Origin of the sequence: Pleomorphomonas carboxyditropha, from assembly GCF_002770725.1 — a bacterium.
Classification (GTDB): Bacteria; Pseudomonadota; Alphaproteobacteria; order Rhizobiales; family Pleomorphomonadaceae; genus Pleomorphomonas; species Pleomorphomonas carboxyditropha.
Map to the genome: position 1 here is coordinate 113,820 of NZ_NQVN01000009.1, position 52,397 is coordinate 166,216.

The 52,397-nt window shown below is 66.2% G+C and carries 61 protein-coding genes and 2 tRNA genes (2 of these 63 cut by a window edge); 15 read left to right on the forward strand and 48 right to left on the reverse strand.

Going from position 1 to position 52,397, the window contains the following annotated elements:
• Together CJ014_RS14610 and CJ014_RS14615 are read right to left on the reverse strand one after the other, a co-directional pair.
• On the reverse strand, positions 1-1,117 hold the beginning of the coding sequence (locus tag CJ014_RS14610) for a DUF2339 domain-containing protein (protein WP_100081221.1). It extends 1,574 nt beyond the left edge of the window; the window shows 1,117 of its 2,691 coding nt (coding positions 1-1,117); its start codon is at positions 1,115-1,117; the stop codon falls past the left edge of the window.
• Positions 1,118-1,186: 69 nt separating this feature from the next.
• Positions 1,187-2,728 carry a sensor histidine kinase gene (locus CJ014_RS14615; protein ID WP_100081222.1) on the reverse strand — a complete coding sequence of 514 codons (1,542 nt, stop codon included), beginning with the start codon at positions 2,726-2,728 and terminating at the stop codon, positions 1,187-1,189.
• A gap of 220 nt (positions 2,729-2,948) precedes the next feature.
• Between CJ014_RS14615 and CJ014_RS14620 the strand changes: the two genes are divergently transcribed.
• Positions 2,949-3,431 (forward strand): Lrp/AsnC family transcriptional regulator, encoded by a 483-nt coding sequence (locus CJ014_RS14620; protein ID WP_207765760.1) that lies wholly within the window; start codon positions 2,949-2,951, stop codon positions 3,429-3,431.
• Positions 3,432-3,566: 135 nt separating this feature from the next.
• On the opposite strand, the gene CJ014_RS14625 is transcribed toward CJ014_RS14620, so the two are convergent.
• The gene (locus tag CJ014_RS14625) at positions 3,567-4,460 is read right to left on the reverse strand and encodes a 2-hydroxy-3-oxopropionate reductase (RefSeq protein ID WP_100081224.1); all 894 of its coding nucleotides are present in this window, start codon (positions 4,458-4,460) and stop codon (positions 3,567-3,569) included.
• A gap of 46 nt (positions 4,461-4,506) precedes the next feature.
• Positions 4,507-5,286 carry a 2-dehydro-3-deoxyglucarate aldolase gene (gene garL / locus CJ014_RS14630; protein ID WP_100081225.1) on the reverse strand — a complete coding sequence of 260 codons (780 nt, stop codon included), beginning with the start codon at positions 5,284-5,286 and terminating at the stop codon, positions 4,507-4,509.
• A 356-nt stretch (positions 5,287-5,642) separates the two neighbouring features.
• Here garL and CJ014_RS14635 point away from each other — a divergent pair, with 356 nt between their 5' ends.
• Positions 5,643-6,359: a FadR/GntR family transcriptional regulator gene (locus tag CJ014_RS14635; RefSeq protein WP_207765757.1), complete on the forward strand. Its 717-nt coding sequence runs from the start codon at positions 5,643-5,645 to the stop codon at positions 6,357-6,359.
• A gap of 27 nt (positions 6,360-6,386) precedes the next feature.
• Here CJ014_RS14635 and CJ014_RS14640 read toward each other — a convergent pair whose 3' ends face one another.
• Positions 6,387-7,382, reverse strand: a complete 996-nt coding sequence (locus CJ014_RS14640) for a mannonate dehydratase (RefSeq protein ID WP_100081227.1) — start codon at positions 7,380-7,382, stop codon at positions 6,387-6,389.
• A gap of 282 nt (positions 7,383-7,664) precedes the next feature.
• Between CJ014_RS14640 and CJ014_RS14645 the strand changes: the two genes are divergently transcribed.
• The 6 genes from CJ014_RS14645 (at position 7,665) to moaA (ending at position 14,217) form a co-directional block, all read left to right on the forward strand.
• Complete coding sequence (locus CJ014_RS14645; protein ID WP_165790845.1) at positions 7,665-9,266, forward strand: ABC transporter substrate-binding protein; 1,602 nt, start codon at positions 7,665-7,667, stop codon at positions 9,264-9,266.
• A 232-nt stretch (positions 9,267-9,498) separates the two neighbouring features.
• The gene (locus CJ014_RS14650) at positions 9,499-10,524 is read left to right on the forward strand and encodes an ABC transporter permease (RefSeq protein WP_100081229.1); all 1,026 of its coding nucleotides are present in this window, start codon (positions 9,499-9,501) and stop codon (positions 10,522-10,524) included.
• 14 nt (positions 10,525-10,538) lie between these two features.
• Positions 10,539-11,411: an ABC transporter permease gene (locus CJ014_RS14655; protein WP_245427360.1), complete on the forward strand. Its 873-nt coding sequence runs from the start codon at positions 10,539-10,541 to the stop codon at positions 11,409-11,411.
• A complete protein-coding gene (locus tag CJ014_RS14660) occupies positions 11,401-12,270 on the forward strand; it encodes an ABC transporter ATP-binding protein (protein WP_100081231.1) in 870 nt (289 codons plus the stop codon). Before CJ014_RS14655 ends, CJ014_RS14660 begins: the two co-directional genes overlap by 11 nt.
• On the forward strand, positions 12,270-13,007 hold the full coding sequence (locus CJ014_RS14665) for an ABC transporter ATP-binding protein (RefSeq protein WP_100081232.1): 738 nt from the start codon (positions 12,270-12,272) through the stop codon (positions 13,005-13,007). The genes CJ014_RS14660 and CJ014_RS14665 overlap by 1 nt, the downstream gene beginning before the upstream one ends.
• Positions 13,008-13,209: 202 nt before the next feature.
• On the forward strand, positions 13,210-14,217 hold the full coding sequence (gene moaA, locus CJ014_RS14670; RefSeq protein WP_245427362.1) for a GTP 3',8-cyclase MoaA: 1,008 nt from the start codon (positions 13,210-13,212) through the stop codon (positions 14,215-14,217).
• 30 nt (positions 14,218-14,247) lie between these two features.
• On the opposite strand, the gene CJ014_RS14675 is transcribed toward moaA, so the two are convergent.
• A complete protein-coding gene (locus CJ014_RS14675) occupies positions 14,248-15,852 on the reverse strand; it encodes an ABC transporter substrate-binding protein (RefSeq protein WP_100081234.1) in 1,605 nt (534 codons plus the stop codon).
• Positions 15,853-16,265: 413 nt separating this feature from the next.
• Here CJ014_RS14675 and CJ014_RS14680 point away from each other — a divergent pair, with 413 nt between their 5' ends.
• Positions 16,266-16,994 carry a phosphoribosyltransferase gene (locus CJ014_RS14680; RefSeq protein ID WP_100081235.1) on the forward strand — a complete coding sequence of 243 codons (729 nt, stop codon included), beginning with the start codon at positions 16,266-16,268 and terminating at the stop codon, positions 16,992-16,994.
• Positions 16,995-17,719: 725 nt separating this feature from the next.
• Here the strand turns inward: CJ014_RS14680 and CJ014_RS14685 are convergent.
• Positions 17,720-18,487: a TIM barrel protein gene (locus tag CJ014_RS14685; RefSeq protein ID WP_100081236.1), complete on the reverse strand. Its 768-nt coding sequence runs from the start codon at positions 18,485-18,487 to the stop codon at positions 17,720-17,722.
• Positions 18,488-18,702: 215 nt separating this feature from the next.
• Here CJ014_RS14685 and CJ014_RS14690 point away from each other — a divergent pair, with 215 nt between their 5' ends.
• Genes CJ014_RS14690 through CJ014_RS14700 form a run of 3 tightly spaced genes read left to right on the forward strand, consistent with a single transcriptional unit; the run spans position 18,703 to position 20,384 of the window.
• The gene (locus CJ014_RS14690; protein WP_100081237.1) at positions 18,703-19,092 is read left to right on the forward strand and encodes a COG4315 family predicted lipoprotein; all 390 of its coding nucleotides are present in this window, start codon (positions 18,703-18,705) and stop codon (positions 19,090-19,092) included.
• Between the two features lie 9 nt (positions 19,093-19,101).
• A complete protein-coding gene (locus tag CJ014_RS14695) occupies positions 19,102-19,608 on the forward strand; it encodes a sigma-70 family RNA polymerase sigma factor (protein WP_100081238.1) in 507 nt (168 codons plus the stop codon).
• The gene (locus CJ014_RS14700; protein ID WP_100081239.1) at positions 19,605-20,384 is read left to right on the forward strand and encodes an anti-sigma factor family protein; all 780 of its coding nucleotides are present in this window, start codon (positions 19,605-19,607) and stop codon (positions 20,382-20,384) included. Before CJ014_RS14695 ends, CJ014_RS14700 begins: the two co-directional genes overlap by 4 nt.
• A gap of 37 nt (positions 20,385-20,421) precedes the next feature.
• On the opposite strand, the gene CJ014_RS14705 is transcribed toward CJ014_RS14700, so the two are convergent.
• Both CJ014_RS14705 and CJ014_RS14710 read right to left on the reverse strand, forming a co-directional pair.
• Complete coding sequence (locus CJ014_RS14705; protein ID WP_100081240.1) at positions 20,422-20,661, reverse strand: hypothetical protein; 240 nt, start codon at positions 20,659-20,661, stop codon at positions 20,422-20,424.
• 160 nt (positions 20,662-20,821) lie between these two features.
• Positions 20,822-20,906: transfer RNA gene (locus CJ014_RS14710), tRNA-Tyr, on the reverse strand.
• A 211-nt stretch (positions 20,907-21,117) separates the two neighbouring features.
• On the opposite strand from CJ014_RS14710, the gene CJ014_RS14715 reads away from it, so the two are divergent.
• Complete coding sequence (locus tag CJ014_RS14715) at positions 21,118-21,954, forward strand: TrmH family RNA methyltransferase (RefSeq protein WP_100081321.1); 837 nt, start codon at positions 21,118-21,120, stop codon at positions 21,952-21,954.
• 79 nt (positions 21,955-22,033) lie between these two features.
• A tRNA-Thr gene (locus CJ014_RS14720) sits at positions 22,034-22,108 on the forward strand.
• A gap of 134 nt (positions 22,109-22,242) precedes the next feature.
• On the opposite strand, the gene CJ014_RS14725 is transcribed toward CJ014_RS14720, so the two are convergent.
• The 9 genes from CJ014_RS14725 to CJ014_RS14760 all read right to left on the reverse strand — a co-directional run bounded on the left by CJ014_RS14725 (position 22,243) and on the right by CJ014_RS14760 (position 29,476).
• A complete protein-coding gene (locus tag CJ014_RS14725) occupies positions 22,243-23,058 on the reverse strand; it encodes a DNA adenine methylase (protein WP_100081241.1) in 816 nt (271 codons plus the stop codon).
• A 331-nt stretch (positions 23,059-23,389) separates the two neighbouring features.
• A complete protein-coding gene (locus CJ014_RS14730) occupies positions 23,390-24,448 on the reverse strand; it encodes a phage late control D family protein (RefSeq protein WP_100081242.1) in 1,059 nt (352 codons plus the stop codon).
• The gene (locus tag CJ014_RS14735) at positions 24,445-24,657 is read right to left on the reverse strand and encodes a tail protein X (RefSeq protein WP_100081243.1); all 213 of its coding nucleotides are present in this window, start codon (positions 24,655-24,657) and stop codon (positions 24,445-24,447) included. Before CJ014_RS14735 ends, CJ014_RS14730 begins: the two co-directional genes overlap by 4 nt.
• Positions 24,657-25,076: a hypothetical protein gene (locus CJ014_RS14740; protein WP_100081244.1), complete on the reverse strand. Its 420-nt coding sequence runs from the start codon at positions 25,074-25,076 to the stop codon at positions 24,657-24,659. Before CJ014_RS14740 ends, CJ014_RS14735 begins: the two co-directional genes overlap by 1 nt.
• A gap of 9 nt (positions 25,077-25,085) precedes the next feature.
• Positions 25,086-27,095 carry a phage tail tape measure protein gene (locus CJ014_RS14745; RefSeq protein WP_100081245.1) on the reverse strand — a complete coding sequence of 670 codons (2,010 nt, stop codon included), beginning with the start codon at positions 27,093-27,095 and terminating at the stop codon, positions 25,086-25,088.
• Positions 27,092-27,220, reverse strand: coding sequence for a hypothetical protein (locus tag CJ014_RS28310; RefSeq protein ID WP_280952340.1), 129 nt, complete (start codon positions 27,218-27,220; stop codon positions 27,092-27,094). The genes CJ014_RS14745 and CJ014_RS28310 overlap by 4 nt, the downstream gene beginning before the upstream one ends.
• A gap of 38 nt (positions 27,221-27,258) precedes the next feature.
• Positions 27,259-27,684, reverse strand: coding sequence for a hypothetical protein (locus CJ014_RS14750; RefSeq protein WP_100081246.1), 426 nt, complete (start codon positions 27,682-27,684; stop codon positions 27,259-27,261).
• 4 nt (positions 27,685-27,688) lie between these two features.
• Positions 27,689-28,210, reverse strand: coding sequence for a phage major tail tube protein (locus CJ014_RS14755; RefSeq protein WP_100081247.1), 522 nt, complete (start codon positions 28,208-28,210; stop codon positions 27,689-27,691).
• Between the two features lie 9 nt (positions 28,211-28,219).
• Positions 28,220-29,476 carry a phage tail sheath subtilisin-like domain-containing protein gene (locus CJ014_RS14760; RefSeq protein ID WP_100081248.1) on the reverse strand — a complete coding sequence of 419 codons (1,257 nt, stop codon included), beginning with the start codon at positions 29,474-29,476 and terminating at the stop codon, positions 28,220-28,222.
• Positions 29,477-29,758: 282 nt separating this feature from the next.
• Here CJ014_RS14760 and CJ014_RS14765 point away from each other — a divergent pair, with 282 nt between their 5' ends.
• The gene (locus CJ014_RS14765; protein WP_165790846.1) at positions 29,759-31,750 is read left to right on the forward strand and encodes an acyltransferase family protein; all 1,992 of its coding nucleotides are present in this window, start codon (positions 29,759-29,761) and stop codon (positions 31,748-31,750) included.
• Here the strand turns inward: CJ014_RS14765 and CJ014_RS14770 are convergent.
• The 30 genes from CJ014_RS14770 to CJ014_RS14915 all read right to left on the reverse strand — a co-directional run.
• Positions 31,716-32,375, reverse strand: a complete 660-nt coding sequence (locus CJ014_RS14770) for a hypothetical protein (protein WP_133121860.1) — start codon at positions 32,373-32,375, stop codon at positions 31,716-31,718. The two genes, CJ014_RS14765 and CJ014_RS14770, sit on opposite strands and share 35 nt — an antisense overlap.
• Positions 32,376-32,383: 8 nt before the next feature.
• The gene (locus CJ014_RS14775; RefSeq protein ID WP_100081251.1) at positions 32,384-33,514 is read right to left on the reverse strand and encodes a hypothetical protein; all 1,131 of its coding nucleotides are present in this window, start codon (positions 33,512-33,514) and stop codon (positions 32,384-32,386) included.
• Entirely contained in the window at positions 33,483-33,680 is a 198-nt protein-coding gene (locus tag CJ014_RS14780; protein WP_100081252.1) for a hypothetical protein, read from the reverse strand. The genes CJ014_RS14775 and CJ014_RS14780 overlap by 32 nt, the downstream gene beginning before the upstream one ends.
• Before the next feature lie 7 nt (positions 33,681-33,687).
• A complete protein-coding gene (locus tag CJ014_RS14785; RefSeq protein WP_100081253.1) occupies positions 33,688-35,943 on the reverse strand; it encodes a hypothetical protein in 2,256 nt (751 codons plus the stop codon).
• A gap of 7 nt (positions 35,944-35,950) precedes the next feature.
• Positions 35,951-36,586 (reverse strand): phage tail protein I, encoded by a 636-nt coding sequence (locus CJ014_RS14790; RefSeq protein WP_100081254.1) that lies wholly within the window; start codon positions 36,584-36,586, stop codon positions 35,951-35,953.
• A complete protein-coding gene (locus CJ014_RS14795) occupies positions 36,583-37,491 on the reverse strand; it encodes a baseplate assembly protein (protein WP_100081255.1) in 909 nt (302 codons plus the stop codon). Before CJ014_RS14795 ends, CJ014_RS14790 begins: the two co-directional genes overlap by 4 nt.
• Entirely contained in the window at positions 37,488-37,898 is a 411-nt protein-coding gene (locus tag CJ014_RS14800) for a GPW/gp25 family protein (RefSeq protein ID WP_100081256.1), read from the reverse strand. The genes CJ014_RS14795 and CJ014_RS14800 overlap by 4 nt, the downstream gene beginning before the upstream one ends.
• Before the next feature lies 1 nt (position 37,899).
• Positions 37,900-38,088 carry a hypothetical protein gene (locus CJ014_RS14805; RefSeq protein ID WP_100081257.1) on the reverse strand — a complete coding sequence of 63 codons (189 nt, stop codon included), beginning with the start codon at positions 38,086-38,088 and terminating at the stop codon, positions 37,900-37,902.
• A gap of 18 nt (positions 38,089-38,106) precedes the next feature.
• Positions 38,107-38,661 (reverse strand): phage baseplate assembly protein V, encoded by a 555-nt coding sequence (locus CJ014_RS14810; protein ID WP_100081258.1) that lies wholly within the window; start codon positions 38,659-38,661, stop codon positions 38,107-38,109.
• Complete coding sequence (locus CJ014_RS14815) at positions 38,658-39,290, reverse strand: hypothetical protein (RefSeq protein ID WP_100081259.1); 633 nt, start codon at positions 39,288-39,290, stop codon at positions 38,658-38,660. Before CJ014_RS14815 ends, CJ014_RS14810 begins: the two co-directional genes overlap by 4 nt.
• Positions 39,287-39,766: a phage virion morphogenesis protein gene (locus CJ014_RS14820; RefSeq protein WP_100081260.1), complete on the reverse strand. Its 480-nt coding sequence runs from the start codon at positions 39,764-39,766 to the stop codon at positions 39,287-39,289. The genes CJ014_RS14815 and CJ014_RS14820 overlap by 4 nt, the downstream gene beginning before the upstream one ends.
• Positions 39,763-40,233 carry a phage protein Gp36 family protein gene (locus CJ014_RS14825; protein ID WP_100081261.1) on the reverse strand — a complete coding sequence of 157 codons (471 nt, stop codon included), beginning with the start codon at positions 40,231-40,233 and terminating at the stop codon, positions 39,763-39,765. Before CJ014_RS14825 ends, CJ014_RS14820 begins: the two co-directional genes overlap by 4 nt.
• Before the next feature lie 36 nt (positions 40,234-40,269).
• Positions 40,270-40,767 carry a hypothetical protein gene (locus tag CJ014_RS14830; RefSeq protein WP_133121861.1) on the reverse strand — a complete coding sequence of 166 codons (498 nt, stop codon included), beginning with the start codon at positions 40,765-40,767 and terminating at the stop codon, positions 40,270-40,272.
• Positions 40,768-40,914: 147 nt separating this feature from the next.
• Positions 40,915-41,877, reverse strand: a complete 963-nt coding sequence (locus CJ014_RS14835) for a major capsid protein (RefSeq protein WP_100081263.1) — start codon at positions 41,875-41,877, stop codon at positions 40,915-40,917.
• A 55-nt stretch (positions 41,878-41,932) separates the two neighbouring features.
• The gene (locus CJ014_RS14840) at positions 41,933-42,313 is read right to left on the reverse strand and encodes a capsid cement protein (protein WP_100081264.1); all 381 of its coding nucleotides are present in this window, start codon (positions 42,311-42,313) and stop codon (positions 41,933-41,935) included.
• A 39-nt stretch (positions 42,314-42,352) separates the two neighbouring features.
• Positions 42,353-43,366 (reverse strand): phage protease, encoded by a 1,014-nt coding sequence (locus tag CJ014_RS14845; protein WP_100081265.1) that lies wholly within the window; start codon positions 43,364-43,366, stop codon positions 42,353-42,355.
• Positions 43,367-43,693: 327 nt separating this feature from the next.
• Positions 43,694-44,896, reverse strand: coding sequence for a phage head morphogenesis protein (locus CJ014_RS14850; protein WP_100081266.1), 1,203 nt, complete (start codon positions 44,894-44,896; stop codon positions 43,694-43,696).
• Between the two features lie 3 nt (positions 44,897-44,899).
• A complete protein-coding gene (locus CJ014_RS14855; protein ID WP_245427363.1) occupies positions 44,900-46,492 on the reverse strand; it encodes a DUF935 domain-containing protein in 1,593 nt (530 codons plus the stop codon).
• Complete coding sequence (locus tag CJ014_RS14860; RefSeq protein WP_100081268.1) at positions 46,489-48,132, reverse strand: hypothetical protein; 1,644 nt, start codon at positions 48,130-48,132, stop codon at positions 46,489-46,491. The genes CJ014_RS14855 and CJ014_RS14860 overlap by 4 nt, the downstream gene beginning before the upstream one ends.
• A complete protein-coding gene (locus tag CJ014_RS14865) occupies positions 48,129-48,776 on the reverse strand; it encodes a phage protein Gp27 family protein (protein ID WP_100081269.1) in 648 nt (215 codons plus the stop codon). Before CJ014_RS14865 ends, CJ014_RS14860 begins: the two co-directional genes overlap by 4 nt.
• 10 nt (positions 48,777-48,786) lie before the next feature.
• On the reverse strand, positions 48,787-49,089 hold the full coding sequence (locus CJ014_RS14870) for a VpaChn25_0724 family phage protein (protein ID WP_100081270.1): 303 nt from the start codon (positions 49,087-49,089) through the stop codon (positions 48,787-48,789).
• The gene (locus CJ014_RS14875) at positions 49,086-49,421 is read right to left on the reverse strand and encodes a DUF2730 family protein (protein WP_100081271.1); all 336 of its coding nucleotides are present in this window, start codon (positions 49,419-49,421) and stop codon (positions 49,086-49,088) included. The genes CJ014_RS14870 and CJ014_RS14875 overlap by 4 nt, the downstream gene beginning before the upstream one ends.
• Positions 49,421-49,723, reverse strand: coding sequence for a hypothetical protein (locus tag CJ014_RS14880; RefSeq protein WP_245427365.1), 303 nt, complete (start codon positions 49,721-49,723; stop codon positions 49,421-49,423). The genes CJ014_RS14875 and CJ014_RS14880 overlap by 1 nt, the downstream gene beginning before the upstream one ends.
• Positions 49,653-50,018, reverse strand: coding sequence for a hypothetical protein (locus CJ014_RS14885; protein WP_100081273.1), 366 nt, complete (start codon positions 50,016-50,018; stop codon positions 49,653-49,655). The genes CJ014_RS14880 and CJ014_RS14885 overlap by 71 nt, the downstream gene beginning before the upstream one ends.
• On the reverse strand, positions 50,015-50,293 hold the full coding sequence (locus CJ014_RS14890; protein ID WP_207765758.1) for an NAD(P)+ transhydrogenase beta chain: 279 nt from the start codon (positions 50,291-50,293) through the stop codon (positions 50,015-50,017). Before CJ014_RS14890 ends, CJ014_RS14885 begins: the two co-directional genes overlap by 4 nt.
• 1 nt (position 50,294) lies before the next feature.
• The gene (locus CJ014_RS14895; protein ID WP_100081274.1) at positions 50,295-51,014 is read right to left on the reverse strand and encodes a TIGR02594 family protein; all 720 of its coding nucleotides are present in this window, start codon (positions 51,012-51,014) and stop codon (positions 50,295-50,297) included.
• Between the two features lie 156 nt (positions 51,015-51,170).
• Positions 51,171-51,578, reverse strand: a complete 408-nt coding sequence (locus tag CJ014_RS14900) for a hypothetical protein (protein ID WP_100081275.1) — start codon at positions 51,576-51,578, stop codon at positions 51,171-51,173.
• The gene (locus tag CJ014_RS14905) at positions 51,575-51,817 is read right to left on the reverse strand and encodes a hypothetical protein (protein ID WP_100081276.1); all 243 of its coding nucleotides are present in this window, start codon (positions 51,815-51,817) and stop codon (positions 51,575-51,577) included. Before CJ014_RS14905 ends, CJ014_RS14900 begins: the two co-directional genes overlap by 4 nt.
• Positions 51,814-52,044 carry a hypothetical protein gene (locus CJ014_RS14910; protein WP_100081277.1) on the reverse strand — a complete coding sequence of 77 codons (231 nt, stop codon included), beginning with the start codon at positions 52,042-52,044 and terminating at the stop codon, positions 51,814-51,816. The genes CJ014_RS14905 and CJ014_RS14910 overlap by 4 nt, the downstream gene beginning before the upstream one ends.
• Positions 52,023-52,397 carry the 3' portion of a hypothetical protein gene (locus CJ014_RS14915; protein WP_133121862.1) on the reverse strand. 207 nt of this gene lie beyond the right edge of the window, so 375 of the gene's 582 nt are visible here — the last part of the coding sequence; the start codon falls outside the window, past its right edge; its stop codon occupies positions 52,023-52,025. The genes CJ014_RS14910 and CJ014_RS14915 overlap by 22 nt, the downstream gene beginning before the upstream one ends.

Below are 52,397 nucleotides of genomic sequence, written 5' to 3' on the forward strand. Positions count from 1 at the left end.
TCACCGGCCCGGTGCCGGCGGCGGCCACGAAGGCGAGAAGCGGCAGTCCGAACAGGCTGAGCACGCCGACCGCCGTCCGGTCGAAGGCGGCGTCGGCCGTGCGGTCGCGCGGCGCGTGGCTGGTCACGAAGACCACCGCGGCGAGCAGCAGCGACACCAGGAAGTGGGCGGCAACATAGAGCTGGCTGCCGGCGTCGCCCGATGAGACCATCGTGCCGGAGAGCAGCAGCGACCACAGGATATTGGCGACCGTGGCCGATATGGCGAGCCAGCGCCACAAGCGCAGGCGCGCCACGCCATAGGTGGCGGCGGTGACCACGGCGAGGTAGAGCACCAGCGGCAGCAGTGCCGGCTCGTCGCTCGATACGAGCAGGGGAGTCGCATAGGCGGCGAGGAGGCCGAGCGCCGCCAGCGCCGGCCCGTGGCGGAGCGCCAGGGCCAGGGTCGCCACGCCGACCGCGCCGAGGGCGACGAAGGCGGCGGCCGGTCCGATCAGGCCGTAGAGGCCGTAGGCGGCATAGACCGAGGCGAAGGCAGAAACGGCGCCGGCGGCGGCGAGCACGCCGGGAATATAGGCGCGCCGCGCCGGGCCGGTCGTCTCGGCAAGGCCGGAGCGGCGCAGCCACTCGCCACCGGCCAGCAGCAGCGCCGCGAAGACGAGACCGAGAAACACCCGCGCCGCCGGGCCGAGCAGCCCGGCCTCGATCGAATAGCGGACCAGGAAGATGCCGCCGAGGCCGAGCGCCAGCCCGCCGACCCAGACCGCCCAGCGGCTGCCGATCTTCTCCTCCAGCGAGGCGCGGGCGGCAAGGGACGGCGCCTCGGCCGCCGGCTGCGCCGCCTCGTCGCGGCTTTCCGTCTCTTCGGCCGGCTCCGGCATGTCCGGAGCGGGGGAGGGCGCTTCAACGCTTTCCTCGGGCGCGGTGAAGTCGGCAGCGGTCGTGGCGGACGCCGATTCGGCCCTGGCCTCGGCCGGTCGCGCGGCGTGCAGCGCCGCTTCCAGCCGCTCAATGCGCCGTTGCAGCTCGCGGGTTTTGGCGAAGGCGATGATGCCGAGCAGCGCGCCGACGAACAGCGTCAGCAGGATAAGGGCGGCGAAAAGCAGAAGGTCGTCCATGGTGCAACCGGTTCCTGTTGGGAACGCAGTGATAACCGGTTACGGGGATTTACGGAATGGCCCCGGCGCTCAGCCGTAGCGGCGCTGCCCCGGCCGCTTGGCGCGCCCCTGCGTGCCTTCCTCGATGGGCGGCATCACTTCCATGACGCGCGACGGCGGGAAGGTGATGGTCACCTCGGTCCCCTCGCGCAGCTTCGACTGCAGGTCGAGGGTGCCGTCGTGCATCTGCATCAGCGCCACGCAGATCGGCAGGCCGAGGCCGGTGCCCTGTTCGGCGGTCTGGATGGCGAGCGAGCCCTGGCCGAAGGCCTGCAGCACGATGGGGATTTCGTTCTCGGGAATGCCTGGGCCGTTGTCGCGCACTGACACGTACTGGCCGCCGCCGGCCGTCCAGCCGAGGCGGATGCGGATCTCGCCGCCGGGCTGGGTGAACTTCACCGCGTTGGACAACAGGTTGAGGATGATCTGCCGCACCGCCCGCTCGTCGGCCCAGATCTTCGGCAGATCCGGCTCGAACTGCTCGACGATCGTCAGGTTCTTGGTCTTGGCCTTGAGTTTCAGGAGGTGATGGCATTCCTCGGCCAGGAAGGAGAGGGTGACCGCTTCCTCGTTGATCTGGTAGCGGCCGGCCTCGATGCGCGACAGGTCGAGAATCTCGTTGATCAGCTTGAGGAGATGCTGGCCGGACGTGTGGATATCGACGGCATATCCCTTGTAGTGCTGGTTGCCGACCGGCCCGAACACCTCGTTCATCATGATCTCGGAGAAGCCGAGGATGGCATTGAGCGGCGTCCTGAGCTCGTGGCTCATGGTGGCCAGGAACCGCGACTTGGCGAGGTTGGCCTCCTCGGCGCGGCGGCGGCTGTCGTCGGAGATCACCTTGGCCTGTTCGAGCTCGGCGATCAGCGCATCCTTCTCGACGCGGAACTCCATCATCGTCAGCGTCGCCCCGTAAAGCCGATAGGCGAGCAGCACGAAGAAGATTTCCGCCAGCACCAGGAAGCTGGCCATCGAGTAGTCGACGAAGCCCTGGCCCATGGCGAACTTCAGCGCGCCGCCGATGGCGATCGGCAGCGTGCTCAGCACCACGGCGCGCGGCAGGTTGCTCGCCACCATCGCCAGCACGGCGATGCCGGTGAGCAGCGCGCCGAAGGCGAAGGTGCCGGTGCCGCCGAACGTGGCGCCGGGCAGGAAGAACAGGGCCGAAAAGACCAGGCCGAACAGCGCCTCGGCGATCAGGAACTGGCGCCGCCAGTATTTCAGGTTGACCGAGCCGGCCGGCGTCTGGCTGAAGCGCCGGGCGATGAGGCCGATCAGCGCATGGGCGACGAACACGGCGCCGGACCAGATCGCCACATACCGGTAGGTCATCCAGTAGGCGGCGATGCCGCCGAGCGCCACGATCAGCAGACCGACCGGCAACCAGCTCGACAGGCGGTTGCGGGCGTATTCCAGCAGGATCTCGTAGTCGAAGGCCGGCCGCGTGCCGGATTCCGAGGACAGACGCTCGCGCACGTCCCGCACCGCCCGCGTCACATCGCGGCGGCGCATGGAGCGTTGCCTGTTCTGCTCCAGGCGGGCGGTCTGTGACAGGTCCGAGCCCAGGATCATGCTTTATGTCAACTTCCAGCCAATGGTCCGGCCACACTAAAGCCCGATTTTCCCTAACGGCCGGTTCGTTCGCATGGTTAATCTTCGGTATATGCCTGCCCACCAAACAGGCATATGCCGATCGGCACTTGACAAAATGGAGAAAAAATTTCTTATTCAGCGTCACATAGGCCCTAAAAATAGAAACTCATTTCACGACATTGACGGATGCACGATCATGCTGGACCGGCTGGATAGGAAAATTCTCTCGATCCTCCAAGAGGATGCCACCATTCCCGTAGCCGAAGTGGCCAAGCGCGTGGGTCTGTCGACGACGCCCTGCTGGCGGCGCATCCAGAAGCTGGAGGAGGACGGCGTCATCCTGCGGCGCGTGGCGCTGCTCGACCCCCGGTCGGTCAACACCAAGGTGACGGTGTTCGTCTCGATCGTCACCAACCAGCATTCCGAGGAATGGCTGCGCCGGTTCGCCGAGCTGATCCGCGAATTTCCCGAAGTGGTCGAGTTCTACCGGATGAGCGGCCAGGTCGATTATCTGCTGCGCGTCGTCGTTCCCGACATCGAGGCCTATGACGCCTTCTACAAGCGGCTGATCGCCAAGATCGAGATTTCCGACGTCTCCTCGGCCTTCGCCATGGAGCAGATCAAGTACACCACGGCCCTGCCGCTGTCCTACATCCAGCTCGACAAGGACAAGCCGGTCTAACGCTGACGGTTTTGGGCCGCGTCACCGCTGGCGAGCGGGCGGGAAGGGGTGCGGCCGGGCCGGGGGAACCCGACCGCGCGCGGCGGCCGACGGGAGGAACGGCCGCCCGCAGTGTCGCGGATTGAGGCGCCGCGGCTACGTCCCGGCCGACCCGACCTCGAAGCCGGCCATGATTTCCAGCGCCCTGACCATGGCCGAATGGTCCCAGCCCGCGCCGTCGTGGGCGGCGCAGCTATTGAAGAGTTCCTGGCAGGTCGCCGTATTGGGCAGCGAGACGCCGATCTGCCGCGCCGCGGTGAGCGCCAGGTTGAGATCCTTCTGGTGCAGGGCAATGCGGAAACCGGGATCGAAGCTGCGCTTGATCATCCGCTCGCCGTGGATTTCCAGCACCTTGGACGAAGCGAAGCCGCCCATGAGCGCCTGACGGACGCGCGCGGGATCGGCGCCGGCCTTGGCGGCGAACAGCAGCGCCTCGGCGACGGCCTCGATCGTCATGGCGACGATCATCTGATTGGCGACCTTGGCCGTCTGCCCGGCTCCGTTGTCGCCGACCAGCGTGATGTTCTTGCCCATCAGCTCGAGAAGCGGCCGCACCTCGGCGAACACCGCCTCGCTGCCGCCCGCCATGATCGACAGCGTGGCGTTGCGCGCGCCGACTTCGCCGCCGGACACCGGCGCATCCAGGTAGCGGCAGCCGAGGGCTTCGACCCTGGCGGCATATTGCTTGGTCTCGATGGGCGAGATCGAGCTCATGTCGACCACGATGGAGCCCGGCTTCAGGCCCTGGGCGGCGCCGTCGTCTCCGAACAGAACCTCGCCGACGTGGGGCGTGTCGGGCACCATGATGAACAGGATGTCGGCGGCGGCGGCGACGTCGCGGCTCGACGGCTTTACCTGCGCGCCCTGGGCGACGAGATCGGCCGATACGGCGTTGCGGTCGTGGACGGCGAGCTGGTGGCCGGCGGCCAGAAGGTGCCCGGCCATGGGCTTGCCCATGATGCCGAGACCGATGAATCCGAGCTTTTGCATGACATCCTCCGACGGTCGCCCTGCCGGCGGCCGAATTCGAGTGGCTTCAGAAATACTTGTCGCGCAGCGCCTGCGTCGCGGCGCGAAAGGCCCCGAGGTCGGACCCGACGGCGACGAGCGTGGCGCCCATGTCGAGATAGCGGCGGGCGTCCTCCTCGATCGGGGCGAGGATGCCCGACGCCTTGCCGGCGGCGGCGGCGGCGGCGAACACCGTGCCGATCGCTTCCTGAACCTCCGGATGGCGCGGATTGCCGAGATGCCCGAGCGTGGCGGCGAGGTCCGACGGGCCGACGAACAGGGCGTCCACGCCGTCCACCGCGGCGATCCGGGCGGACAGGTCGACGCCCTGCCGGTTCTCGATCTGGAGGATGACCGCGATGTTGTCGTTGACGGTGGTGAAGTAGTCCTCGACCGTCGCGTAATGGTTGGAGCGTTGCGACACCGATACGCCGCGCACGCCGGCGGGCGGATAGCGCGTTGCGGCGACGGCGGCGCGGGCCTCGTCGACCGACACGACGAAGGGAACCAGGAAATTGTAGCAGCCGGCGTCGAGCAGCCGTTTCATGGCCACCGGATCGTTCCAGGGAGGGCGGACCACCGGGGCCGAGGCGCTGTCCTTGACCGCCATCAGCTGGGGAATGAGCGATAATAGATCGTTGGGCGCGTGCTCGAGATCGAACAGCAGCCAGTCGAAGCCGGCGTGGCCGAGAACTTCGGCGGTGATCGGGCTGCCGAGCGCGCTCCAGCAGCCGATCTGCCGCCGGCGGGCCAGCAGGTTCTGCCGGAAGTGGTTGGGAAAGGCCGTGTAGGGGGAACGGGGCGTCATGTTATGTCTCTGACCTGGGTATCTGGCCTGCCGGGCCGCCGCCGAAGCCGCGGGTTGGCCGGGTTGTCTTGATTACGCCAAGACATCTGTCGTCGTATGACATGCTTGTAGCCGCTTCGCCGCCTGGGCGCAAGTCGCTCGGAGCCGCCGCGCATGGCAAGGATAACCACCCGTTTCCGGCTGGCCGGCGGCTTGCGGATCGCAGGAAGTCATGCGATCATACGACTTGTGTTTCAACCGGCAGGGCATCCGGAAGATGCGATGCCGGCCGGCGGTCGCTCCCCGATGAAACGATCCGGCGGCGCCCTCGTATGGCGCTGGTTCCGGTTGTCTGTCGCCAAGCCTGGGAAAATGACGTGCCTGTGGGAAAATCCGACCTCACGATGCGGCGCCGCAGCCTGGCGGAAATGGTCGTCGGCGATCTGACCGACAAGATCAAGGCCGGCGCCTTTCATGCCGGCGACAAGCTGCCGACGGAGCCGGAGGTGATGAGCGAATTCGGCGTCAGCCGCACGGTGGTCCGCGAGGCGATCTCGCGCATGCAGGCGGCCGGGCTGGTGGAGACGCGCCATGGCATCGGCACCTTCGTGTTGCCGCCATCCAGCTCGGCGACCGTCGATATCGGCACCGTGGTGACGGTGCGCGACGTCATGGCGATGCTGGAATTGCGCATCAGCCTGGAAACCGAGGCGGCGGCGCTTGCCGCCATCCGGCGCTCCGACGAGCATCTCGAAAGGATGGGGCAGGCGGTCGCGGCTTTCGAGCGGGAGATCGCGGCCGGCAAGCTCGCCGTCGAGGCGGATTTCGATTTTCACCTGCAGATCGCCCGCGCCACCGGCAATCGCTATTTCGAGAGCGTCTTCAGGGGGCTGGGGCATACCACCATCCCCCGGACGCGGCTCGATACCGCCAGGATCGCCGCCATCGCCGAGCCGGATTATCTGACGCAGACGGGGCGCGAGCATCAGGCCATCATGGAAGGCATCGCCCGGCACGACGCCGAATCGGCGCGGGCCGCCATGCGCATGCACCTCTCCAACAGCCGCGAGCGGTTGCGCAAGATCGGCGACTGACGCCGCCGATCCGGACTTGTCGCGGGTTTAGCGCTGGATCGCCCCCGGATACATCTTGTCGAGGATCTCCAACTGGGCGGCCATGTAGCCGTAGCAGAAGGCAAAGGCGGTGTTTTCCGGGTCGCGGGCGTCGATGGTCGGAACGTGGTCCGGCATCACCATGTAGGGATAGCCGAGTTCGGCATAGAGCTTCATCGACCGCCACATGTCCATGTCGCCTTCGTCGGGGAAGGTCTCGCTAAAGCCCAGCCGGCCGCCGCGGATATTGCGGAAATGCACGTTGAAGATCTTGCCGCGCTCGCCGAACCAGCGGATGACGTCGTCGATCTCGTTGGCGGGGTCCTCCAGCATTTCCCCCACCGACCCCTGGCAGAAATTGAGCCCGTGATAGGGGCTCTCGCGCAGGGACACGAATTTCTTGAGGCCGTCCACCGTGCCGAGAACCCGGGTGACGCCGCGGTAGCCGGGCGGCGTGTAGGGGTCGTGCGGATGGCAGGCCAGGCGGACGCGGCAGGACTCGGCCACCGGCACGACCCGCTCGAGAAAATAGTCGATGCGCTCCCAGTTCTCCTCCTCGGAGAGGGCGCCGATCATGGTCGGCGGCGCCGCCGGGTCGGCCTTGTCCCAGAAGAAGGAGGCATTGCGCGAGCCGCCGCGGCCCGGCTCGAACGGCGTGCGCGGGATGCCGATGATGTTCAGATTGTATTTGGCCGCCGGAATGCCGGCCTCGGCGATCGCCTCGATCAGGCGGCAGATCGAGTCGATCTGGCGGTCCCGATCCGGCCCGGCGCTCAGGATGTCCGGGCTTTGCGACTGTTCGATCGGCACCGAGGCGAGCGGCAGTTGGACCATGTCGAGAACGAGCCCGAAACGGTCGAGCTTGTCGCGATAGCGCCGCAGCGTGTCGACCGTCCAGTCATGCGGATTGCCCGGCGGATCGGAGCTCAGGTGACGCACGCCGAGCTGGGCAAGCATGCGAAAATCGTCGTCGTCGCGGATGCCGTTTTGGGTTCCAAGATACATGGCTGCCTCCTTATGCCTCCAGATAAGACATCGTATGACTTGCGGCAAGCCGAAATTTGCCATCCTCCGCCGGCTTCCGAGTCCGTCGGCCACGACGTGCGAACAGCGCATCCGTTGCCAAAATCGTCCGTCTTCCCGGGCTTTTGTCTCCACGGATACAGTTAGCCGGCCCAGCCGCCGGCCCTGAAAATGCCCTCGGCATGATATTGCAAGACGAAGTTGATCGTCGTATCATCGTATGACATTGACCGAACCCATCCGGTCAAAACGGGAGGCAACAAATTGAAAATAAATCGGCTTTTGGGCGCGACCGCGCTGCTCTCTCTCGGCGTGTTCTGTTACGGCGCGAACGTGCCGGCCAGCCTGGCCGCCACGCCGGTCGACCAGCTCGTCCTCGGCACGTCGCTGGCGCAGGTGCTGTCGCTCGACCCCGGTCAGGCGACCGAGCCCGGCGCGGCGACCATCCTCGCCAATGCCTATGACCGCCTGGTCACCACCGACAACACCGATGCGACCAAAGTGCTGCCGCAGCTCGCGGCAAGCTGGGATATCGAGCCGGACGCCGTCGTCTTCCATCTGCGCGACGCCAAATTCCAGTCCGGCAATCCGGTGACCGCCGACGACGTGGTCTGGTCGTTTTCGCGCGTGCTGCAGATGAACCAGGCCTCGGCGTCCGTGCTCAAGCAGTTTGGCTTCAGCACGGAAAACGCCGCCTCGCTGATCAGCGCCGTCGACCCCCGGACGGTGCGGATCGGCCTGCCGCCGCAGGCGACGGCGACGTCCCTGCTCTATACCCTGACCGGCACCACCGGCTCGATCGTCGACAAGAAGACGGCCCTCGCCCACGAGACCGACGGCGATCACGCCAACGGTTGGCTGCGTGTCAATTCGGCCGGCTCCGGCCCGTTCAAGCTGACCCGCTGGTCGCCGAATGAAATGATCATGCTGGAGCGCAACGACGACTACTGGGGCCAGAAGCCGGCGATGCGGCGCGTCGTCATGCGGCACCTGCCGGAAAGTCAGGTCCAGCGCCTGCAACTGACGAAGGGCGACCTCGACGTCGGCCTGGCGCTCAGCGCCAAGGACATCATGTCGTTCGAGGGCAACAAGGAGTTCCAGATCCAGCAACTGCCGGCCGGCGGCTTCTATGCCCTCGCCATGAACTGCCAGAATCCCTACCTGTCCAATCCGGACGTGCGGCGGGCGATCGCCTGGGCCATTGACTATGACGGCATCGCCAAGTCGATCATGGGGCCTTATGGCCGGGTGCGGCAGATGCCGGTGCCGATCAATTTCGCCGGGGCGCTTCCCGATCCCGGCTACAAGCTCGACGTCGCCAAGGCCAAGGAATATCTGGCCAAGGCCGGCTATCCCGACGGCTTCCCGCTGGTTCTCAAGACCATCGCCGAAACGCCGCGCGTCGACCTCGCCACAGCGCTCCAGGCCTCGCTCGGCCAGGTCGGCATCAAGGTGTCGATCGAGCAGGGCAACGGCAGCCAGATCATCGCCGCCCATCGCGGACGCCAGTTCGACCTGCTGCTGCCGCAGACCGGCAACGGCCTGCCGACCGGCATCGGCGCCCTCAGCGACTTCGCGCACAATCCGGACAACAGCGACAAGGGCAATCCCGGCTATTTCGCCTGGAGATCGGCCTGCGACATTCCCGACATCAACAAGCTCTACGAGCAGGCGATGGGCGAGCGGGACGACGCCAGGCAGGTCGAGATGATCAAGCAACTGCAGCAGATGATCGTCGACGCCGCGCCGGCGGTGCTGCCGATGTTCGAGCGCTTCACGCCGATCGTGGTGTCGGCGCGGTTGCAGGGCTTCTACGGCCAGGGCTTCCGCGGCACGCGCTTCGAGACCGTGACCAAGGCGGAGTAAAGCGCGCCGGCAACGGACGAGAGCGACATTTGCCTCCGCCGGAGTCGCTCCATAACCAAAAGCTTGCGGTGGTTCATCAGGGTCCTGGCATCTGTCCCGTCGGGTCGTACCGCGCGGGATGCCGATGCCAGGGCCGAGCCGCTCGTCCGATCCGGGCCGAGCGTTTTTCATTGCGCTCCCGTTGCCCGTCGAAGCGGCGGCGCCGGCGGTGCGGCGCCCCGGGTACCTTGCGATGCCGAGCACCTTTGCATTTCGTATTCTGCGTACGCTGGGGATGTTCGTCCTCAGCCTGTTCGTGCTGCTGGCGCTGACCTTCGTCATCGGGCGCATCATGCCGCACGATCCGGTCGGCCTCATCGTCGGCGAGCTGGCCGACGCTCAGGCTTTCGCGGCGATGCGGGCCAAGCTGGGACTGGACCTGCCCATTCCGCAGCAGTTCTGGATCTATCTCCAGGGCATCCTGCACGGCGATTTCGGCAACGCGGTGCTCACCGGCACGCCGGTGCTGCAGGACCTGGCGCAGGCCTTTCCGGCGACGCTGGAGCTGGCGACGCTGGCCATCCTGCTCAGCGCCGGCATCGGCGTGCCCGTCGGCCTGCTGGCGGCGCTCTATCGCGACTCGATCGTCGACCAGGTGGTGCGCGTCCTGTCGCTGCTCGGACACTCGCTGCCGGTGTTCTGGTTCGCCATCCTCGGGCTCATCGTCTTCTATGGCCAGTTGCAATGGAGCCCCGGACCCGGGCGGATCGACGCCTTCTACGAGGGCATCGTGCCCACCCGTACCGGTCTGCTGCTGGTCGACAGCCTGCTCGCCGGCGACAGCGAGGTGTTCTGGAACGCCTTCGGCCACCTCATCATGCCGGCCATCATCCTGGCTTATACCTCGATGGCCTACATCGTCCGCATGACGCGCAGCTTCGCCCTCGAGCAGCTCGGGCAGGACTATATCCTGACCGCCCGGGCGAAGGGGCTGCGGCTCCGGCGGGTGGTCGTCCGGCACATCCTGCCGAACATCGCCGTGCAGCTCATCACCATCCTCGCCATCTCCTACGGCGGCCTGCTCGAAGGCGCCGTGCTGATCGAGATCGTGTTCTCCTGGCCCGGCATCGGCCAGTACATGACCAACGCCCTTCTGATCGGCGACATGAACGCCGTCGTCGCCTGCACCCTCTTGATCGGGATCGTCTTCATGGCTTTGAATTTTCTCGCCGACCTCGCCTATGTCGCCCTCGATCCGCGCACGCGGTCCGGCGAATGACGGCGGACAACACCATGGCCGGTCCCATTGCCGTCTCCCAGCCCGAACCGGGCATCTGGCGCGAACGCCTGCTGCGGATCGTCGACGAGCCGCTCGGCCTCGCCGGCCTGCTGGTGCTCTGCCTGTTCGCCACCGTGGCGGTGCTGGCGCCGATCCTGGCGCCCTACGATCCCACCGTCCAGGATCTCGGCAACATCATGCAGGCGCCGGGCGCCGCCCACTGGGCGGGAACGGACGAGCTCGGCCGCGATATCCTCAGCCGCCTGATCTGGGGCACCCGCATCACCTTCCGCACCATCCTGACGGTGGCGCTGATCATCGGCCCGCTCGGCCTCGTCATCGGCGTGATCTCCGGCTACTGCGGCGGCAAGGTCGACACCGTCCTGATGCGCTTCACCGACATCGTGCTGTCCTTTCCCTCGCTGGTGCTGGCGCTCTCCTTCGCCGCGGCGCTCGGCGCCGGCCTCGGCACGGCGATCATCGCCATATCCTTGACCTCCTGGCCGTCGATCGCCCGCCTGGCCCGGGCGGAAACGCTGACGGTGCGCCGGGCCGAATATGTCGCGGCGGCGCGGCTTTACGGCGCCTCGCACCTGCGGCTGATCTTCCTCTACATCATGCCGATGTGCATTCCCTCGGTGATCGTCCGCCTGACGCTGGCCATGGCGAGCGTCATCCTGACGGCGGCCGGCCTCGGCTTTCTCGGTCTCGGCGCCCAGCCGCCGTCGCCGGAGTGGGGCGCCATGATCTCCTCCGGGCGCAAGTACATGCTCGACGCCTGGTGGATCGCCGTCATGCCCGGCATCGCCATCCTGACCGTCAGCCTGGCCTTCAACCTGCTCGGCGACACCCTGCGAGATATCCTGGATCCGCGCCATGCCCGCTGACACGCCGACTTCCGCCTCCGACAGGCTGCTGCACGTCCGCGGCCTCGACGTCACCTTCGGGCGCAGCGCCAACCCCGTGTTCGCCGTGAAGGGCGCCAGCTTCGACCTCGGGCGCGAGCGCCTCGGCATCGTCGGCGAATCCGGATCGGGCAAATCCACGCTCGGCCGGGCGATCATGCGGCTGCACCCGAAAAGCGCGCGCGTCACCGCCGACGCCATGCGGTTCATGGGCACCGACCTGATGTCGCTCGGCGAGGCGGCCATGAGCCGCCTCAGAGGGTCGGAGATCAGCCTGATCCTGCAGGACCCGCGCTATTCGCTGAACCCGGTCCAGCCGGTCGGCATGCAGATCGCCGAAGTCGCGGAGGTGCACCTCGGCCTCAAGGGCAAGGCGTCGCGGGCGGCGGCGGCCGACATGCTCGCCGCCGTGCGCATCCGCGATGTCGAGCGCACCATGGGCCTTTATCCGCACGAGATTTCCGGCGGCATGGGCCAGCGCGTCATGATCGCCATGATGCTGCTCAACAAGCCGAAACTGGTGATCGCCGACGAGCCGACCTCGGCGCTCGACGTCAGCGTTCGTTCCGACGTGCTGACGCTGCTCGACAATCTCGTCCGCGAGAACGCCTCCGGCCTTATCCTGATCAGCCACGACATTCGCATGGTCGCCCGGTTCTGCGACCGCATCATCGTCATGTATGCCGGCCGGATGGTCGAGGAGATCACCTCGCTCGCCTCGGCGCGCCACCCCTATACGCTCGGGCTGATCGCCGCCATGCCGAGCCTGGACGGTCCGCGACCGGACCGCCTGCCGGTTCTGGACCGGCAACTGCTGGCCCAGATGAAGGAATCGGCCTGATGATCAAGGTCCGCAACATCGACGTTCATTTTCAGGCCCACCATCACGACAAGCACGCGGTCAAATCCGTGTCGTTCAGCGTCGCCAGGGGGGAATGCCTCGGCATTGTCGGCGAAAGCGGCTGCGGCAAGTCGACCGTTCTGCGCTCGCTCGCCGGCCTCGAAACGCACTGGACGGGAACGATCGGCATGGCCGGCCGGCAGGTCGGCCAGAAGCGCCGGCGGGACGACCTGCCGCTGGTGCAGATGGTATTCCAGGATCCCTACGGCTCGCTGCATCCGCGCCACCGCATTGGCCGGGCGCTGAAGGAGCCGCTCATCTCCATGGGGCGGACCGCCGACGACGACATCGTGGGGGTGGCTCTGGAAGGGGTCGGCCTGCCGCGCCATTTCGCCGGACGCTTTCCCCACCAGCTTTCCGGCGGCCAGCGGCAGCGCGTCGCCATCGCCCGGGCGCTGCTGCTGAAGCCGCCGATCGTGCTGCTCGACGAACCGACCTCGGCGCTCGACGTCTCGGTGCAGGCCGAGGTGCTGAACCTTCTGTCGGCGCTGCGCCGCGAGATGGAGCTGACCTACGTCTTCGTCAGCCACGACCTCGGCGTCATCGGCCAGATGTGCGACCGGCTGATCGTCATGCGCGACGGCGAGCTGATCGAGGAGATGACGGCGGACGAGTTGCGCGGCCGCCGGGTCAAGACCGAGTATGCCAGGGAATTGCTGGAAAAGAGCTTCATCTAGGCGCGCTCAAAGATGAGTGTCGGTTGGAGGTTTCATCCTCCGGCCGGTTGGGCTATCGTCGCCGCCCCGGCAGGTCCGGTCCCTAGAGCATTTTCGAGCGAAGTGGAAACCGGTTCGCGTGAAGAAAATGCGCCAATTCAAGAAGATAGAGCGTTTCTGCGTTTCTATGAAACACGGAAACGCTCGAGGCGAACGCAACCGCATGCAGCACATGTCCCATCTGATCGACCCGTTCGGCCGGCGCGTCGACTATCTGCGCGTTTCGGTGACCGATCGCTGCGACTTCCGTTGCGTCTACTGCATGTCCGGCGACATGACCTTCCTGCCGCATGGCGATCTCCTGACGCTGGAGGAGCTCGATCGCCTGTGCGCCGCCTTCATCCGGCGCGGCGTGCGCCGCATCCGCGTGTCCGGCGGCGAGCCGCTGGTGCGGCGCGGCATCATGGCGCTGTTCCGTTCCCTGAAGGCCTACCTCGACGACGGCAGCCTCGACGAGGTGACGCTGACCACCAACGGCTCGCAGCTCGCCCGTTTCGCCGACGAGCTCGCCGATTGCGGCGTCCGCCGCGTCAACGTGTCGCTCGACAGCCTCGATCCCGTGAAGTTCCGGGCGATCACCCGCACCGGCAGCCTTGAGAAGGTGCTCGGCGGCATCGACGCGGCGGTGCGCGCCGGCCTGAAGGTGAAGATCAACACGGTGGCGCTGCGGGACGTCAACGAGTTCGAGCTCGCCGACATGATCGCCTGGGCGCACGGGCGCGGCTTCGACCTGACGCTGATCGAGACCATGCCGCTCGGCGAGGTCGACGGCGACCGGCTCGCCCAGTATCTGCCGCTCACCGAGGCGCGGGCGCGCCTCTCCCGCCGTTTCACGCTCGACGAGACGGGCTACCGCACCGGCGGCCCGGCCCGCTACGTGACGGTGCGGGAGACGGGGGGACGGCTCGGCTTCATCACGCCGATGACCCACAATTTCTGCGAAAGCTGCAACCGCGTGCGCGTCACCTGCACCGGCACCGTCTACATGTGCCTCGGCCAGGAGGACAAGGTCGATCTCAGGGCGCCGCTGCGCGCCTCCGAGGGCGACGACCTGCTCGACGCCGCCATTCTCAGGGCCATCGCCCACAAGCCGCGCGGCCACGACTTCGTCATCGACCGCACCGGCATCCCCTCGGTCAAGGGCCGGCACATGAACACGACCGGAGGGTAGGGCGCCCAACCTCGGGCGCCCCTTCGTGAATCAGCTCTTGAGCGCCACGTCGGCCCAGTTGGACACCGCCCAGCGCGGATTGCTGGCGACGTTCTCCACGCTGTCGCGCGCCACCGTGATGAAGCCCCATTCGGCGACGTTGATCAGCGGCAGGTCGGCGGCCACCTTCTTCTGGAACGCCTTGTAGAGCTCGGTGCGGGCGGCGGTATCCACCGTCTCGGCCGCCTTGTCGATCAGCGCGTCGAGCTCGGCATTGGCATAGCCGCCCTGGTTGGAGAACGGCACGCCATCAGGCGTGCCGGAGCGGACCAGGATGGTGGTGGAGATCGCCGGATCGCCGCGGAACACAGGCGGCGCCACCGCGAGGTCGAAGTCGTGATCGGTGTAGACCGCCTTCTGGTGGCCGGCCGCGTCGTTGTTGACGATCACCGCGTCGATGCCGACGGCGGCCAGCGCCTGCCGGAGATAATCGCCGAACTGGCGCGTCTCGTTGAAATAGGGCGCCGGCAGCAGCTTGAGCTGGAAGCGATTGCCGTCGTCGCCGCGCTTGTAGCCGGCCTCGTCGAGCAGGGCATTGGCCTTGTCGACGCTGAACTCGTAGGTCGGCACGTCGGCGGTGTAGAACTCCGGCGCGTTTTTCGGCACCGGGCCGGTGGCGGTGGCCGCATAGCCGAGGAACACCGTCTTGACCACGAAATCCTTGTCGATGGCGTGGGCGATGGCCTGCCGCACCTTGAGGTCGGCGAGTTCCTTGCGGCGATGGTTGATCTCGACGACGAGCTGGTAGGTCAGCGCTTCGTAGCCCTTGGAGATCACCTTGATGCCCGGCACCTTGGAGATGCGGTCGAGGTCGGCGAGCGGCACGGCCGAGAAGGCGGCGAGGTGGATCTCCTCCGCCTCCAGCGCCGCGCCGGCGCCGGCCCGGTCGGGCAGCACGCGGAAGACGATCTCGTCCACCTTCGGCTCGTCCTTCTCCCAATAGGTGTCGTTCTTCGACAGCAGGTAATATTCGCCGGGCTTGTATTCGGTGAACTTGAATGGGCCGGTGCCGATCAGCTTGTCGATGGCCGGCGCGGCCTGAAGGTCGGTGCCGGCGAACACGTGCTTCGGCAACACGGCGGTGACGGCCGGCAGCGCGTTGCGGATCAACTGGACCGGCGTCGGCTTGGAGAACTTGAAGACGGCGGTGTGTTCGTCCGGCGTGTCGACGGCCGTAAGGTTGGCGAATACCGAGCGTCCCAGGTTCTGCAGCGGCTTCCACACCTCCAGCGCCGAGTAGGCGACGTCATCAGAGGTGAAGGGCTGGCCGTCGTGCCAGGTGACGCCCTCGCGCAGCTTGAAGGTGATGGAAAGACCGTCGTCGGCGCCCTCCCAGGACAGCGCGAGGCGCGGCGAAAGGCCGTTCTCGCCGTCGAAGGACGCCTCGGCCAGCGGCTCGATCACCTTGCTCGACAGGAAGAACACGCCGTTCGAGGCGACGACGGCCGGATTGAGGTTCTTCGGCTCGCTGTCGGCGGCCACCACGAGGCGCGTCTTTTCCTGCGCCGACAGGCGGTTGGTCGACAACGCCGTCGAGGCGGCGAGAAGCAGGGAGGCCTTGATCAGGCCACGGCGGGAAAGGACGGCAAAGGTCATGGGTGAGCTCCGGCGAAAGCTTCGGCGATCGGACCGTCGCGGATGCGATCGGGGTGACACTGTCGATCCGCAGGGCCGGATGTTACAGGGATGAATTTGCCGGCGGCAACGGTCCGGAGAACTATTTTTCGCGCAAAGTCGCCGAGCGGCGGCATATCCGGCCGAAAGCGCCGAATTCACCGTCGTCGCGCGAATTAATTCCTATTCGGCTCATGCCAAAAGGCATTGAAAATGCTTCTTGGCATTCCGCTTGCCGATTTCTCATGCCCTTGACGCACATGAGAAATCGGCAATGTCCTCAATGAGCGGATGCGGCAGCATCTTCGCGAATTGGTATAACTCAGCCGTCCTCGACATGGCGCTTTCCATCGCCGTGGCTTGCCTCTAAACCGGGAGCAGTCACGGGGCCTTTCATGCAGCCGCACGATTTTTGGCAGACCATCCATCCCGCCGGCGCCCATGCCGATGCCGGACCGTTCGTCGAGGCCTATCCGGCGCGCTTCACCGACGGCCGCCAGCTCCTGCTGCCCATCCGGGCGCTTGCCGATGGCCGGTACGGGCTCGCGTCGCTGATCGTCAACCAGGCGAGCTTTGCGGTGCTGTCGGCGCTGGCCGACGATCTCGCCGCCCGGCTGCGTCCCTTTTCGCCGGACGTGGTGGTCGGCCTGCCGACGCTGGGGCTGACGCTCGCCGCCGCCGTCGCCGAGCGGCTCGGCCATGGCCGCTACGTCCCCTGCGGCACGTCGCGCAAGTTCTGGTATGTCGAGGAGCTGTCGGTGCCGATGAGCTCGGTGACCACCCATCACGCCAGGCGCCTCTACGTCGATCCGCGCATGCTGCCGCTCCTCGAGGGGCGGCGGGTCGCCCTTGTCGACGACGTGATCTCCTCGGGCGCGTCCATCGTCGCCGGCCTGCGCCTGATGGCCGCCGTCGCCGTCGAGCCGGTGGCGATCGGCGCCGCCATGCTGCAGACCGAACGCTGGCGGCCGGCGCTCGCCGAACTGTCGCCCATCTGGCCCGACAGGGTCGTGGGCTCGCTCGTCATGCCGCTCCTCGAACGGACCGACGCCGGCTGGATCGCCGAGGACCAGGGTATCGGACCGAAACGTGGAATCCGGTTTTCGGAAAATCCGACGCGATAACAAAGCACTGGATCGTCATCTTGTTGCCCGGGGCAGATTTCCGGGCCAGCTTGAGAAACCCCGCCTGGAAAGCGGCGGCAACATCCATCAAATAACTGAAATGGCATCTCGCCCATGCGAGACCAGAAATACTGCACCTGCGTGCCCGGTAATTTACCCGGGCACCAGTGCGCCAACCTATCCCTTTGTTCCCCACGTATAAAGCTGTCATCCTCGCGCAGGCGAGGACCTCAGGCAGAACAAAGCTCGACGCAGATATAGCGCCCCAGCAACGCAAGGCGCCTGATACGCCCCTCATCACCTTCTCGTCCTGAGGTCCTCGCCTGCGCGAGGATGACAATCTATGGAGGCGATGCGCTCGGCGATGACGGCGTGATAGGAACGTTCGCGTGCCCGGCAAATTTCCGGGCAAGCTTGAGAAACAGCGTACCCGGGAATTTGCCCCGGGCACCAGTGCGCCGACCTATCCCTTTGTTCCCCACGTATAAAGCTGTCATTATATAAATCTGTCATCCTCGCGCAGGCGAGGACCTCGGGCAGAACAAAGCTCGACGCCGATATAACACTCCAGCAACGCAAGGCGCCCGATACACCCCTCATCGCCTTCGCGTCCTGAGGTCCTCGCCTTCGCGAGGATGACGATCCATGGGAGGCGATGCGCTCGGCGATGACGGCGTGACCGGAACGTTCGCACGTCCTCTGCGTCCGTCAGGACGCATGGCGATCTAGGCCGTCAGCACCGCTTGCAAGCTGTCCGCCGTATCGCCCGTCGGCCGATATTCCAGGCCGATGCAGCCGTCGTAGCCGTTGGCTTCCAGCCAGGCGACGCAGGCTCGCCAGTCGAGGCCGCCGCTGCCGGGCTCGTGGCGGCCGGGCGTGTCGGCCAGGTGGCAGTGGGCGACCCGGTCGAGCCGGTTGGTCAGCACCTTGGCGATGTCCTCGCCCATCACGGCGGAGTGGTAGAGGCTATAGAGCAGGCGGATTTCCGGCCGGCCAACCTCGTCGACGATATCGAGACCCTCGGTCGTCGACGACAGGAAGCAGCCGGGATTGTCGATCAGGCTGTTGAGCGGCTCCAGCGCCAGCACCATCCCGGTCCCCTCGAGCACGTCGGCGGCTTGGGAAAGCCCTTCGACGAGGGCGGCGCGCAGCTCGGTGCGCTCGCGGCCGGCAATGTCCGGTCCCGCCTCGGCGATCAGCACCGTGGCGCCGAGCTTCCGGGCAACGTCGACCGACTGGCGCAGCGCCTCGAGATATTCGCCGTGGCGCGCGAGGTCGGTCAGCGGCGCCGGCGGTTCGGCCTGCCCGGAGGCCAGCGCCACCAGCGGCAGGCCGGTTTCCGTGAGCGCCGCCATGATGGCGTCGATCGGCTTGTCGCGCCACTGCCGGAACTCGACGCCCTGCAGCCCCGCCTTGGCGGCGAGCCGGACGCGCTCGGCGATATCCGAAGTCTCCTTCGCAAACAGCCAATCGATGCTGGCGATGTAGCGCATGACACTCCTCCTCCTGGGGCACGCCGGCGGCAGGCCGCCGTCGCGGAACATGATGGGCGCGAGCGCCCCTGTGGTCGAGGCGCCGCGGTGCGCTGCGCGCCGGAGGCCATCTCAAAAAAAAGATGATGGCACCGGGAATAAAACCAAGCGGGCGGTGTTTTGGTTTCCGGGAGCCGGAACATCGGCGCTTTCCCGAGGAGGACACCATGAACCGAATGCTTGTTTCCGCACTGCTCGCCGGCAGCCTTGCCGCCACCGCCTTCGCTCCGGCGTTGGCCGAGGACTACGCGTCGGGCGCCATCAAGACGATGGACACCGCCAAGGGCGAAATCCTCACCGACGCCTTGGGTATGGCGCTCTATACCTTTGACAAGGATGCCCCGGGCGTCTCCAACTGCGATGGCGATTGCGCGATGAAATGGCCGCCGGTAACGGCGCCCGCCGGCGCCAAGGCAGACGGCGAGTTCTCGCTGGTGACGCGCAAGGACGGCTCGCAGCAGTGGGCGTTCAACGGCAAGCCGCTCTACCTCTGGCAGGGCGACAAGAAGGCGGGTGACATCAGCGGCGACGGCGTCGGCGGCGTCTGGCACCTCGCCAAGGAGTAAGGCTGGACCATGTCGGGCTTCCTGGACGATATCGAGGCGCTGGTGCCCGCCCTGCGCCGCTATGCGCGGGCGCTCACCGGCAACGCCGACTGGGCCGACGATCTCGTCCAGGATTGCCTCGAACGGGCCATCGCCAAGCAGAGCCTGTGGCGGCCGATCGGCCCGCTTCGCCCCTGGCTGTTCAGGATCATGATCAATATTCATCGCAACGATCGCCGCCGTCGGCGCGGCGCGCCCGAACCCGAGGCGCTCGACCTCCTGCCGTTCGAGCCGGCGAGCCCGGCGCCGCAGGGCGCGCGCCTGGCGCTGGCCGAGACGGCGGCGGCGCTCGATCGCCTGCCGGCCGAGCAGCGCCAGGCGCTGCTGCTCGTCGCGCTGGAGGGGATGAGCTACGCCGAGGCGGCCGGCGTTCTCGATATCCCCATGGGCACGCTGATGTCGCGCATCGGACGGGCGCGCGAGGCCCTGCGCGCCCTGGTGGACGGAACAGGCCCGAGATTGAGGTCGGTGAAATGAGCGACAGGCACACCATCACCGAGGCCGACCTCAACGCCTATCTGGACGGCGAGCTGCAACCGGCGGAGCGGGCGGCGGTGGAAGCCTACCTCGCCGATCATCCCGCCGACCGCGAGCGTGTCGCCGCCTGGCGCGACCAGAGCGCGGCGTTGCGCGCCCTTTACGGTCACGTCGCCGAAGAGGCGCCGCCGGCCCGGCTGTCGCCCCGCCGCCTCGCCGCCGAGCGGCGCCGGCGCATGAGGCGTGCCGTCACCGCCGCCGCGGCGGCGCTGGTGCTCGTTGCCGCCGGCGGGGCAGGCGGCTGGATCGGCCGGGGCCTCGTCATGCCCGATGCCGTCGAGACGACGCTGATCGGCGAGGCGGAGGCGGCGCATGCGCTCTACACGCCGGAAGTGCTGCATCCGGTGGAGGTGAACGGTCAGGACGGCGCGCATCTGTCGAAATGGCTGTCCAGGCGGCTCGACCGCACCTTGGTCATCCCCGACCTCTCGTCGGAAGGCTTCTCCTTGGTGGGCGGCCGCCTGCTGCCGGCGGCGGCCAGCGCCGCCGCTCTCCTGATGTACGAGAATCGCGACGGCGCCCGCGTCACCCTCTACGTCGTGCCGAACGCCGGCAAGGAGACCGCCATGCGTTTCAGCGCGCGCGACGGGCTCGCCGCGGTGTCCTGGCAGGCCGAAACGCTCGGCTGCGTGCTGGTCGGCAATCTGCCGCGCGAGACGCTGTTGAACCTCGCCAAGGCGAGCTACGGCAGCCTCGACAAGGCGCCGAACATCTGAGTTTCGCAATCGCCGGTCCGTCGGGACGCACGGCAATCTAGAGCCGGGACTCCTCGGACGGCCGCCGGCTGCGCATTTCGCGCCAGGCCAGCATCCGCGGCGCGACGCCCAGCGCGACGGGCACCGCGATGATGAAGGTGATGCCCACCACCCACGGCACGAGCACGTTGGCCTGCTCCTTCAGCGGCGTTGCCAGGACGACGACCATGCCGATGCCGAACAGGACACCCTGCACGATCATGTAGATCAGCAGCGTGATCAGGATGCGAATTCTCATCGTCATCTCCTTGACGGTAAGCTTTTACCTTCAACGCGCGGACCACCCGCTTGGTTGCGCGGGATCGATGAGGGCGAAACGGCGGCATGGCCGCCGCGCGATCTCGAAGCGTCGCAACGAGCCTGCCAAGCCGAGAACAGAAGAAAAAAGGAAAAGGAGATGGTGGGAGAAGTAGGACTCGAACCTACGAAGGCCTAGCCAGCGGATTTACAGTCCGCCCCCTTTGCCGCTCGGGACATTCTCCCATCCCGTTTCGCCGGTGCCCGAAGGCGTCGGCTGAACGGGCGCTCTTATGGCGACCATGCCGGGCGCTGTCAACCCCATGGTCCGATTGTTTTGTCGACAAGGCAATTGGCCGGAAGCGGAAGCCGCGGAGCGGCGGCTCCGCCGGCCGACGAGGCCGAAGAAAAAGCCGCGCCACTGGCGCCGGAGGGGCGCCGCGGCTATAAGCGCGGCATGTCCGACGATACTTCCTCTTCCAAGCGCCCTCCCAGACGTTCCGGGCGGCCGCAGGGCCGGCCGGCCGGCAAGTTCGGCCCGCGCGACTTCCGCCCCCGCCCGAAGCGCGAGCGCGAAGCCGGCGAGGCGCTGTGGCTCTACGGCCTTCACACGGTGGAATTCGCGCTGAAGAATCCCCGCCGCGTCGCCCTGCGCCTGCTCGCCACCCGCAACGCCGAGGCCCGCCTCGCCGAACGGTTTCCCGGCGGAAAGCTGCCGCTCGCCGTCGAGAACACCTCGCCCATCGCCCTCGACAAGCTCCTCGGCTCGGAGGCCGTCCACCAGGGCTGCGCGCTGGAGGTCGAGCCGCTCAAGCCGCTGACCACGCTGGAGCTCTCCGGCGCCCGCCTCGTGCTGGCGCTCGACCAGGTGACCGATCCGCACAACGTCGGCGCCATCCTGCGCTCGGCCACCGCCTTCGCCGTCGACGCGGTGCTGACCACGGCGCGCCACAGCGCCGCCGAATCCGGCGTGCTGGCCAAATCGGCCTCCGGCGCGCTCGACGTGGTGCCGGTGACCACCGTCCGCAATCTCGGCGATACGCTGGAGGAGATGAAGGCGGCCGGCTTCACGGTGGTGGGGCTCGATTCGGAAGCGCCGGAGCCGCTCGACGCGGTGCGTCTCGCCGCGCCGGTCTGCCTGGTTCTCGGCGCCGAGGGCAAGGGGCTGCGGCAGCGGACGCGCGAACTCTGCGACGTGCTCGCCCGCATCGACATGCCCGGCGAGATCAAGAGCCTCAACGTCTCCAACGCCGCCGTGCTGTCGCTCTACATGGTGCGCAAGGCGATCGCCTGAGACGGCTGACGATAGGACGCATGACGGATGCACGGGCAGGGTTGCGCGTAACCGTGCCTTCGGCTATTCGAAAACCCGCGCCGGCGTAGCACAGCGGTAGTGCAGCGGTTTTGTAAACCGAAGGTCGGGAGTTCAATCCTCTCCGCCGGCACCATTTTTCTCGGCTGATATGCCAGACAGACAGTGCCCGACCGTGGGACCGAGGGCAAATTCCTTCCATGTAGCCGGCCGCGAGTTTTTGCACTTTTGACACGCGAATCTGCATTTCCTGAATTTGCAAAACCTGTGTCAAAAAGCAGATCGAGACGGCGCCCTACATAGAGATTTTCCGTCAGCAGGTTTGATCCATAGACGCTCGACGGTAATTCGACCGGCCATGTTTCTCGTTTCCCGTTCGTGGCACTTCCAGTTCGACAAACGTTGCTCATAGAGTGGATGAGCATATCCCGACAGGAGAACGGTGCCCTTGAGCGCCGCCAGTCGGTCGAGGAGCCGTTCGTGGTCTTCGTCGATCATCTCATGCGAATAGATCTTCGCGGGCGATAGACGAGCGCCCAGAGGATAGGGCGGATCCACATAGTGCAGGGTCGACGAGCTATCAAATCGCTCCATGATCTCGATCGCTGGCCTGCATTCGATCAGCACGCCCTTTAGGCGATCAACCACCTTATCGACTAGGTGAGGTAGTCTCGACCAAGCGGCCGCATCCCGGCCGCACGACCGAAATCCGGTGCGGCGGGTTACGCCAACGGAGGCGAGCCCCATGTGGCTCCGGACCATTGTACGGGCGGCCCTCTCGATCAGATCGTCTGTCCCAGCGTAGGCTGCTTGGAACTCGGCGCGGGCGTAAGGTGTCAACCGCAACCGCCGGCCAAGTGCCAACGCCTGCTCTGGGTCGCGCAATACCTGGAACAGGTTGACGAGATCACCATTGAGGTCGTTGTAAACCTCGCAACGGCTTCGCTCCTTGGTCAGCAAGACCGAAGCGGCGCCGCCGAAGGGTTCGACGTAGGTTTCATGCGGCGGAAAATGCCCGATGATCCAAGGGGCGATCCGATATTTGCCTCCGAAATAGATCAGGATGGGTCGTTCGATCCGAGCCATAGTCCGGGTTCCTCAAGGCGCTCTCGGCGCTCTGGAAGGGGCTCGATCGGCCTCATGGATATCAACCGGCCGCATCGCCGGCACTTGATCTCAAGGTGCCCTCGAAGGGCGTTCAAATCCGCTTTGAAGAGCAGCGCTCCACAGGTGCAGCGGTAATCCTGCATTGTCTCGCCTGACGAATCCTGCCACGTCCGGAGCCGGCGCCGATGGCGCTGGCGGAGTGGCGATCAAGCGGTTCCTCGCCTTGCGGGTCACGACGCCAATCACAGCCCGCAGCGGGCCTAGCCCGCCTCCGTCTCCCTGACCGCCCAGGGCGGTCCCAGTTGCCTCCTCACCATTCCGATTCCGGATCGTCGATCACGTCGCTCTTCTTGCCGCCCGAGCCGCCGCGTTGGCCCTTGACGGTGCATTGCACGGTCATCGTCCAGCCGCCGTCGGGCACGATGTCCATGTCGACGGTCTCGGCGATCCAGTCCTTTTCATCGATATCGGCGCCGAAGCCGACGGCCTTGACCGGCGCCTCGGCGATTGCCCGCGCGTCGCCCGGCCCAGAGAAGGTCGCGGTCTCTGCCTGCTGCTCCTGTTGATCCTTGGCAGCGGCCAGAGCCGTGTCGAGGTCGTCTTCCGATGCGAAAGGATGGACCAGTTCGGCCGTGCCGGCGCCGCTGCCCTCGGTCACCTTGGTCTTGCGCGAGCCGGTCTTCGGGTCGATCCATCCGCCGCGCACCTTGGCATACTGGCCGCGCGGCTCCACGTCGGCCTCGAATTCATAGAGCGGGTCGTAGGTGAATGTGATGGCCGGCAGGTCTTTGCCGCCGGCCGACTGGCCCGAACCGCGCTTCAGGGCAACCAGTTTGCCTGCCTGAGGTTTGATCACCGCGCCGATATCGTCTCCAAGGCGGGTCAGGAAGTCGCCAGCGCCCTGGTACCAGCGGAGCCTATAGGGAACGATCCGGTCGGCAATGTCGGCAGCGACGGCCGCCTCAACGCCCATCTCTCTGGCGATATCGCCGACGATTTCGCCCACGGTCTTGCCGTCGTAATGGCCGGTGCCGACGGTCTTGAGCTTGTCCACCATGTCGGCCGCCCGGCAGACCACCTCGAAGCCGCAACCCTCGTCCGGGCTGCCGCGATAGCGGTTCCGCTGCGACGTGTAGACGCCATAGAGCTGCGGCGTTTCCCCCTCCCAGCCGAGATAGACCTTGTAGTGCGTACCACGTGGCGGTGCCGACCAGGACGGCGGCGCGTCGGCGAAGGTGAGGACGAGCTGGTCGCTCTCGTAGCCGCGCGCATCGGTGATGTGGACGCTGGTCAGCGCCGGTCCCCAGAGCGGCACGAGGTCGCGGCCGGACGGCCCCTCGACCTGGATGATGGGGCGGCGCAGCGTCATTCCCAGGGCCTCGTGACGGTGGACGTCGTCGCCGGCCGATCGGGCACCTGAAGCACCGTACCACGTTGCAACGAGGCGGCGGCGCCGGCGAGGCCTGGGTTGGCGCTGAGCAGCGCCTCGACGACGCCGCCCTTCTCGGTCTGGTAGATCAGCTTGGCGATCTGATCGAGCCGGGCCGTGCGGGTCACGGTATAGGGGCTGTAGGCCATCAGCTCCCTCCGAAAACGTGCGTCAGTTCATCGACGTAGACGAGTTCCAGGCTGACAGAGACCTCCCGGCCGACGCCATCGGCCGGATGCAGGTTCTCCTCGTCGATATCGAGCGTGCGGATGACGACAAGGCCCTGATTGACCGCGAGGAAATTGCTGGTCATGCGCAGGTACTGCACCGCCTTGCGGGCGAAGTGGTTAGCCTCGAGGATGGCGAGGGCGTCCATGCCGCCGAACACATGCGGCAGCGTCCGCGCCTCGATGGTTGCCGTGCGCTCGCGGATGCCGGTGTCCTGGTAGACCATGCCCCGGAAGGTCGGCGCGCCGGGAACGCCAACCTCCGAACGCCGAGAGATACGGGTCGGCCGGAGACCGATCAGCTTGAGATGGGCGCCGCCGAGGGTGATGAGGTCCGCCATGTTCCGCCCCTACGCCAGGGACCAGAGATCGTGCAGGGCGCCGGCACGAGCAAGGCGCGTCTCCCGGTCCTGTTCGCGTTGGATGCGACGCGCCACGACGCCGGGGTTGTAACCGGCGACGTTGTAGGTGTTCGACGTGTTGCCCGCGCCGCCCGATCGCCCACCGGCCCGCGCCGACGCCGGAGCCGCGTTGCCCATGAAGCTGGGGCTGCCGAGGCCGCGCAACGCCCCGGCCAGCGCGCTGACCTTGCCGATCGCCGCATCGATCGAGGACGGATCGACCTCAGGCTTTGCCTCGACCTTGCCGATCTCGTTGAGCTGCCGGTAGAGATCGGCGATCTCGGCGTTATACTCGGCGAGCGCCTTGAGGTCGCCGAGGCTGATCGCCGAGTTGACCTTGCCGTTGAGCTGCTCGATCCGCCCCTGTAGCTCCATCCGCCGGCGATCGTCGGCGTTCTGCTTTTCGATGGCCGCCTTGCCTTCCGGCGTCGCGGCGTAGTCGCCGAGAGCCTTGCCCGCCTCGTAGCCGGTATAGGCCCAGCCGGCCGGGCCGGCGATGCGGCCGAGCCCCTTGAGGGCGAACTTGCCGCCCCTACCCAGCCATTTCCAGAGGCCGACTCCGCCTGCGCCCGCACCGGCAGCCGCCGCAGTTGCTGCGCCGCCGCCAGCCGCCGCGCCTGCGCCGCCGAGCATGCTTGAAAGTCCTTTGAGCATACTACCGACCGACGCCGAAACCGCCATCGCAGCCAGCGTCGTGCCGAGGATAACGACCGATCCGGTGAGGGCCGGAATTTTCTCGGCCAGCTTTGTCACCACGTCCAGCCACTCTGTCATCTTCGACACGACCGGATCGAGGTAGGTGTTGACACCCTTGCCGACAGCGGCCTGGAGCGCTTCCCAGCGGTCGCCGAAAGTCCGTAGCTTGTTGCCGGTACCTTCGGTGCGCATGTCGAAGTCCGAGTTGAGCTTGTCGGGGGCGTTGATCGCCTCGTAGCGGTCCCGCATCTCCCGATAGGCGTCCATGTTTTGCATTAGGGCGACGATGCCCCGGCGGGCTTCCTTGTCGCCGAAGAAGTTCACCACCTTGGACGTGTCGCCGCCCGTCGCCTTCATGGTGGCCTTATAGATGGCCTCGAAGACGTCGGTGCCTTCCTTCTGCGCCTTGCCGATCCGGCCGGCGATGTTAATCCCGGCGTCCTTGAAGTTCTTGACCACATCGGGCGACACGACCTTCTGCAGGAGATCGTCGATCGACGTCGTCGCCTGACCGGGGTCGCCCACCGAGCCGGACACCGTCTCCAGCGCGGCAGCGAGGCGGGATACGCCCGAGAGGCCGGTCTGTCCGAGGCCCTGCATGGTGGCGGCCAGACCGGGCATGCCCTCCGCGAAGTTGGCGATCTCGTAACGGCCGTCCGCCGCAGCCTGGGCGATACGACCGAGCGCCAGCTCGATCTGGTCGGGAGCGATCTTGAGGTTGTTGACCATCGAGAAGACGGCCTGGCTGACGGCATCCGTCTCGACGCGATAGGCCTTGGAGACCTTGACGATGGGGTCGATCAGCCTCTTCGACGGATCGAGGTCGAGGCCGGAGCCCATCAGCACGTCGATGCCCTTGCCGATCGCCTCCGGCGATGTTCTGAGGCGATCGGCCATGGCCTTGACCGTATCGGTAAGTCCGCCGATCTCACCTTTCGTGAGGTTAGCTTTCTGGCCGATATCGATCATGATGTCGCCCAGATTGGCGTCGGCCATTACCGGCGCGCCGAGCGTGCGCTTGATCGTCTGATAACCGGCGCCGAGCTGAAGCATCAGCGTGCCGACGCTTTGCATGCGTGAATGCAGGGATGCGGCGCCCTCGGCGGCGCGCTGCAACTGCGACCGGAGGCGGCTGCCGAAATCGGTATTGCCGAGGCGTTGGGCGGTCTTCTGAACCCCGCCGAGATCTCGCTCGGCCGAGCGGGCGCCGGAGCCCATCTGGTTGACGAACCGGGCCTTGATAGCAACGTCGAAATCGCTCATTCGTCTCGCCTCCAGAGCCCCCAGGTTTCACGGTCGATCTCGCGGGCCGTGTCGTACCAGGCGCACATGTCGGTCCACTCCATGGCGAGCACGACGGGGATCGGCGTCGACAGGATGGCGGCCACCCGGCCGGCGTAGCCGCGCCACTGCAGGGGATTGTGCTTCAGCCCTTCAGGCCCTTCGGCAAAAAATCGATGGCGACCTCCATCACCGCGTCGCCGTCGCCTGCCTCGAGGCCGCGCAACACTTCGACCGGAAGGCCGACCATGGCGGCGACCAGATCCCAGCGGGTGAACGACGTCCCCAGCCGATCGACCACGTCGCCCATTTCGGCCGTGGTCAGGCGGTGGACCGTGATCTCGGAGACCACGCGCCCCTCGAGTTCGAACTCGAAGTCGAGGGGGACGGTCTTCGCCCAGACTTTGCCGCTGACGAAGTTGAGCTTGGCCGGCTCGGCGACAGGGCGGGCAGGGGTGCTCGCCGCATCCTGCTTCAGCATTTCATCCACCACGTCGGCCGGTGGCAGCGGAAACTTCTCGGGCTCGGCGCCGGTATCGAGCGGCGGCAGATCGGACACGTCGTCGGTCATGTCGTCACCAGTTGATCAGGCTGTTGTGGGTGGCGGTCAGGTCCTCGCCATCGCACACCAGCGTGTTGTTGAAGTAGTCGAACTTGTGGATGGTCTGGCCGTCCTCGCGATCGAGGTAGTGCACGATCGTCGTGAACTTGAAGCCGAAGGGGCCGTCGGCTCGCCCTTTGGACGTGCTGGCCGTGGTCAGCTCGTTGACGAGGCCCTTGAGGTAGACCATGCGGCCGACATCCTTGCCGGCGACGATATCGCGGATGCGCTCGTACCAGTAGAGTTCGGTCCAGTCGCCGGGCTCGCGCCCGAAGCGGGCGCGGATGCGCTTGTCCGGGCCGTTGAGGTCGAATTCGGCGGTGAGCGCCTCGATCTCGCCGGGGATCTGCATCCCGAAATAGCTGCCCGACGAGCCGATGTCCGTCATCGCCCGGCGCAGGTCCGGCAGCTTGCCGCGCGAGACTGACAAGGCCAGATTGACATCCTTGAGCCAGAGGTTGCCGCCGAAGACGATGTTCTGCTGTTTCTCGACCATGATCTATCCTCAGTCGGCGGTGGTGATGTTGGCGTTGCCCATCGCCTGCAGGGCCGCCGCGATCTGGTCGGCCAGCACGTCGAAGGCCTCGGGCTGCGGCTCGGTGAAGATCTGCAGGTCGACGAGGTCGGAACCTTCCTCGAAGCGGAGCTTCAGCCGGCAGATGCCGCTTCGCAGGCCGGTGTTGCTGTTGAGCGATCGCTTCCAGACGATCTGGTAATCGATAATTGCTCCGAGCGTCTTGGCCTCTTCGCAGGCGGCAGCGAGAGCCTGGGTCATCAGCGACACAAGGTGGCCGCCGAGATCCTCGGACAGGTAAGCGCGCATCGGTAGAGGGATAGCAGCCTCGATCGCCCGCCGAGTGCGGATGCGCTTGAGACTGCGATAGGCGGCAACCGTGCTGTCGGTGGCCGTGGTGAACGGAGCCCAGAGCGTATTGCCCTCGATCACCGTGGCAAGGCCGCCCTGTACCAGCGTGTTGGCTTGGCAGGAGGGATCGCCATCACGGTAGCTGATCGTCTTGGTGAGGCCGAGAATGCCCTTGAGCGGTCGGTTCCAGGCCGCTTTGTAGGGCGTGCCAGCTTCTTTGTCGCGGCGGACGATGGCCCCGGCGACGTGCGGCGACATCGGCCGCGTGACCGTCTCGCCGCCCAGCGACACCTCGACAGCCGGATAGCAAGCCATCATGCCGAGCGCCGTATCGAAGTCGGCCGCGTAGGTGAGGGCGGCCGCGTCGCTGGTCTGCGTCGCGTCGACCACGCCGATACAGTCGACCAACATGTCCTTGACGACATTGATCGACACGGTCGCCGCGTTCTTGAGGTTGCCGAGCCGTTGGCTGGTGTAGCCGGGGGCGATGATGATTCCCGGCTTGTGGCCGGTGATCGCCTGGGCATCGAGCAGGGCATAGGCGCCGGTCTTGTCGGCCGCCGTGCCGGCGATCGCGCCGATGTCGGCGGCGAGCTTGGCCTCGTCCGTGCCCTCCGTGGCATACGCGCTCCGGGAAAAGACGAAAGTCGGGATGACGCCCTCGGACAGGACCTGCGACACGGCGTCCTTGGCGAGGCCGTCGCCCAGCTTGGCGACCAGCTCGCTGTCCTCGGGGTCGATCGCCACCGGCGTGTCGAGGGGGAAAACGGTCTCGTCGGCCGCCGGCGCCGGCATCACCATGCCAATCACGGTGGAGTCGCGGGCGTCGATCGACACAACGTTGGACGACAGGTCCGAGAAGACGCGGACGCCAACAAAGGGCGCGGTGGAGGCCATGGATCAATCCTCGCAAAGCGTGAAAACCGGCTTTGCGGGTAGTCTATGTGCCCCCGAAACGACAGCGGGGCTGCACGCATGCAGCCCCGGCTCCCTGTGACCAATGGAAGGCTCTCACCAAGTGCGGCATCCGTCAAGCGTACTCGGGCCAGACCGTCATTAACCGCCACGTCGGTGTCCGGCCAATCCCATATTTCAATCTGTAACTAGTGTATCTATCTTGCCGCTCGTTTGGTGAGCGCCTGCCTTGCCGGCGGGCTGGGCAGAACGGGCGGGGAAATCTTGGGAAATTCGAATTGGAGGTATCGGGAGGACATTGACGGTCTTCGCGCTCTGGCCGTTGTTGCCGTCATCCTGTTTCATTTTGAATCCAGCTGGTTTCCCGGCGGCTTTGTCGGTGTCGACGTCTTCTTCGTCATTTCCGGCTTTCTCATCACCTCGCTGATTGCCCGCCAGATCACCGAAGACCGCTTCAGCCTGATCGACTTTTACGAACGCCGTTTCCGCCGCATCTACCCGAACCTGTTGATCGTGCTGGCCGTGACGGTCGTTCTCGGCTTCGTCGCCATGGTGCCGCTCACCTACCGGCCCTTCGGCCGCAGCTTGGTTTGGGCCGCCCTTTCCGCATCCAACTTTGCCTTCATAGGCGGCGACGGCTACTTCGATCCCGACAATCTCACCAAGCCGCTGCTGCACACCTGGTCGCTCGGCGTCGAGGAGCAGTTCTACCTCGTCTTTCCCTGGCTGCTGATCCTCGCCGCCAAGCGCGGCTATAATACAAAATGGCTGATCGGCACCGTTGTGGCTCTGTCTCTCGTCCTCAGCATCGGTGCGGCGCTGGCCGGCTGGGCGCCGTCCTATTTTCTGCTGCCGACCCGCTTCTGGGAGCTCGGTATCGGCGCCCTGATCGCCGTCCTGCCGAAGAGCGAACGCCTGTCATACGCCCGGCGGTCGATCCTTGGTCTCGGTGGGCTGCTGGCGATCGTCTGGGCGACATTGCGATTGTCCGAAGCCGATCCCTTCCCCGGCTATGTCGCGCTGGCGCCGACACTGGGCGCGGCGGCCATCATCTGGGCCAACGGCGGTCTCGCCAGCCATCTCCTGTCCTTCCGTCCCTTCGTCTGGATCGGCCGCCTGTCCTTTGCCCTCTACCTCTGGCATTGGCCGCTGATCTCCATTGCCGCCGGCATCGGTCTGCCACCGACCGGCACCGCCACGCGCCTTCTCATCACAACCGTGATGCTAGTCTTCTCAGTAGCGGGCTACTTCCTCTGGGAGCAGCCCATCCGCCAGCGGCGGCGGCTTGGCCGGCGTAAAAAGTTCTTTGCCGTGCTGGCTGTGTTCGCCGTCGTCCTTGTCGGCATTGGGGTCGTCATCTTCGAAACGCGCGGCCTTCCGCAAAGACTGCCGGCCGATCTTGTTGCCATAGATGAAGCAGCGAAGCGGGATTCCTTTTTTATCACCAAGCGGTGCCCGGAAGTGGAAAGCATAAAACCGGCCCCGTGCACGATAGGAGACGAAACAACAAATAAAGTATCATTCGTCATAATTGGAGACTCTCAAGCTCAGGCAGTTGCCGCGGAAATCGGCGACCTCGCAAAGTCTTACCACTTGCGCGGACTTTATCTCGGTAAGATCGGGTGCCCACCGCTGGCCGGGCTTACCCGGACGCGGCGCTCGCATTGCTCAATGCAATATGACTTCGCCATGAACGAAATCCGCGAAAACAACCCTGAACTGGTAATAGCCCTAATGCACTGGGCTGGCCTCATCGGTGACCCTGTGGGTGGGTCCAAAACCCCTTTACTGAAGCAAGGAGAAGTTGTTACCGAGGCTGATCGCTCCGCGGTGGTGACCGCTGCGTTGGACGAAACTCTGACTAATTTAGGAAACCGCCAGATCATGACGTCACTCACAATCCCGGAACATAACGGCAAAGCGCTTCTTTTTGGGAAGTGGTGGACCGAGCGTTTCGGATTTCCAATGTTTGTTCCCAGACTGACCCTTTCCGAGTACTGGGAACGGCAGACATACGTCAAAAGGCTTCTGAGCGATGCCCAGTTGCGGCATGCGAACTTGACGGTTGTGAGCCCCGCACCGGTGTTTTGTCCTACCGATCTTTGTATTCAATCGACGAACGACACGATTTTGTATTCGGATGATAGCCACCTTTCACATGCCGGCGCGCAACTCTACGCACCGTTGTTTGAGGCTGCACTCGCAAAGACGTCTGCAACGGTCAAGCGTCCCAATCCATCTTTGCCATCAGATTGATCGCCGCGATGGTCTCCGCTGCATCGATCGCCGCCTTGGCCGCGAGGCGCTTATGCTCGATCTCGGCGCTTTTGATCTGCCACGCAGCGTGCATGGCGACCACTACCTGAGCGACAGCGTCGGCAGTCTCGCCGGTGATGCCGATCTCCGCGAAAATATGCGGACACTCTGCGGCGGTCAGAGACGGATCGGCGAGGTAGGCTTTGGCCTCCTCGAGCTTTTGCTGGTAGGCCATGGCCTGCCCAGACCCGCCAGTGATGTAGGTGAGTCGGTAGGCCTCGGCGGCCGCATCCACGCTGGCTTTGACTGCGGCGCGGAGATTTTCGAGGTTTATCGGAGATGAAGGGCGTGTCGCGTTGTAGTCGCGCTCCATCGGGTCGCCGACGAAGTCGATTGTGACGGCCTCGCCATTGAGATACCAGATCTCGCCGCGATGATCGGCCATGAGCATCCACGCATCACCAGACCAGACGGCCACCTTGCCGGCAACGACCGCTGGCGGCTCGATTTCAACGCATCCGGCCGGGATATGGAAGACGCCGGGCTCCAGCGGACTTTCATAGGCACACGCTGCGCCAGCATAGACCCCATCGGCATCACGCTGATAGACGGTTTTGGTAGCCATCATTGACCTCAATATTTGATGCAGCCAAGAAGGGCGATGTTGACGGGCCGGTTTTCCGCTGCGATGGGAACAACTAGGGAAGCATCAAAACCAATTCCATTGAAGTCGGTGGAAGCAGCGGCGTTCGTGGGTACGTATCTTGGGCGGGCGCCCGGTATAACTGCAAAGGCACCCGAATAGTTGGCCCATGGGGGCGACGCATCGTTGCTCGTTCCTCCAATACTGCCGGTGATATTGCGGATAGCGTCCCCCTGCTGAGAGCCAAGCACGCGACCGCTGTCCAACCCTCTGCCGCTGTCTAGGAAACGCGGAAACACACCCCGCAAATCCCGGGTCACGAGGTAATCGCCCGTTACCGACCGTGTGGTGTTCGGATTGGCCGGGTCGGTGCATCGGTACCAAGCGGTCGCCGTGGCGTTCAGCGCATCGCCGCAATACTTGACCGCATCGAGATCCGCATAGGTGTGGCGGTTGATCGCCGAGCCCACACCGACGATCCAGCCGATGGGCGGCGCAGGCAGATCAAACCCCATGACGGCGCCGGTCGGAACGCCGGCAACAGTGATCGTCACGTCGCCCGCAAGATTCGCTTCGGCTCCGCCATTGAGCTTGACACCCGTGCCACCGATCAGCTTGCGCGTCACCGGAACCTTTTCGGCAATCGACGCCAAAAGACCTGTGATGGCCGTATCGTCTTCCGAGAGCTTGGCCGCGATCTCGACCAGCGTGTCATAGGCGGCCGGAGCGTCGCCCTTCAGGGCGGCGATCGCCGCGTCCACGTAGGTCAGATCAGCCTTCAGCGCGAGCGCCGCCGACAGCCCTACCACGCTCGACATGTTGATCCCGCCGGCATTGATGACGGCAATAGCATCCTCCGCCGCCGAGACGTCGGCCTTGAGCTGGTCGATGACCGCCGTCAGCGCGACGAGCTGGGGCTCGACATTGGCCTGGATCACCGCGAGCGCCTGGCCGGTGCCGGTGCTGATCAGTTCTTCCCAGTCCGCCTTGACCGCCTCGAGCGCCCGGATGCGGGTGCCGACCGACGTCAGCGCCGCGTCCCAGAACGCCTTGTTGAGGTACGCGTCGAGCGGGGCGGCGTAGTCGTCGTCAGGCGACGGCAGCGATGCTGAGGACGACATCGGGCGTCTCCGTGATCAGGATCTTCAGGAGGTCGCCGCGCAGCGTGATATCGCCGCGCGGCCGGAGCTTGATGCCGGCCACCGTCGCCGGTCGGGCGATTACGATCCGGTAGTTGGTCTCCGGGTCGATGGTGGCGGCGTCGATGGTGCTGGTCTGGTCGGTCATGTCACCCTCAGAGCGCGTACATGGCGATGTTGTCGATGAACGGCAGGTCGGTGACCTCAGTTGTCGCCATGTCGAACCGCGCCCGCGCCGAGGTGGTCGACGGTACGGTGAAGGTCGCCGAAATCAGCCGCTTCTTTTCGTCGATGAGGTCCGGCGTCACGATCGTGGCCGCCGGCGTGTAGACGGTGCTGCCGACCACGAGCTTGGGCGCGGCGGTGTGCTTGGCGCCGTCCCACTGGTCGATCACCGTGTCGAGCTGGATCGACGTGGTGGAGACGCCGAAATCATGCTGGACGCTTACCGCCTGCAGGTCGCCGCGCGGCCGGAAGGTCATCACCCGAGCGTTGGCGTCCATCACGATCGCCGGCTGCAGATCCGTGGTGCCGGCGAACACGGCCCGCAGGCGGGTCAGCGCCGGCAGGCCGGCGAGCCATGCCGTGTCGATGGCCGTGTCTATGGTCACCGGCAGCCAATCGTCGTTGTCGGCCGGCATGATCTCCCAGGTGAGCGACGTGCCGCCCGGCGCCCAGCCGGCATGCAGGATGCGGATGTCCGTCATCCCGTTTTCCAGCGTGGCCGACTGCATCTCCACCACCGTGCGAGTGGCCGAGAACTTGGCGCCGTAGAGCCGCATGGCGAAATCGGTTTCGGGGTCGCCCTGCGCCCACACACCGTCCGTGCAATAGAACAGGCTGCCCTGCGCGTACTTGTTGCCGGTAACCGTCTCGAGCGCATGGTTGCCGGTCGTGACCGTGAACCACGCATAGCGGGTGCCACTCTCCAAAAGCGTCGGCGTCAGGTCGAACTTGACCCATCCGGTGGCGATCTGCGCGGCGGTGAGCGTCGTCGATGCGATGACGCTACCGAGCTGCGGCTGGCCGGAGCTGTCGCACTCGCAGATGAAGAGATGCACCTCACCGTCCGAGCCGACGCGGGTGAAGCTGAGGTCGAGGCCGGTCAGCACCATCGGCTGCGCACACAGCCAGGTCTGGCCGTAGATGGAGCCATTGACGCCCATCTCCTCGGTGACATAGTCCCAGTAGTTCTCCTCTACCGTCCGGATGGTGATATTCTGGAAGGAATAGCTCTTGTGCCCCGATCGGCTGCCCGTGATCCCGGTGATCACGAAGGTTTCGCCGCTCTTCGTGAAGGTCTCACCCACCGAGAGGTTGCCGAGGAAGGACCAGCCGGTAGCGTTTTCGCACTTCGTCGTGGTGGCGCCGTACTCGGTCACGGTGCGTGATAGCGTCTTCTGGATTGCCGTGGTCACCGTGTGGGTGAGCTGGCTGATGTTCTTCGAGCCGCCGTCCCCCTCCACCTCGAGGCGGACGACTTCTTCCCACGCCGGCAGGATCAGGGTGCCGGAGGCGCGGATCGCGCTCGAGGATGCGTCGAGCAGGGCCATCTGCATGTCGCGCTGCGACGCCCAGGCAAAACGCACGCCCTCGCGGATACGGGCCAGCCAGGACGCGTTGGCCGTGTCCCACTCGTCGGTGAGCAGGCCGTTGTCGTACCAGTAGGCGCGGGCTTCGTCCGGCATGGCGATCTCGCGCCGGATCTGCGCAAGGTCGCGCTGCATCTGGCGGACCACGACCGGGTTCGGGATGTCATTGAGCCGAGAGGCGATGTTGGAGATGTCGGTCTCGATCGACGACACGCGCGCTACGGCCGCGTCCATCTCGTTTTCGACGACGGTGAGCCGCCCTTCCACTTCCGACAGCGTCTTGACGCGCGAGGACTGATCCATTTCGACGGCGACGATGCCGGTGGTCGACAGCTCGACATAGGCGACGCAGCACTCGGTGGAGGCGACCGTCGGCTTGACCGGCGTCGGCGAGCTGAGACCCTGCTGGATGACCACCTCGACGCTGCGGATAGTGGTCTTCGGCACCGTCTGTATGACGGTGTCGCCGGTGTCGGCGTCGGTCTCGATCTCCCGGCTTTCGTTTTCCGTCGTCTCGGTGCCGCGTAGCAGTAGCGCCACATAGCGGCCGTCGCCGGTGACCAGGGGCAGGTAGACCTGCAGGTTGACGACGATGGCCACGTCGTTGCCGTAGACCTTCTCGTCGACGAACAGATAACCCGGGTTGAGGGTCACCTCGACAGCCGAGGACTGGGCGATCGAATAGCCCGCCCAGTGGTGAGCGTAGGCGATGGCGCCGCCAACGATCGCTTCGCCGCCCTCGCGGGAATACTGGCTGATCGCGTCGAAATCCGCGGGCTCGGCGACTTCGGCTTCGGTGAATTCGACCGTCTTGAGCATGTTCCCCTCAGAGCTTGGTGCGGGAGATGTACGCGCCGAGCCGATAGGTGCCGTCGAGCGGCACGCCGTCGGAAAGGCGGATTTGGCGGGAGTGGCCGAAGTCGACGCGGATCTCGGTCTCCGGCGCCTTGGCGGCGCGCAGGGCGGCGAGGCACCGCTGGAATGGCTCGCGGCTCGGTGTCTTGAGGCGGGCGTGGCCGAGCGCGCCGCGCCGCATGACCAGGGCGCGGGCCGGCTTCTGGGTGGCGACCCTGACGAGGTAGCGCGCCAGGAAGGCGGAGTGGCCGATCGGCGTTCGGCCGATGATCGCCCGCCCCATCACGAAGCGTGCTGGGTAGGCGACAGCGTCGACCAGCGTGCCGTCGACATAGGCGAGGTAGCGTACCGCCCCATCGCGGACGCCGACCAGCCAGCAGTCGGTGAGCGAGGCCGAGATCACCTCGCGCTTGCGCGCCTCGCTCCAGTCCGAGAACCAGAGGCGGACACCGTCATGCACCGCAAGGAACGGCAGCAGGGCGGCCGGCGCCGTCGCCGGGTCCAGCGCCTCGCGCAGCGGCACCGGCAGCGTGTCGGTCATCGCCTTGGCAAGAGCGATCTCGTAGGGCGCGGCCGAGGCCGGCAGAAGATCGGCGGCGGTGGTCATCCCGACACCTCGACGGTGAGCATGATCGTGCCCGGCAACGGGATGGCGTAGGGATCGGCCGCTATGTCGGTCGCCGGCGCTGTCAGATCGACGCGGGTTACCGACGTGCCATAGGCGGCACCGGCGAGCGCCGATACAGGCACCTCGGCGCCGATCGTCATGCGCGCCGTGCCGGCGGCGAGGATGCGGGCGACGGCCTCGAGCCTCACGGCCTCGGCGTCGGGGCCGCTCGGCACCGTCACCTTGCCAGTCACGTCGTAGACGTTGCGCGTCGCCCGCAGGGCCGAGACGCTGGTTGCCTCCGGCTTGACCGAGGCCGACGTGCAGGCTGTCCGCACGGCCGCCAGCTCCTCGTCCGTGGCATCGCGACCGTCGGGGCCGGAGACCACGATATCGACGTCGCCCTTGCGGCCGTGTACGGATCGGCCGATCACGCGGCCGGCCAGCATGGACGGCCACGCGGTCATTGCCTCGTAGAGGTAGCGGTCGGCCGAGCCAGCGGCCGGCCGCGTGAAGGCCAGTAGATAGCGCTGCAGCAGCCGTGCGTCGGTCTCCATCACCGCCTCGGTGGTGTCCGTGGCCGCGACGAGGATCAGGCGCTCGATGCCGATGCGGGCAACGATGTTGTCCAGGTCGTTGCCCTCGGCGAGCGGCGCCAGCAACGCCTTGATCACGTCGTTGACGCGCTGGCGGTCGAGCAGGCGGAGATAGGACCAAGCCTCCGAAGCGATGACGGTCGGGTCGGTTTCAAGGGTGCCGACGTCCCACTCGGGCAGCGTCGGGTCGATCGCGCGCGCCTCTGCCCAAGCGGCGGCAAAGCGTGCGAGAAAAGCGGCCTGCAGCGTCTCGAAATCGAGCGCCTCGATGACCGTCGGCGCCGGCAGGCGGGAAAGGTCGATGGTCACGCCGCTTGCCTCCCCTGCAGGTAGCGCGCGGTCAGGGCGATCTTGCCGCCGACCGGCAGGGCGATCGTATAGTTGCCGAGCCGGCCCTCCGGGTAATAGAGGCCGGCATGGCGGAGCCCGAGCCCGCCTTCCCGGGTAAGCCGGACGAGCTGCATTTCCTTGTTCCGATACTCGGGCTCCCAGGTGTGGGCGGCGGTGATGAGGTCGTTGTAGAGCCCGAGCGCCGTCGCGGTGGTGATGTCCTCGGCGAGCCAGGACCGCAGGTCCGAACCGAAATCGAGCCGCATCACCCGCGCATTGAAGCGGGTCAGCCAGATGACCCCGAGCGACTGGCGCACGTGCTCCCAGCCGGTCAGGATCTTGCCGGTGCGACGGTCGATGCCGGTTCGGAAGGCGATCGCGGTCATCTCAGCCCTTGGTCTTGGAGGCCTTCGAAGGGGTTTCGACGGCGGTTTCAGCCTCGCTCGAAGCGAGCCTGATATGGCCGGCCTGCGCCTCGTAGCGGGCGGCCGTGTCGGTCAGCTCTATGGTGTCGCCGGCTTTGACGCGCCGGCCGGCGACGCGGGGAGGGGCGGTGTCGGTGACGAAGTATTTCATTGGGGTCTCCTAGACTGGCTAGACTGGCGGGTTTGTGCGTTCGCCGCCCCTGAGGACGCCGCCATGCACGTGCGTGGAGTCGATCCGGACGCCGTTGTTGGTGATCGATCCGGTAGTGGTGATGTCGCCATCGATGTCGACGGTGGCCTTGATCGACAGGCGGGCGGTCTCGATCGCCGCCCGGTCGCCTCTGACGGTAATGGTCGTATCCCCGAAAGCGATGACGGCCGCGTCGGATGCCTTGGACGGTGCGGGATCGTCGTCGGTGTAGGCGCCCCACTGGGCGATTGAGCCGGCGCCGACCGTGCCGGACGGCGAGACGAGCGTCATCGGCGCGCCGATCGGCGGCGGTACGTGGATCTTCAGGTTGCCGGTCGACGCCTCCGGCCAGCGCACCCACGGCGACAGGATGGCGCGGCCGTCTGCCGCCTTGCCGATCACAAGGCGCAGGCGGCGGTGGTCGTGATCGACCTCGGCCACCTTGCCCGGCAGGATCATCTGCGCCATGCGTCGGTTGAGTTCGACGACATGGCGCTCCAGGACGCGTAGCGCGCGATTCTGCTGGGAGATCATGGATCGACCTCCCAGAGATCGCGCACCTCGATCGGCACGTTGTCGCCGAAGTCGGCTTCGGCGGAGGCCCGTCCGTCGTCATCGATGGTGACGGTCAGCATCGGCGCCGGCGCGTCATAGAGACCGGCGCCTTGGGCGACCAGCGTCTGCGACCAGGTGGCCGCAAGATAGCCGACGCCCCGCCCCTCGTCCGCGACGGTGTAGAGCGGCACCAGTTGCGGCGCCGGCTGCTCGGCCGGCGGCGTGATCTTGTTGAGGCTCCACGTCGTCTCCTCGCGATCGGCGAGGATCATCATCATGCGGTAGCCGAGCGCCCAGCCGAGGCGATCACGGTCGACGGCGCGGTTCTCGATCGCCTTGGCCTCGACGACGATGTAGGCCGCCCAGTCGACAGTGAGATCGACCATGCCGTTGATCAGCTCGATCGAGCGGACGCGCGACCAGCCGACGGCGATCCCCGGAGCCGGCACGATGGTCTTGGCGATCATCTGGGATATGTCGATCTTGCCGGGGTGCGCCTTGACGGTAACGCCGGGAAAGAGCGCATCGAGCCGGGCGACGATCGCCGCCTGCCATGCCTCGAGCGGATCGGCCGCGAGGATCTGCGCAAGAGTCGCCGGCTCCATCATTGCAGGAGGCTCCCCAGCCAGTCGGTGGTGACGTCGGAAAGCTCCACGCGATTATCGTCGGAGAGGCCGACGAATGGGCGCGGCGGGATGGTGACCTGACGGGCGAAGATCTGCTGATTGCCGATCACGAAGGCGAGGCGCTTGGCGTCCTTCGGTTTGATGGTCATGCCGTCCTGGTGAACGTGCGCCCATTCCCAGCTCGCGCCCCACTCGGCCTCGTCGGCCGAGGCGACGAAGGCCACCGAGCCGAGCAGATGCTCGCCGGTGCGGAGCAGGATCGACGTGCCGGTTCGGTTCGGCGGCCAGGGCGTGCCGTCCGGCCCCGTCTTTTCCTCGGTGATGCGCCGGCGCGTCTGGCTTTCGCCGATCGCACCGACATTGGTCATCAGGTCGGACGGGTCGACGTGCTCGAGCGCCGCGATCTTGTCGGCTGTCAGTTCGAGGTCGTTGATGTCGACGACGATGGAGCTGCTCATGGCAAACCGGCCCTCCCAAGGCGGGCGCGGGTGAACACACGCTCCGGAGCGTCGACAAGGACCGTCTGAGGCGAGGCATCCCCGACTGAAATACCGTCCTCGGTAGCCCCGCTACCCTCGAAGGTCAGCGCGCCCTTGCCGGCGACGATCGCCTCGAGGCGCTTGACGGCCGCCTGATTCCTCTCGCGGATGTCGTCGGTCAGGCGCGAGAAGGACAGCGCCACCTTGTAGAGGGCGATGTCCATCACGTAGATCTTGAGGATGGCTAGACCGTCGGCGTCAAGCCGGTCCAGCTCTGACCGCGTGTAGCGGCCTTGCAGGATGGTCCGCGCCTCGATCGACGCATCGTCGAGCGCCCGCGCCACCCTGACCTCGTCGAGGACGCCGGTGGTCTCGTCGGCGCCGAGCAGGATCACCTCCTGCGGATGGCGCTCGGTGAGGTCGGCAAGGGTGGCGTAGGCGGTCACGAGATCCAGTCTCCGGAAAAAGGCGATCGAGTTCGATCAGTTCGTGGTATCCGGCCAGGGCGCGGCGACGCGGCCGGCGCCGACGAAGGCGGCGTGCTTTTCTCGCGTCAGCCAGACGGTTTCGCCGATACCCTTGAGCTTGCCGCCATGAACCGTCGGCAGGACGAGCGTGAAGCGCTCCTCCTCCAGCTTGACCTCGACAGGCGTCAGGGCGCCCGCGACCGGCGTCTCCGTCGTTTCGGTATCGGTCTGCCCGGTACTTGCGGTCGACGCCGGAGCGCCGTCGCTATCCGGCGGGGCGACCGTGGCAGGCTCCGGCGCCACGGTCGTTTTGGCATCAGTCTGGCCGACGCCGTCGACGGTCGCGGCCAGCGCCGTTTCGACGCCGTTGGAGCCACCATCGGGATTTCCGGTTGCCGTTTCGGAAGGAGCATCCGGGGAGACGGCCGGATTGCCGTCTCCCCCGGTTTTGCTGCTCGCGGGTATGGAGTTGGCCGAGACCACCGTCGTGTCGGCCGTATCGGTCGTATCCACGGCGTCGGCCTTGGCGGCCTTCGGGGACTTTGCCATTGCTTGTCCTTTCGTGAGGGAGCTTGCCGGGCAGGCCCCGATCCGGGCCGGCCCGGGAAACTCCGCCCCGGTCGAGGCCGGGACGGAAGGATTGGAGCTGCCCGCCTATGGTCAGCTGACGGCGTTCTGGATGATGAAACCCAGCTCCGGCGCCACGGTCATCTCGCGCGACTTCTCGCCGACACGTACCTTGACGCCGCCCTCGAGGCCGACGTCGGAGTCTTCGATAGTGCCACCGAACTTGTCACCGAGCCGGGCGGTGTAGCCCCAGGTCATGCCCATCTCGGTCGTGACGGTGGGATTGATGAACAGACCCTGGATCGACTTGCCCCAAACCCTCTGAAGGTTGGCTTCCTGACCGGGCATCGCGACGTTGAGACGGCTTTCGCCGACCAATACCTGCCGGACCTCGAGCAGTTCGGCGAGCTGTTGCTTGGTGATGGCACCCTCGTCGGTGAGACCACCCTTGACCGCCTTGATCAGGCGGGGATGTTTCTTGATCTTGGTCCAAACTGGCTGCCCCATCGCCACAGTGTTGGGGCGTGGGCCGAGCGTTTCACTGAGCAGCTCATCGAGGATGGCATAGGGATCGCTTCCGTCCGTATCGAAGCGATCGTCCGCGTCCACGATATTGACTCGATTGGCCGCGACATAGTTGCTCGGGTTCTGCACAACGGCCGACGCGCGGATCTCGCGGCGAAGCAGCATCAGGTCGGCGAGAAACTGCGCCGCCACCTTCTCCGGATCGTAAGTGGAGAGGTTGAGTTCGCGCAGACGGCGAGCCTCGTTGATGTCGGAATTGGGAACCGGTGCATCGAGACCATGATCCTCGGTGGAGCCGTCCCGTTCCTGGCCGGTGAATTCGACCTCGTTGACACGGCCTTTGCGACCGACGCGCGTTTCCGGAACAGTGAAGCCCTGGGCGAGATCGTAGAACGTCCACTTGAATTTTTCGGCCGGCACCGGGACGTAGGGCAGCACCTGGTCGGCGATGAAAGAGTAGGCGGGGTTGCGGTAGGCGATGGCGATCGCCGTCAGCGCGGCGGATACGGCGAAGGGGCGGCTCGAAGCCATGACGGACACTCCAGGACAGGCGCCTGTTGACGCCTGTCAGTCGAGGGTTGAGGGATCAGGCGGCGGCCGAGGAGCCGACCGACGGGAGCAGAAACACCTGCACGATGTCGCCGGCGGCCGTTGCCTTGGTCGTGGCGAAGCCCGCAATGCGGATGACGGTGCCGGCCACCGGCGATGCCACGACGGCGCGTCCCTGGGCATCGGCAGTAACCGGATCGCCGGGCTTGATGACGCCGCCGGCGGTGACCGGCAGCTCGCCGAGCATGTGGGCATCGAGCATCTCGCCGGCGGCCGCACCGACGGCGTCGGATGCGCCGATGATGCGAGCGGCCGACGACGCGGCGGTGATGGCCTGACCGTCGTCGTTTAGGGCGACGAGACGCATACCGAGAATGGCAGCGGCGGCCTCGAAGGAAAGTGCGAAATGCTGCCGCATGATCGGCGGCTCCTTGTGCTGGGTGAGTGATGGACGCCGTCAGCCCTTGCGCTCAATGGCGGCAAGGGCGTCGACGGCGGTGACGGTGATGCCGAGCTTGGCCTGCTCGTTGACGTAGGCAGTGATCTTGGCGGCCAGATCGGCCGCGCCCTGCGCGTGGCTTTCCGGCGGGTTGCTCCCGTCGAGACCGGAGGCCCCGAGCTTGGCCGACGCGCCGCCGATGATGGCGGTCACGCTCAGGAGCCCCTCCGGTGTCGCCGCCAACTTGGCGTAGTGCTCGCGTTCGGCCGGCAGGATCTTCTTGTCCTTCAGCGCCGCCTCGAGCAGCGTGTTGACCTTCGCCGTGTGGTCGGCCGACTTGATCGCCGACAGCTTGGTTTCCAGATCGGCAACCTTGCCGTTGGCCGTAACGAGGTCGGCGCCGAGCTTGGCAACGGCCGCATCATGGTCGGCCTTGGAGACCGATTTGGCCTTGAGGTCGGTGACGGCGGCGAGGATCGCGGTTTCCGAAGCGGATTCGGAGAGACCGAGGTAGGCGGCGATGGACTTCATGGAGGGCTCCTGATCGAGACCGGGTTTAGTTGACGCGACTGCGCCCATGGCAAGCGCCGGCGCGGCGACCAGGGCGACGGAATGAATCCAGACGGCGGTGCCGTCGTCGGTGTGGCGGATGGCCGGCGAGATGTAGCGGCGGGTTCGGGCCTTCAGAACGGCGACACCTTCTTCGAGCCACTCGACGGTGGCCCAGAGACCGTCCGCCCGCGCCTCGAGGCGTTTGACCCATCCGACGGTGTGCGGATTCCCGCCGCCGGCCGACGCATGATCGAGGTCGACGGGGATGTCGACGCCGTCGGCTGCAAAACGGGCCACCAGATCCTCGGGCCGGAACTCGAAGCTGCGACCGTCGCGAGCTTCGACGCGGCCGCGCGGGGCGATCTGGATCATCGCAGGCGGAGAGATCGCGTCGGCGGCGAGCGTGACGGAGGCGGTGACGAGACCGAGCGCAAGCTCGACGGCACTGGCAAGTTGGGAGAAGTGAGGGCGGTTCGTCATGCCGGCGACGATGCACCGGCAAGGGGCGCGCCATGGCGCTGCATGTATGCAGCGCGGGCGGTCGGATCAGGAGGGGAATGACCTAGAGGTACGCCGCACCGGTCGGGGTGGTCAAGGCATGCGCGTCAAAATCAATTTCGAAGGCCCCTCAAAGCCCGTAGACGGCGACCGGCGTGCGGGGCGTCGGATGTAGCCCCCGGCGGCCGGCGGCCGCCAGCGGTCAAATCTGGGGCGACTTGTCGAAACGGCCCCGAAGGCGCATATTATGGACGAGCGGCGGCAAGTCTTTGCCAATCGCACCGAGGGAGATCAGCACCCTCCCGCCGCTCATTTCCCTGACCGAGCAAGTTCCGCGAGCGCCGCCGCCTCATCTCGTTGGTGGAGCGAGGTGACGCGAAGATAACCCTTTGCGGAGCGGTGAACAAACGCTCGCCACCAGGTCTTGTCCACCTTGAAGAGGATGGAACGGGTGCTGGCCTTGCCGCGAGGGTCGGGCAGGACCGTGCCGGTCCGCAGCATCTCCGGCAGCACGCCGAAATCCTCGACATCGAGGCCGTGCCTTTCAACACGGGCCGCCACGTCACCCGCCTCGATCGACACCACCGGTGACCTCGCGCCGCCCAGCTCGTTGGCGAGCTTCGGGCTGACGCCGGCCGGCAGCCAGGTCTTGCCATCGACCTTGGGGGCGAGGGCGACGAACGGGTCCGACCAGAGATCCGTGAGCGCCTTGGTCGATGCCCGTTCCGGCGCCTCGCCTAGCCGCAGTTCGAGATTGTCGAGCAGGGTCTTGGTCCGGTCGCGGCCGGGATTGCCGTGCCAGCCGGGGTCGATACCGTCAGGGATGCGCGAGATCTCGCCGGTGCGCCGGTTGCGCCAGTCGCGCATGACGACGGGCGGGGCGGTGTCAGTGTAGTAGACCCCGTCGCTCCGCTTGGTGGCGATGAGCGTTTCCTTTTCGCGCCGGCTGACCTGCCGCACCGAGCAGTGGCACAGCCAGCCGTTGGGTGGGAAATGCGTCGCCCAGAAGGGATCGTCGACCGGCAGGATGATGCCGACCCAGCCGAGGTGCTCCGGCCGGGGATCGGCCGACGTGGTGCGGACATAGAGCAGGAAGGGCATGGCGCCCTTGGTTCGCTGCGCCCGCTCCCATTGGCCGGCCGCCCGCGCTGACGACATGTTGCCCCAGAAGATCGTCCTCAGGCGGTTGCTCCGCGAGAAGTCGACCATGCGGTCCGGATCGGCGCCGGCCGGGTCGGACACCATGCGCGGCCCGGCCCAGCCCTGTGCGGCCAGCTCGGCGCGGATCTCCTCCCGCCACGTCTCGAATCCCTTGCCGGCCTTGATCGCCTTGCTGATCGAATCCCGGAAGGTGGTCACCAGCGACAGCTCGGTGGCTTTCGCGACTGTGAAGGCGTGAGCGTGCTCGGTGGCCCAGACATCGAGATGGGAGAACGCCGGCTTCAGGCCCTTCCGGTCGAAATAGCCGGTCACCTCGGGCGGCGGGCCGAAGCCCTTTTTGATCTCCGCCATGCGTCAGTCCTTCGCGTCGCCGATACCGCGCGAGATCGTCATCAGGGTCGCGAGGCGCTCCAGTAGCGGCTTGCTGTCCGGCGAGGCCACCTCGATCGCCGCCAGTGCTTCCTCGAAATTCGTGGCCTTGTCGATCGCCTCGAGGAGCGGTTCCAGGAGCGGCTTCGAGATGCCTTCGAAGGCCGTTGGAACCAGCTCAAAGACATCGTCGGCACCATAACTGCCTGCGGTGCGATCATAGGCAAGGCGCGAGACGCCGCAGCACGGACAGGTGGTTCCGGGGCCCTGAAGACGGGCGGCAAGTGCCGAGGGCTTGGAGGCGGCGGGAGCGGGCGCCGGCACCTGTTCCGGCGGGGGCTCGGGCGGCGGGGTCGCTGGCGGTGTCAACACGTCATCGTCGCCGTTGGGCTTGCCGACGCCCAGCTTGCCGCGAACCTCGGTTTGCCCGACGCGCAGCCCGAGCGGGATCAGCTTGGCCAGACTGTCGGAGAGACCGACGACGTCTTCCGGCTCGGCCACCGGCCACTGGACGGTCGGATACCTTTCCTGCGGGCCGAAGTTCAGAGCCACGGCCCATTGGATGAGATCGCGATTGACGGTTCGCGCCCGCTGCCGGCAGTCCGCCTTGATGATGTCGAGGCGCACCTCGTTGTGTACCTTGGCCTGCGCCTCCGACGATCCACTGTCGGCCGTCATGGTCTGGCCGACCACCAGCTTGGAGATCGACGCGTCGACGTATTCGAGGAGGCCGCCGAACACGGCAGAACCGTGCGATCCCTCCACCTTGAACATCTCGACCGAGGCGCCCTCTGGGATGATGGCCGCGCCGTCGTTGGCGAACATCCGAAGGCCGTTGAGCAGCGAGCGCTTGTCCGTATCCGAGGCGTTCTGGTTGTAGCGACCGAGACGCATCGGAATGCCGTAAACCTCCGTGAAGCCGGCCCAATCCTGGAGGGTGAAGGCCTGCAGCATGAAGGCCCAGGCGGCGGGGCGGGCGAGACCGGCACGCGAAGTGACGCCGGCTCGGATGCGCGGCACGTGCCGGATGAACTTGGCGGCCGGCAGCTCCACGCCCTCGAAGCTGCCGTCGACGTCGAGGCGGATATCGGTGTGGGTGAGCCGGTCGAGCCGGAAAAAGCGCTGATCCCGGAAGATGTACTTCACCGGGCGCAGCCGCTTGCGTTCGTACTCCCACATGGTCTCGGGAACAGCATAGCCTTTGCCGATGCCATCGGACGTCATGGACGCCATCTCGCCGAACTCGGGATCTTCGACGATCTCGTGGACGAAATCGCCGATCGCCTTCGGCACGCCGTCGGGAACCTCGACCGACGGCGCGATACCATCGAGCGCCAGATAGCGGGTCTGCAACTGGCTGGCATAGTGCAGGTACCGCTCCTCCATCTCCATGGCGAGCGTTAGATAGTCGCGCGTTTCGCCCAACTGCGCCTGTCGCAGGATGTGCGCCAGGCGCTCGGGTACCAACGCGCCGGCGACGCGCTCCTCGATGGTGCGCCGCCGCCCGTAGAGCGTGGGTGTCGCGATCTCGGCGCCAAGCACCGACTGGTCGACGGTCTGGCCGTCCGGTCCCGTCATCCCCATAGGGCTCTCCTTGTGTCGCGATACATCCCCGCCGGTGCCTGTTGGCCGTCGGCCTCCGCCATGGTGCTCGGCGTCTCGATCTTCGTCTCGATCCGCATGTCCTCGGAGGCGGCGTAGGCGATCATGCCGGCGATCGCCGCGTCACCGTGGCGATCGAGGCCATCGCTGCCCTTCGTGCGGTGATCGTCGGGGATCTTGATGATGCGCCCGACATACTGCAGGCCCTGATGGTCCTGGACGATGTCCTCGTCCTGGGCGAGACGGCAGGAGCGCTCGGCGACGGCGTCGACGTAGCGCGGGGCGTGCGTCCTGTACCATTCCTCGCTGAGCTTGATTTCTTCGATGAGATGCGCTCCGAACTTCTGGGCGGTGACCTCGGCGAGATAGGCGCCGTTGCCGGTGGCATCGAGCTTGCCGCCGGAAAACCTCGGCAGCATTGGCACCATCATGAACAGCATCTCCCGTTGCTGGTCGAACGGGCAGTTTCGCAGCTCGACAACCAGGGGAGATCGCCGCGTTGTCGTTTGCTCGACGGCCATGATCCAGTTCACCGACGCATCGCCGGATCTAGCGAAGTCGAAGCCGAACACGTGGCGATCACCGGGCTTGAGCAGCCTTAGCGCCGGCTCGACCTCTCGACGAAACAGGCCGGTCACGTAGGCCTTTCGGTATTCGGCGGGCAGGTGCTTGAAATCGTCGTCGAAGTGCAGACGGATGACCGTCGACGGCTCCATCGCCGCCTCGATCTGAACGCGTGTCAAAGCGGCGCCGGCGGCGTCGGCCGGCACGGCGTCCAGCTCCTGCCGCATCGCCGCCCGGCGGGCACCGTAGGCGGCGCGGATCTTCGTCTCCTCCTGCTCATCCACCTCCGGCGACCAGGTCTTGCTCTTCATGAGGTACACGCGGCGGAACAGGCCATTCACCACGGCGTCGTGGAAGGTGACGGTATGCACCGAGGCTGGCAGCTTGCCGGACTCCGCCTCGCGGATCATCTCGTTGAACGGATTGAGCATGCCGTTGTGCGACGAGATGATCCGGATCTTGCCGCCCCAGATCAGCAGTGCGGTGACGGCATCGAGCACCGAGCGGACGTCACGGTGAAACGCCGCCTCGTCGATACAGACGACACCCTGCAGGCCGCGGATATTCTCCGGCCGGCTCGACAGCGCCTCGACGCGGAAACCGCTGGCAAAGCGGACGCGATAGGCGGCGATTTGCCGCGTCGTACCGTCTTCGGCCTGATCCTCGAACAGGAACTCCTCGATCTCGCCGAGGTCTTTGGCGACGATCTTCGCGAAATGCGAGATGTAGCCGATGAACTCTCTGCCCTTGTCCTTGGTGTCGCCGATGTAAAAGTAGTTCTGCCCACCGGCCGAACGCTTGGCGGCGGCGATCAGCGTGGCGTCGAAGCTCTCGGCAAAGGTAATGCCGGTTCGTCGGCCCTTGGCGCAGATCTTGATATCGGCCGGATCGGCGATCCAATCCGCCTGATGCCGCATCAGGACGCCGTCGGCGAGCGGGTCGAGATCGTCCGGGATGTCGGCGCCGCGTGGCAGATCGCCCGGTAGCGAAGCGCGCGGGTCGCGCGTCATCACCGGCGATGTGTCGCGGTCGATGTCGGCTTGGGAGGTCATGAGGTCACCGTCGGCACGGAGGTGGGCTTTACCGGCCGTTCGCGGACGCCGAGGAAATCGCGCCGCAGTTGGGCGATGCGGTCGGCCGACAGCCCGGCCTCGCGGGCGACCGTCTCCGCCGCCTCGAGCGCTTCGGACTTAGCCTTCGCTTCCGCCCTGGCGGCCGCCTCAGCGGCTTCCCTGTCGAGCTTGGCCCGACGGTCGCTCGATGCTTTCTGAGCGGCGGTCACCGCCTTGAGAGCATCGGCGGCGAGCTTGAGGTCGAGCGGCGATACCACGTCACCGTTGCCCAGCGCCTCGAAGATGACCGTCTTCAGGAACTCGGCGATGGCGATGGTGTTGGTGTCGGCATCGCCCGGCTCCAGGCGCTCTGTCAGCACGCGGGAGATTTCGCGCGTCTCGGTCATACGTCGGGCGATGCCGGCAAGGCGGACCGAATAGCGCGAAAATGCCGACCGCGAGATCGGTTGGAAATCCTCGTCGCCGATCTCCTCGGCACGCACTTTCAAGCGTTTGTTGAGTTCGTCGAGAATATCTTGCTGAAGCTGGGTGCGTTCGCGCAACTCGCCGGCTGCCCAGGCGACGATGTCGTCATAATCTTCGCCGAGCAGCTCGATCGACGAGAGGCGGCCACGGCCGGTCATCGGAACCTCCTCAGACGATCGAGAGCGACGGCCGCTTGACGCCGTCGAGAGCGATCTTGCGGTCGACGTGGTCGAGGCCGCGCTGGGTCAGGGTGACGAGCAGCACCGACCCCTGTGCCTCTGCGGTCACCGCACCGACATCGGCGAGCTGGCGCAGCTCGGCATGCACCCACTCGCGACTCTTGCTTATCCCCCAGCTTTCGAGGGCGGACTGCAGGAGCGACGAATTGGACGATGCGCTGGCCTCTCCGGCGAGCGTACGCAGGATGATGAGGCGAGCCTCTTCACGGACACGAGTTGCGAAATCGGTCATCTCTTTGCCTGCTCGATCAGAAATTCCTGCAGCCGGTCGGAGATCGCCGCTACAGGCTTGAGCCTCTCGGTAAGCACCTGGATCTCGCCGCGCAGTTCGGTCAGCGTCAGATCCACGCGATGGAGCGACTCCTTGTTCGGGATGTGATCCATCTCGGTTTCCAGCCTGGAGAGGCGCTCGTCGATCTCCGCGTCGGCCTTTGCTCTGGTCCCCGCCTCGGCGCGCAGCTCGTCCTGCGAGGCTAGGCCCTTCCGGATCGCCCACCCGGCGATCGTCAGCGCGAGGCCGGCCACGAACACCACCACCGGCCAGTAACGCATCAACTCGTCCATCAAAAACCCCCGTCAACGGCGGGGCTCTCGCCCGCCGCGTCGATCGCGGCAATCGCCGCCGCCCGCCGCTGCTCGCAGATCCGGAGCGCGCCCCTGTCGCGTCCCCAAAGGGTGGTCGCCTCGGCTTCGGAAATCGCCCGATCCGGAATGGCCACCGGTGCCGAGCAAACGGCGCGAGCCTGCGCCGGTGCGGTGACCGTCACCGTCGCTCTGGCTTCGACCCGAGGCGCCTCAGCGCTGGTTGAGCAGGCGGACACGATCGCGGCTGATGCCGCCGCCATCGCCGCCAGGAAGAGCCGCATTCGAGGCCTCCATTTCGGTCTGTTTGTCTTGGAGCTTGCGGTCGGCCTCAGCCAACTCCGCGTCCTTCTGCATGGCGAGCCGGGCGAGCGATGCGGCGGCGGCCGACACTTTTGCGTTGGCCTCGGCGATCTGGGCCGACCAGTGAGCATCGCGAGCGGCGATTGCCTCCTGGCGTGCCGTGTCCACCATGCCGTCGATCCTGGCGATGCCCAGGTAGATGAGAGCCGCCGCACCGAGAGCCAGGGCGGCGGCGATCACGAGGGGGCTGACCTTGGCGGCGAGCCACTCGATCATCGGGGCCCTCCCGGCTGATCACGCGGCATGTAAGGCGGATGCGGCTCGTCGCGCTCCTGACCCGCCGCAAAGTCTCGCGACCCATAGTGCCGATGGATGCCGAGCGTGCCGGCGATTAATGCGACCATCGACGGTAGGGCAATGTTGGCCATGGCCACGGCCTGCTCCGAGCCCATGACTGCGCCGGCCGCCAACAGAATGACCACCACCCAGGCGAATCCGGTGTTGATCCAGATCGCGCGTTTGGTGGTCGAGTAGGTAGGGCGCTGCGTCATCTCAGGCCTCGTTGGTGGAGAGGGGCGAGCCGTCGGCCGCTAGATGGATGCGGCCGCCGACGACCGGCGCCGTGACGGTCGACGGCCAGCGGATCGCGTAGAGGCGCGTCTTGGCGATCCAGGTGATCGACACGCTGTTGCTCTGGTTGCCGCCGAGGATGCGATAGGCGGTCGCCGTCTCGCCAAGATAGAGGCCGACATGACCGCCGCCCTCGCGAGTGAACACCATCACCGCGCCGAGAGCCGGCACAGTGAGCTTCCGGCCGAAAGCGCCCCAAGCCTTGGCCGAAAGCGGATTGGACGGCAGCAACTCCTTAGGCAGTGTCGCCCCCATGATGTGGGCGAGAAACAGCCCACACCACGGGATGTCGTCGTTGCTGTAGTAGCTGGCGATCCATCCGCCGAGCGCCCTGGCCCAGCCCATGATGGTCGCGTTCGACGCAGGGCCGGCGATCTCCTTGAGGCCCATGAAGCGCCGGGCTTCCCGGAGCCAGACGGGCTCCGGCGGCGGCACCACCGGATCGTGAGGGCTGGAGCGCAGCGCCGCCACCGTGGCGCTGTCGGCCTTGCCGGTCACCGGCAGGCCGAGGTCGGCCTGGAAAGTCTTGAGCGCGGCGATGACGCCACGGCCATGTCCGCCGTCAGCGGCGGCGCTGTAGACGCCGGCCGCAGCCAGACGCTCGATCAGCCAAGCGTCAAAAGTCTGGGGGGATTTCGCCATGGGGTCACCTCGATTTGGTGACCCGACATTAGGCGGGCGGGGCGATTTCCTGCCGCTGCACGGGTGCAGCGGGGCGCTCCGAACCTGCCGAGACTGTAGCCGATCGGCGGTCGGCCGCCAAGAGCATCGGATTTCTCCGGTGCGGCAGGAAAAAGATCAGAACAGGTCGTCTTGCCGCCCGTCCTTGAGCTTGGCCTTGGTGTACCACGCGGTGCGCTCGCCGAGGCCGGCGCGCCGGGCCGCCTCGCGCGCGCTGGTGCCGGCCTGCAGCTCCTTGACCAGACGCCGCTTGGCCTGCCGCATCAATCCCATCGGCCCACGCGGGATCAGCACGCCGCGCTGGCCTTTCCGGTGGCCATCGGCATCGGTCACGGTCATATACGCGCAGATCGCCTTGGCGGCCTCCTCGCCGACGCAGCGCACCAGCCAGTGGTCCGCCCCGGCGACACGTGGGAAATGCACCTGCGTCCCGCCGTATTGCTCGGCGAGAGCGAGGGCGGCGGCAATGCCGGCGATGTCCGCGATCTCGCCAAGGATACCGTCGAGGCCGTGCGAGGCTTTCACCTTTCGCCTCCGATCGTCGTCGTGGCGGCGCACCTGGGGACGACGGTGATCACCGTCTCGCCCTGACAGATGTAGGTGTGCCGGCCGCTTTTGACTGCATACCGCCCGCCGATCGTCGCGCCGGCCGCGATTGCTGCATCCGAGACTTCGGCACGCAGCGCATCCCGGAACGCCGCCACATCGACATTGTGGACGCGCTCGAGGTAGCGCAGCACGGCGTGATCGGTGACGCGGATCATTTCACCTCATCCTTGGTGGCGGCGATGTATTCGGGGATCCTGGCGATATGGGAGGCCACCCGGCGCGCCTCGTCCCGCGACAGGCGATGGGTGGCGCGCTGCCGGCCGGGCTCGTCTTCGAAATAGACGAAGGCGATCGTGATCGAGCCCGAGGCATCCTGGACCTCGAAGCTCTCCTTGTGCTCGATGATCGGCCAGGGTGCCTTCAGGGTGCGCGGCTCATCCATGCTTGCTCTCCAAGAGTTTCGGGCCTTCGCCGATCGGAAAATTCGATCTCCAGTTTCCGGATATGTCGGGTCCGTACGCAGCTGATTTGCTCCTGATGGTCGGCGCACCAGCGGAGGATGGAGATTGAGGAAGCGATCTCGATGCAAAACCATTTCGTTGCCGGGACTTGCTCGCCTAGTCGCCAGAGGAAGAGGGCCATCGAAATCGCTGCGGGTGCCTGAAGAATGTCCCTGAAGTCTGGAATGTCGGCGGCAGGCATCGCCTCGTAGGAGGTCAGGCCGGCGACCAGCCAAGACCGGTAAAACCCGACCCATGAAATCGTGTTTTTCGTCCTTTCCATGAGGGCGACTTC

Coding starts and splice junctions, on each gene's coding strand:
- moaA (WP_245427362.1), top strand. CDS start 13,210: ATGCAGCACATGTCCCATCTGATCGACCCGTTCGGCCGGCGCGTCGAC.
- CJ014_RS14875 (WP_100081271.1), bottom strand. CDS start 49,421: ATGGACGAGTTGATGCGTTACTGGCCGGTGGTGGTGTTCGTGGCCGGC.
- CJ014_RS14890 (WP_207765758.1), bottom strand. CDS start 50,293: ATGACGCAGCGCCCTACCTACTCGACCACCAAACGCGCGATCTGGATC.
- CJ014_RS14910 (WP_100081277.1), bottom strand. CDS start 52,044: ATGGATGAGCCGCGCACCCTGAAGGCACCCTGGCCGATCATCGAGCAC.
- CJ014_RS14740 (WP_100081244.1), bottom strand. CDS start 25,076: ATGGCGGACCTCATCACCCTCGGCGGCGCCCATCTCAAGCTGATCGGT.
- CJ014_RS14640 (WP_100081227.1), bottom strand. CDS start 7,382: ATGTATCTTGGAACCCAAAACGGCATCCGCGACGACGACGATTTTCGC.
- CJ014_RS14650 (WP_100081229.1), top strand. CDS start 9,499: ATGCCGAGCACCTTTGCATTTCGTATTCTGCGTACGCTGGGGATGTTC.
- CJ014_RS14870 (WP_100081270.1), bottom strand. CDS start 49,089: ATGACCGATTTCGCAACTCGTGTCCGTGAAGAGGCTCGCCTCATCATC.
- CJ014_RS14615 (WP_100081222.1), bottom strand. CDS start 2,728: ATGATCCTGGGCTCGGACCTGTCACAGACCGCCCGCCTGGAGCAGAAC.
- CJ014_RS14880 (WP_245427365.1), bottom strand. CDS start 49,723: ATGCGGCTCTTCCTGGCGGCGATGGCGGCGGCATCAGCCGCGATCGTG.
- CJ014_RS14695 (WP_100081238.1), top strand. CDS start 19,102: ATGTCGGGCTTCCTGGACGATATCGAGGCGCTGGTGCCCGCCCTGCGC.
- CJ014_RS14750 (WP_100081246.1), bottom strand. CDS start 27,684: ATGACCGACGACGTGTCCGATCTGCCGCCGCTCGATACCGGCGCCGAG.
- CJ014_RS14895 (WP_100081274.1), bottom strand. CDS start 51,014: ATGGCGAAATCCCCCCAGACTTTTGACGCTTGGCTGATCGAGCGTCTG.
- CJ014_RS14820 (WP_100081260.1), bottom strand. CDS start 39,766: ATGAGCAGCTCCATCGTCGTCGACATCAACGACCTCGAACTGACAGCC.
- CJ014_RS14860 (WP_100081268.1), bottom strand. CDS start 48,132: ATGACCTCCCAAGCCGACATCGACCGCGACACATCGCCGGTGATGACG.
- CJ014_RS14885 (WP_100081273.1), bottom strand. CDS start 50,018: ATGATCGAGTGGCTCGCCGCCAAGGTCAGCCCCCTCGTGATCGCCGCC.
- CJ014_RS14675 (WP_100081234.1), bottom strand. CDS start 15,852: ATGACCTTTGCCGTCCTTTCCCGCCGTGGCCTGATCAAGGCCTCCCTG.
- CJ014_RS14625 (WP_100081224.1), bottom strand. CDS start 4,460: ATGCAAAAGCTCGGATTCATCGGTCTCGGCATCATGGGCAAGCCCATG.
- CJ014_RS14815 (WP_100081259.1), bottom strand. CDS start 39,290: ATGATGGAGCCGGCGACTCTTGCGCAGATCCTCGCGGCCGATCCGCTC.
- CJ014_RS14760 (WP_100081248.1), bottom strand. CDS start 29,476: ATGGCCTCCACCGCGCCCTTTGTTGGCGTCCGCGTCTTCTCGGACCTG.
- CJ014_RS14655 (WP_245427360.1), top strand. CDS start 10,539: ATGGCCGGTCCCATTGCCGTCTCCCAGCCCGAACCGGGCATCTGGCGC.
- CJ014_RS14660 (WP_100081231.1), top strand. CDS start 11,401: ATGCCCGCTGACACGCCGACTTCCGCCTCCGACAGGCTGCTGCACGTC.
- CJ014_RS14680 (WP_100081235.1), top strand. CDS start 16,266: ATGCAGCCGCACGATTTTTGGCAGACCATCCATCCCGCCGGCGCCCAT.
- CJ014_RS14735 (WP_100081243.1), bottom strand. CDS start 24,657: ATGGCCTACAGCCCCTATACCGTGACCCGCACGGCCCGGCTCGATCAG.
- garL (WP_100081225.1), bottom strand. CDS start 5,286: ATGACGCCCCGTTCCCCCTACACGGCCTTTCCCAACCACTTCCGGCAG.
- CJ014_RS14805 (WP_100081257.1), bottom strand. CDS start 38,088: ATGAAATACTTCGTCACCGACACCGCCCCTCCCCGCGTCGCCGGCCGG.
- CJ014_RS14780 (WP_100081252.1), bottom strand. CDS start 33,680: ATGACCGACCAGACCAGCACCATCGACGCCGCCACCATCGACCCGGAG.
- CJ014_RS14745 (WP_100081245.1), bottom strand. CDS start 27,095: ATGAGCGATTTCGACGTTGCTATCAAGGCCCGGTTCGTCAACCAGATG.
- CJ014_RS14790 (WP_100081254.1), bottom strand. CDS start 36,586: ATGACCACCGCCGCCGATCTTCTGCCGGCCTCGGCCGCGCCCTACGAG.
- CJ014_RS14755 (WP_100081247.1), bottom strand. CDS start 28,210: ATGGTCGAGAAACAGCAGAACATCGTCTTCGGCGGCAACCTCTGGCTC.
- CJ014_RS14665 (WP_100081232.1), top strand. CDS start 12,270: ATGATCAAGGTCCGCAACATCGACGTTCATTTTCAGGCCCACCATCAC.
- CJ014_RS14855 (WP_245427363.1), bottom strand. CDS start 46,492: ATGACGGGACCGGACGGCCAGACCGTCGACCAGTCGGTGCTTGGCGCC.
- CJ014_RS14730 (WP_100081242.1), bottom strand. CDS start 24,448: ATGACGCTGCGCCGCCCCATCATCCAGGTCGAGGGGCCGTCCGGCCGC.
- CJ014_RS14810 (WP_100081258.1), bottom strand. CDS start 38,661: ATGATCTCCCAGCAGAATCGCGCGCTACGCGTCCTGGAGCGCCATGTC.
- CJ014_RS14905 (WP_100081276.1), bottom strand. CDS start 51,817: ATGATCCGCGTCACCGATCACGCCGTGCTGCGCTACCTCGAGCGCGTC.
- CJ014_RS14705 (WP_100081240.1), bottom strand. CDS start 20,661: ATGAGAATTCGCATCCTGATCACGCTGCTGATCTACATGATCGTGCAG.
- CJ014_RS14690 (WP_100081237.1), top strand. CDS start 18,703: ATGCTTGTTTCCGCACTGCTCGCCGGCAGCCTTGCCGCCACCGCCTTC.
- CJ014_RS14715 (WP_100081321.1), top strand. CDS start 21,118: ATGTCCGACGATACTTCCTCTTCCAAGCGCCCTCCCAGACGTTCCGGG.
- CJ014_RS14685 (WP_100081236.1), bottom strand. CDS start 18,487: ATGCGCTACATCGCCAGCATCGATTGGCTGTTTGCGAAGGAGACTTCG.
- CJ014_RS14865 (WP_100081269.1), bottom strand. CDS start 48,776: ATGACCGGCCGTGGCCGCCTCTCGTCGATCGAGCTGCTCGGCGAAGAT.
- CJ014_RS14845 (WP_100081265.1), bottom strand. CDS start 43,366: ATGACGAACCGCCCTCACTTCTCCCAACTTGCCAGTGCCGTCGAGCTT.
- CJ014_RS14840 (WP_100081264.1), bottom strand. CDS start 42,313: ATGCGGCAGCATTTCGCACTTTCCTTCGAGGCCGCCGCTGCCATTCTC.
- CJ014_RS14850 (WP_100081266.1), bottom strand. CDS start 44,896: ATGGCGGAGATCAAAAAGGGCTTCGGCCCGCCGCCCGAGGTGACCGGC.
- CJ014_RS14775 (WP_100081251.1), bottom strand. CDS start 33,514: ATGTCGTCCTCAGCATCGCTGCCGTCGCCTGACGACGACTACGCCGCC.
- CJ014_RS14700 (WP_100081239.1), top strand. CDS start 19,605: ATGAGCGACAGGCACACCATCACCGAGGCCGACCTCAACGCCTATCTG.
- CJ014_RS14725 (WP_100081241.1), bottom strand. CDS start 23,058: ATGGCTCGGATCGAACGACCCATCCTGATCTATTTCGGAGGCAAATAT.
- CJ014_RS14800 (WP_100081256.1), bottom strand. CDS start 37,898: ATGACCGCGATCGCCTTCCGAACCGGCATCGACCGTCGCACCGGCAAG.
- CJ014_RS14785 (WP_100081253.1), bottom strand. CDS start 35,943: ATGCTCAAGACGGTCGAATTCACCGAAGCCGAAGTCGCCGAGCCCGCG.
- CJ014_RS14770 (WP_133121860.1), bottom strand. CDS start 32,375: ATGGCTACCAAAACCGTCTATCAGCGTGATGCCGATGGGGTCTATGCT.
- CJ014_RS14835 (WP_100081263.1), bottom strand. CDS start 41,877: ATGGCTTCGAGCCGCCCCTTCGCCGTATCCGCCGCGCTGACGGCGATC.